At 67.7% G+C, this 56,846-nt stretch carries 53 protein-coding genes (2 of these 53 only partly in view); 26 read left to right on the top strand and 27 right to left on the bottom strand.

What is annotated here, in order from left to right:
* The 4 genes from EGT67_RS19330 to EGT67_RS19315 all read left to right on the top strand — a co-directional run.
* Window positions 1–291, top strand: the 3' portion of a protein-coding gene (locus EGT67_RS19330; RefSeq protein WP_164877607.1) for a phosphatidylinositol-specific phospholipase C. It extends 738 nt beyond the left edge of the window; the window shows 291 of its 1,029 coding nt (coding positions 739–1,029); its start codon lies off the left edge, out of view; it ends in the stop codon at window positions 289–291.
* Window positions 292–402: 111 nt separating this feature from the next.
* Window positions 403–1,254, top strand: a complete 852-nt coding sequence (locus EGT67_RS19325; RefSeq protein WP_127917708.1) for a tyrosine-protein phosphatase — start codon at window positions 403–405, stop codon at window positions 1,252–1,254.
* 29 nt (window positions 1,255–1,283) lie between these two features.
* Window positions 1,284–1,808, top strand: coding sequence for a cytochrome C5 (locus EGT67_RS19320; RefSeq protein ID WP_127917707.1), 525 nt, complete (start codon window positions 1,284–1,286; stop codon window positions 1,806–1,808).
* Between the two features lie 306 nt (window positions 1,809–2,114).
* Window positions 2,115–3,806, top strand: coding sequence for an AMP-binding protein (locus tag EGT67_RS19315; protein WP_127917706.1), 1,692 nt, complete (start codon window positions 2,115–2,117; stop codon window positions 3,804–3,806).
* Window positions 3,807–3,932: 126 nt separating this feature from the next.
* Here the strand turns inward: EGT67_RS19315 and EGT67_RS19310 are convergent, their stop codons facing one another.
* Both EGT67_RS19310 and EGT67_RS19305 read right to left on the bottom strand, forming a co-directional pair.
* Window positions 3,933–5,741, bottom strand: a complete 1,809-nt coding sequence (locus EGT67_RS19310) for an ABC transporter ATP-binding protein (protein ID WP_127917705.1) — start codon at window positions 5,739–5,741, stop codon at window positions 3,933–3,935.
* On the bottom strand, window positions 5,738–7,435 hold the full coding sequence (locus EGT67_RS19305; RefSeq protein WP_127917704.1) for an ABC transporter ATP-binding protein: 1,698 nt from the start codon (window positions 7,433–7,435) through the stop codon (window positions 5,738–5,740). The genes EGT67_RS19310 and EGT67_RS19305 overlap by 4 nt, the downstream gene beginning before the upstream one ends.
* Window positions 7,436–7,570: 135 nt before the next feature.
* On the opposite strand from EGT67_RS19305, the gene EGT67_RS25145 reads away from it, so the two are divergent.
* Window positions 7,571–7,744 (top strand): hypothetical protein, encoded by a 174-nt coding sequence (locus EGT67_RS25145; RefSeq protein ID WP_164877606.1) that lies wholly within the window; start codon window positions 7,571–7,573, stop codon window positions 7,742–7,744.
* Window positions 7,745–7,775: 31 nt separating this feature from the next.
* A complete protein-coding gene (locus tag EGT67_RS19300; RefSeq protein ID WP_127917703.1) occupies window positions 7,776–9,305 on the top strand; it encodes an alpha,alpha-trehalose-phosphate synthase (UDP-forming) in 1,530 nt (509 codons plus the stop codon).
* 73 nt (window positions 9,306–9,378) lie between these two features.
* Here the strand turns inward: EGT67_RS19300 and EGT67_RS19295 are convergent, their stop codons facing one another.
* The 12 genes from EGT67_RS19295 to EGT67_RS19240 all read right to left on the bottom strand — a co-directional run bounded on the left by EGT67_RS19295 (window position 9,379) and on the right by EGT67_RS19240 (window position 21,460).
* A complete protein-coding gene (locus tag EGT67_RS19295; RefSeq protein ID WP_127917702.1) occupies window positions 9,379–9,885 on the bottom strand; it encodes a mammalian cell entry protein in 507 nt (168 codons plus the stop codon).
* Window positions 9,882–10,691, bottom strand: coding sequence for a mammalian cell entry protein (locus EGT67_RS19290; protein WP_127917701.1), 810 nt, complete (start codon window positions 10,689–10,691; stop codon window positions 9,882–9,884). Before EGT67_RS19290 ends, EGT67_RS19295 begins: the two co-directional genes overlap by 4 nt.
* Window positions 10,688–12,091, bottom strand: a complete 1,404-nt coding sequence (locus tag EGT67_RS19285; protein ID WP_127917700.1) for an MCE family protein — start codon at window positions 12,089–12,091, stop codon at window positions 10,688–10,690. The genes EGT67_RS19290 and EGT67_RS19285 overlap by 4 nt, the downstream gene beginning before the upstream one ends.
* Window positions 12,088–13,320: an MCE family protein gene (locus EGT67_RS19280; protein WP_127917699.1), complete on the bottom strand. Its 1,233-nt coding sequence runs from the start codon at window positions 13,318–13,320 to the stop codon at window positions 12,088–12,090. Before EGT67_RS19280 ends, EGT67_RS19285 begins: the two co-directional genes overlap by 4 nt.
* Window positions 13,317–14,570: an MCE family protein gene (locus tag EGT67_RS19275; protein ID WP_241566124.1), complete on the bottom strand. Its 1,254-nt coding sequence runs from the start codon at window positions 14,568–14,570 to the stop codon at window positions 13,317–13,319. Before EGT67_RS19275 ends, EGT67_RS19280 begins: the two co-directional genes overlap by 4 nt.
* A 131-nt stretch (window positions 14,571–14,701) precedes the next feature.
* Window positions 14,702–15,760, bottom strand: coding sequence for an MCE family protein (locus tag EGT67_RS19270; protein ID WP_127917697.1), 1,059 nt, complete (start codon window positions 15,758–15,760; stop codon window positions 14,702–14,704).
* Window positions 15,757–16,776: an MCE family protein gene (locus EGT67_RS19265; protein ID WP_127917696.1), complete on the bottom strand. Its 1,020-nt coding sequence runs from the start codon at window positions 16,774–16,776 to the stop codon at window positions 15,757–15,759. The genes EGT67_RS19270 and EGT67_RS19265 overlap by 4 nt, the downstream gene beginning before the upstream one ends.
* A 1-nt stretch (window position 16,777) precedes the next feature.
* On the bottom strand, window positions 16,778–17,956 hold the full coding sequence (locus tag EGT67_RS19260; RefSeq protein WP_127917695.1) for an MCE family protein: 1,179 nt from the start codon (window positions 17,954–17,956) through the stop codon (window positions 16,778–16,780).
* A gap of 12 nt (window positions 17,957–17,968) precedes the next feature.
* Window positions 17,969–18,820 carry an MlaE family ABC transporter permease gene (locus EGT67_RS19255; protein ID WP_127917694.1) on the bottom strand — a complete coding sequence of 284 codons (852 nt, stop codon included), beginning with the start codon at window positions 18,818–18,820 and terminating at the stop codon, window positions 17,969–17,971.
* Between the two features lie 20 nt (window positions 18,821–18,840).
* On the bottom strand, window positions 18,841–19,602 hold the full coding sequence (locus tag EGT67_RS19250; RefSeq protein ID WP_127917693.1) for an MlaE family ABC transporter permease: 762 nt from the start codon (window positions 19,600–19,602) through the stop codon (window positions 18,841–18,843).
* A gap of 636 nt (window positions 19,603–20,238) precedes the next feature.
* Window positions 20,239–21,153, bottom strand: a complete 915-nt coding sequence (locus EGT67_RS19245) for a 3-oxoacyl-ACP reductase (RefSeq protein ID WP_127917692.1) — start codon at window positions 21,151–21,153, stop codon at window positions 20,239–20,241.
* Between the two features lie 118 nt (window positions 21,154–21,271).
* The gene (locus EGT67_RS19240) at window positions 21,272–21,460 is read right to left on the bottom strand and encodes a ferredoxin (protein WP_114720967.1); all 189 of its coding nucleotides are present in this window, start codon (window positions 21,458–21,460) and stop codon (window positions 21,272–21,274) included.
* 279 nt (window positions 21,461–21,739) lie between these two features.
* Here EGT67_RS19240 and EGT67_RS19235 point away from each other — a divergent pair, with 279 nt between their 5' ends.
* From EGT67_RS19235 to EGT67_RS19225, 3 genes are all read left to right on the top strand, one after another.
* Window positions 21,740–22,921 (top strand): acyl-CoA dehydrogenase family protein, encoded by a 1,182-nt coding sequence (locus EGT67_RS19235; RefSeq protein ID WP_127917691.1) that lies wholly within the window; start codon window positions 21,740–21,742, stop codon window positions 22,919–22,921.
* 15 nt (window positions 22,922–22,936) lie between these two features.
* On the top strand, window positions 22,937–24,058 hold the full coding sequence (locus EGT67_RS19230) for an acyl-CoA dehydrogenase family protein (protein ID WP_127917690.1): 1,122 nt from the start codon (window positions 22,937–22,939) through the stop codon (window positions 24,056–24,058).
* A 75-nt stretch (window positions 24,059–24,133) separates the two neighbouring features.
* On the top strand, window positions 24,134–25,765 hold the full coding sequence (locus tag EGT67_RS19225; protein WP_127917689.1) for a long-chain-fatty-acid--CoA ligase: 1,632 nt from the start codon (window positions 24,134–24,136) through the stop codon (window positions 25,763–25,765).
* 64 nt (window positions 25,766–25,829) lie between these two features.
* Here the strand turns inward: EGT67_RS19225 and EGT67_RS19220 are convergent, their stop codons facing one another.
* Window positions 25,830–26,942, bottom strand: coding sequence for an NAD(P)H-dependent flavin oxidoreductase (locus tag EGT67_RS19220; RefSeq protein WP_127917688.1), 1,113 nt, complete (start codon window positions 26,940–26,942; stop codon window positions 25,830–25,832).
* Window positions 26,942–28,591, bottom strand: a complete 1,650-nt coding sequence (locus tag EGT67_RS19215; RefSeq protein ID WP_127917687.1) for an acyl-CoA synthetase — start codon at window positions 28,589–28,591, stop codon at window positions 26,942–26,944. Before EGT67_RS19215 ends, EGT67_RS19220 begins: the two co-directional genes overlap by 1 nt.
* A gap of 79 nt (window positions 28,592–28,670) precedes the next feature.
* On the opposite strand from EGT67_RS19215, the gene EGT67_RS19210 reads away from it, so the two are divergent.
* A complete protein-coding gene (locus EGT67_RS19210; protein WP_127917686.1) occupies window positions 28,671–29,492 on the top strand; it encodes a crotonase/enoyl-CoA hydratase family protein in 822 nt (273 codons plus the stop codon).
* 89 nt (window positions 29,493–29,581) lie between these two features.
* Here the strand turns inward: EGT67_RS19210 and EGT67_RS19205 are convergent, their stop codons facing one another.
* Window positions 29,582–30,622: an LLM class F420-dependent oxidoreductase gene (locus tag EGT67_RS19205; protein WP_127917685.1), complete on the bottom strand. Its 1,041-nt coding sequence runs from the start codon at window positions 30,620–30,622 to the stop codon at window positions 29,582–29,584.
* Between the two features lie 73 nt (window positions 30,623–30,695).
* Here EGT67_RS19205 and EGT67_RS19200 point away from each other — a divergent pair, with 73 nt between their 5' ends.
* From EGT67_RS19200 to EGT67_RS19180, 5 genes are read left to right on the top strand one after another with little or no spacing between them, the layout of a single operon-like run.
* Window positions 30,696–31,673, top strand: a complete 978-nt coding sequence (locus EGT67_RS19200; RefSeq protein ID WP_127917684.1) for a Zn-ribbon domain-containing OB-fold protein — start codon at window positions 30,696–30,698, stop codon at window positions 31,671–31,673.
* A 13-nt stretch (window positions 31,674–31,686) separates the two neighbouring features.
* Entirely contained in the window at window positions 31,687–32,751 is a 1,065-nt protein-coding gene (locus EGT67_RS19195) for a thiolase domain-containing protein (protein WP_127917683.1), read from the top strand.
* Window position 32,752: 1 nt separating this feature from the next.
* Window positions 32,753–33,928 (top strand): thiolase domain-containing protein, encoded by a 1,176-nt coding sequence (locus tag EGT67_RS19190; protein WP_127917682.1) that lies wholly within the window; start codon window positions 32,753–32,755, stop codon window positions 33,926–33,928.
* Between the two features lie 14 nt (window positions 33,929–33,942).
* Entirely contained in the window at window positions 33,943–34,806 is an 864-nt protein-coding gene (locus EGT67_RS19185; RefSeq protein ID WP_127917681.1) for a TIGR03619 family F420-dependent LLM class oxidoreductase, read from the top strand.
* A 10-nt stretch (window positions 34,807–34,816) separates the two neighbouring features.
* Complete coding sequence (locus EGT67_RS19180; RefSeq protein ID WP_127917680.1) at window positions 34,817–35,236, top strand: nuclear transport factor 2 family protein; 420 nt, start codon at window positions 34,817–34,819, stop codon at window positions 35,234–35,236.
* A 176-nt stretch (window positions 35,237–35,412) separates the two neighbouring features.
* Here the strand turns inward: EGT67_RS19180 and EGT67_RS19175 are convergent, their stop codons facing one another.
* Window positions 35,413–36,666: a cytochrome P450 gene (locus EGT67_RS19175; protein WP_127917679.1), complete on the bottom strand. Its 1,254-nt coding sequence runs from the start codon at window positions 36,664–36,666 to the stop codon at window positions 35,413–35,415.
* Window positions 36,667–36,839: 173 nt separating this feature from the next.
* On the opposite strand from EGT67_RS19175, the gene EGT67_RS19170 reads away from it, so the two are divergent.
* The 3 genes from EGT67_RS19170 to EGT67_RS19160 all read left to right on the top strand — a co-directional run bounded on the left by EGT67_RS19170 (window position 36,840) and on the right by EGT67_RS19160 (window position 39,263).
* A complete protein-coding gene (locus EGT67_RS19170) occupies window positions 36,840–38,003 on the top strand; it encodes a steroid 3-ketoacyl-CoA thiolase (RefSeq protein ID WP_127917678.1) in 1,164 nt (387 codons plus the stop codon).
* A gap of 16 nt (window positions 38,004–38,019) precedes the next feature.
* On the top strand, window positions 38,020–38,490 hold the full coding sequence (locus EGT67_RS19165) for a nitroreductase family deazaflavin-dependent oxidoreductase (protein WP_127917677.1): 471 nt from the start codon (window positions 38,020–38,022) through the stop codon (window positions 38,488–38,490).
* A gap of 101 nt (window positions 38,491–38,591) precedes the next feature.
* On the top strand, window positions 38,592–39,263 hold the full coding sequence (locus tag EGT67_RS19160; protein ID WP_127917676.1) for a GNAT family N-acetyltransferase: 672 nt from the start codon (window positions 38,592–38,594) through the stop codon (window positions 39,261–39,263).
* Window positions 39,264–39,323: 60 nt separating this feature from the next.
* Here EGT67_RS19160 and EGT67_RS19155 read toward each other — a convergent pair whose 3' ends face one another.
* Window positions 39,324–40,238 carry an SDR family oxidoreductase gene (locus EGT67_RS19155; protein WP_127917675.1) on the bottom strand — a complete coding sequence of 305 codons (915 nt, stop codon included), beginning with the start codon at window positions 40,236–40,238 and terminating at the stop codon, window positions 39,324–39,326.
* Window positions 40,235–41,020 (bottom strand): SDR family oxidoreductase, encoded by a 786-nt coding sequence (locus EGT67_RS19150; RefSeq protein WP_127917674.1) that lies wholly within the window; start codon window positions 41,018–41,020, stop codon window positions 40,235–40,237. Before EGT67_RS19150 ends, EGT67_RS19155 begins: the two co-directional genes overlap by 4 nt.
* 97 nt (window positions 41,021–41,117) lie before the next feature.
* Here EGT67_RS19150 and echA20 point away from each other — a divergent pair, with 97 nt between their 5' ends.
* From echA20 to EGT67_RS19130, 4 genes are read left to right on the top strand one after another with little or no spacing between them, the layout of a single operon-like run.
* On the top strand, window positions 41,118–41,903 hold the full coding sequence (gene echA20, locus EGT67_RS19145; RefSeq protein ID WP_005515559.1) for a (7aS)-7a-methyl-1,5-dioxo-2,3,5,6,7,7a-hexahydro-1H-indene-carboxyl-CoA hydrolase: 786 nt from the start codon (window positions 41,118–41,120) through the stop codon (window positions 41,901–41,903).
* Window positions 41,903–42,793: a CoA transferase subunit A gene (locus tag EGT67_RS19140; RefSeq protein WP_127917673.1), complete on the top strand. Its 891-nt coding sequence runs from the start codon at window positions 41,903–41,905 to the stop codon at window positions 42,791–42,793. The genes echA20 and EGT67_RS19140 overlap by 1 nt, the downstream gene beginning before the upstream one ends.
* Entirely contained in the window at window positions 42,790–43,539 is a 750-nt protein-coding gene (locus EGT67_RS19135) for a CoA-transferase subunit beta (protein ID WP_127917672.1), read from the top strand. The genes EGT67_RS19140 and EGT67_RS19135 overlap by 4 nt, the downstream gene beginning before the upstream one ends.
* Window positions 43,536–44,600 (top strand): NAD(P)H-dependent flavin oxidoreductase, encoded by a 1,065-nt coding sequence (locus tag EGT67_RS19130; protein ID WP_127917671.1) that lies wholly within the window; start codon window positions 43,536–43,538, stop codon window positions 44,598–44,600. The genes EGT67_RS19135 and EGT67_RS19130 overlap by 4 nt, the downstream gene beginning before the upstream one ends.
* Before the next feature lie 72 nt (window positions 44,601–44,672).
* Here EGT67_RS19130 and EGT67_RS19125 read toward each other — a convergent pair whose 3' ends face one another.
* The 5 genes from EGT67_RS19125 to EGT67_RS19100 form a co-directional block, all read right to left on the bottom strand.
* Window positions 44,673–46,994 carry an ATP-binding protein gene (locus tag EGT67_RS19125; protein ID WP_127917670.1) on the bottom strand — a complete coding sequence of 774 codons (2,322 nt, stop codon included), beginning with the start codon at window positions 46,992–46,994 and terminating at the stop codon, window positions 44,673–44,675.
* Between the two features lie 103 nt (window positions 46,995–47,097).
* Window positions 47,098–47,871 (bottom strand): hypothetical protein, encoded by a 774-nt coding sequence (locus tag EGT67_RS19120; RefSeq protein ID WP_127917669.1) that lies wholly within the window; start codon window positions 47,869–47,871, stop codon window positions 47,098–47,100.
* A complete protein-coding gene (locus tag EGT67_RS25140; RefSeq protein WP_164877605.1) occupies window positions 47,868–48,683 on the bottom strand; it encodes a DUF8176 domain-containing protein in 816 nt (271 codons plus the stop codon). Before EGT67_RS25140 ends, EGT67_RS19120 begins: the two co-directional genes overlap by 4 nt.
* Window positions 48,684–49,060: 377 nt before the next feature.
* The gene (locus EGT67_RS19105; RefSeq protein ID WP_127917666.1) at window positions 49,061–50,209 is read right to left on the bottom strand and encodes a hypothetical protein; all 1,149 of its coding nucleotides are present in this window, start codon (window positions 50,207–50,209) and stop codon (window positions 49,061–49,063) included.
* Window positions 50,210–50,519: 310 nt separating this feature from the next.
* Window positions 50,520–50,804, bottom strand: a complete 285-nt coding sequence (locus tag EGT67_RS19100; RefSeq protein ID WP_127917665.1) for a DUF2277 domain-containing protein — start codon at window positions 50,802–50,804, stop codon at window positions 50,520–50,522.
* Window positions 50,805–50,908: 104 nt separating this feature from the next.
* On the opposite strand from EGT67_RS19100, the gene EGT67_RS19095 reads away from it, so the two are divergent.
* The 4 genes from EGT67_RS19095 to EGT67_RS19080 all read left to right on the top strand — a co-directional run bounded on the left by EGT67_RS19095 (window position 50,909) and on the right by EGT67_RS19080 (window position 55,320).
* Window positions 50,909–52,315: a cytochrome P450 gene (locus EGT67_RS19095; protein WP_127917664.1), complete on the top strand. Its 1,407-nt coding sequence runs from the start codon at window positions 50,909–50,911 to the stop codon at window positions 52,313–52,315.
* A gap of 78 nt (window positions 52,316–52,393) precedes the next feature.
* The gene (locus EGT67_RS19090) at window positions 52,394–53,494 is read left to right on the top strand and encodes an alpha/beta fold hydrolase (RefSeq protein WP_127917663.1); all 1,101 of its coding nucleotides are present in this window, start codon (window positions 52,394–52,396) and stop codon (window positions 53,492–53,494) included.
* A 99-nt stretch (window positions 53,495–53,593) separates the two neighbouring features.
* Window positions 53,594–54,292 (top strand): class I SAM-dependent methyltransferase, encoded by a 699-nt coding sequence (locus EGT67_RS19085; RefSeq protein ID WP_127917662.1) that lies wholly within the window; start codon window positions 53,594–53,596, stop codon window positions 54,290–54,292.
* 113 nt (window positions 54,293–54,405) lie between these two features.
* Window positions 54,406–55,320, top strand: a complete 915-nt coding sequence (locus EGT67_RS19080) for a bile acid:sodium symporter family protein (RefSeq protein ID WP_127917661.1) — start codon at window positions 54,406–54,408, stop codon at window positions 55,318–55,320.
* A 188-nt stretch (window positions 55,321–55,508) separates the two neighbouring features.
* On the opposite strand, the gene EGT67_RS19075 is transcribed toward EGT67_RS19080, so the two are convergent.
* Window positions 55,509–56,663 (bottom strand): acetyl-CoA C-acetyltransferase, encoded by a 1,155-nt coding sequence (locus EGT67_RS19075; protein WP_127917660.1) that lies wholly within the window; start codon window positions 56,661–56,663, stop codon window positions 55,509–55,511.
* 19 nt (window positions 56,664–56,682) lie between these two features.
* Window positions 56,683–56,846 carry the end of a TetR/AcrR family transcriptional regulator gene (locus EGT67_RS19070; RefSeq protein ID WP_127917659.1) on the bottom strand. The gene runs 460 nt beyond the window's last position, so 164 of the gene's 624 nt are visible here — the last part of the coding sequence; its start codon lies off the right edge, out of view; its stop codon occupies window positions 56,683–56,685.

Raw genomic sequence — 56,846 nt, 5'->3', positions numbered from 1 at the left:
GCGGTCACGACGAAGTGGGACAAGGTCCGCACCCAGTTCGAGCGGGCGGCCGCCGGCGCCCCGCGGACCCTGTTCGTCAACCACCTGAGCGCCACCGGAGCCTCCCCGGCCGTGATGGCGACCGGAACCGTGCCGATCACGGTCGCCAAGGGTGTCCCCGGAACCCCGGGAATGCTCACCCGCGCCGAGCAGTACCTGCGGACCTCCGGCACCGGCCGGACCGGCGTCGTGATGGCCGACTTCCCGACCGCCGCGCTGGTGGAGACGGTCATCGCCCGAAACTTCCGCTGACCGCCGACCTGTTCATTCGCCGGACACGGCCGACCGGGAACGGCTAACCTGCCTCCGACTCCGCGGCGGCGCCGGGCCGTTCGCGTACAACGCCGTCACTCGCGAGGACCCATGGGATCGACACGCACCGCCTTCAATCGACTTCTGTTACTGATCGTGGGCCTGCTCGCCCTGGTCGCACCGGTGGTCGCCGCCCCGCTCGCCGGCGCCGAACCGGCGGCCGACACGACCACCGACGCGACGACCACCACCGCGATTCGCCTCGAGGGCGCAAAGAACTTCCGCGACATCGGCGGCTACGCGACGTCGGACGGCAGGCACGTCCGCACCGGGTTGGTGTTCCGCTCCAACAAGCTCAGCTCCCTCACCGACGCGGACCAGGCCGCGCTGACGGCCGCGAACGTCACGCTCGACGTGGACCTGCGAAACATGTGGGAACGCAAGGAGGATCCGGACCGGATCCCCGAGGGGGTCCGCTACCAGGTGGCGGACGTCGTCTCGTTCGAGCACGGCATCGGGTTCCACGAGTTCGTGCCGCTCACGTTAGGACGCGCGCTGGTCGACGCCGCGGTGAACGGATCGTCCGACATCGGCCAGTCCATCGGCTACCCGTTCATGGTCACCTACCGCGGCTCCGACGTCGCCTTCCGCGACCTGCTCACGGCGATCGCCGAGAACACCGACGGCGCCACCGTGTACCACTGCAGCGCAGGCAAGGACCGTACCGGCTGGAGTACCGCGATCCTGCTGACCCTGCTGGGCGTGCCGAAGGAGACGGTCTACGAGGACTTCCTGGCCAGCAACACGTACCTCGGCCGCGACAAGGCCGTCGAGAAATCCTGGCTCGATGCCGCTTTCGCTCAGGTCGACCGGCTGTACGGTGGTGTCGACAACTACGTGCGCAAGGGACTGGGAGTCGACCAGCAGACCATCGACACCCTGCGGGCTCGTCTGCTCGTCTGACCCGCGTCAGCTTCGGAAGGCATGACCCGATGGATCCGATCGACCGACTCAGGGACGAAATCGCGCGGACGGGGCTGCTGACGGCGCCACAGGCGGACGACGGATTCGTCTTCGGAAGCGCTCGGATGCGCGCCGTCGGGACCGACGTCAACGTGAACGTCGACCCCGAACTCGGCGACCGGTCCGACATGGACACCGGGGCGCTCCTCGCTGCCGTGGAACGAGTGCTCGCGGTCACCGATTCCCGATGGGGGCGGATCGTCGACTCGATCGCCGGGGAGATCGAGGAGGCGGTCGGTGAGCAGCGCGTGATCGAGGCGACCGACCTGCGCGACGATCTGACCCTCACGTCGATGGCCGTCTACCACGACGCGGTACTGCTCTCCTTCGCCGCACCGAAGCAGTTCCCCGACAGCTGGATCCGGGCGCAACTCGACGAGGATCTCGAGGTCGACGGGGTGATGGTGGACGAGAAGGACGACGACGCCGAGGTCGTCGAGTTCGCGTCGCTCGACGACCTCCTGGACCACGTGAGTTCGGCCGACGACCACTAGGACGGGCTCACATCGCGGAAATCCGTCCCGTCCAGCGATCATCAAACCGGACAGCCCGGAGCCGGAGAGTTCAGTGACCGAATCAACGTGACAGGGCCGGCACGAACGGCTCGAGACGTATCACAGAGCGCTCCACGACGACGGACCGAGCCACCCACAATGACCGATCACATCGGTCGTCGTCCGCTGTCACGACAGGTGGCAACGCCCTGACACAACACGGCGCCACGCCGCGAAGCCTGCGTGGTACGTGCCGCCCCCTTTCGGGGGTGGTCTCGATCACACTGTGACGCAGATCATGATCACATGAAGACGAACACAGACCTGTACCGTTCGGCCCGGGATCAGCTGATCGCGCTCGCCGATGACTACGACAAGGCCGTTGACGAGTTTCGGTGGCCGGACCTGACGGGCCAGTTCAACTGGGCGACGGACTGGTTCGATGCGTTCGCCCGCGGCAACGAGCGCATCGCGCTGTGGATCGTCGAGCCTGATGGCACCGAAGTGAAGGTGACGTTCGACGAAATGGCCGACCGGTCGGATCGCACGGCGACGTGGCTGCAGCAGTTGGGGATCAGGAAAGGGGACCGCGTCATCCTGATGCTCGGCAACCAGGTCGAGCTGTGGGAGGCGATGCTGGCGGTCATGAAGCTCGGCGCGATCGTGATGCCGACGACTGCGGCGCTGGGCCCCGAGGATTTGCGTGACCGCATCGCTCGCGGCGCAGTCCGCTGCGTGATCGCCAACGCCGGAGACACGTCGAAGTTCGACGACATCGGAGGTGACTATCTCCGCATCACCGTGGGCGGTAACCGAGACGGATGGCAGTCGTATGCCGACTCGGCCTCGGTGGAGTCGGACGGCCCGTTCGACTCGGTGACGACCGTCGACGAGCCCATGCTCATCTATTTCACCTCGGGGACCACCAGCAAGCCGAAGCTCGTCGAGCACTCCCAGATTAGTTATGCGGTAGGGCATTTCACCACGATGGCCTGGATTGGGATGACACCTGGCGATGTGCACCTGGCGATCAGCTCACCGGGCTGGGCGAAGCATGCGTGGAGTTGTTTCTTCGCCCCGTGGATTGCCGAGGCGACGATCTTCGTCTACAACTACGCACGATTCGATGCGAGCGCCTTGATGGAGCAGTTGCGTCGAGCAGAGGTGAACACCTTTTGCGCGCCACCAACGGTATGGCGCATGCTCATCCAGGCCGACCTTGGTGAGAAGCCTGAGTTCTTACGCGAACTCCTGGGAGCGGGTGAACCACTCAACCCCGACGTCATCCGCCAGGTCGAGGAGGCCTGGGGACTCACCATCCGCGACGGATTCGGGCAAACCGAGACCACACTGCAGGTCGGAAATACGCCCGGGCAACCGGTGAAGCCGGGATCGATGGGACGGCCGATGCCAGGGGTGCCGGTAGTGCTGGTCGATCCGGTCTCGGGCAAAGAGTCCGACGAAGGCGAGATCTGCCTCGATCTCAGCCAGCGTCCGATGAACCTGATGACCGGATACCTAGGCGATCCTGAACGCAACGAACAAGTGATGGCCGGCGGTTACTACCACACCGGTGATGTTGCTCAACGCGACGCCGACGGCTACATCACCTACATCGGACGTACCGACGACGTGTTCAAGTCGTCGGATTACAAGGTGTCCCCATTCGAACTGGAGAGCGTTCTGATCGAGCATCCGGCCGTGGTGGAAGCGGCAGTTGTTCCGCAGCCAGACGACACCAGACTCGCCATCCCCAAGGCCTATGTGGCACTCGCTGCGGGTTGGGAACCGACTGCGGAGACCGCCCGATCGATCCTCGAATACTCGCGCGACCATCTAGCGCCGTATCAGAAGGTCCGGCGGGTTGAGTTCTTCGAACTGCCGAAAACCATCTCAGGAAAGATCCGCCGCGTCGAACTCAAGGACCGAGAAGACATCGCACACCGCGACAGCACGCCGATCAGTACCGAGTACCGCTACGAGGACCTCATCGGCTAGTTGGGCGGTCGCTCATGTGACACCCGGTCCCATCCGGCTCACCGGATGGGACCGGGCCGAGGCCCCCTGCCGCTGCGGCCGGCAGCCTGACCGAAAGCCCGTCACCAACGCCATGAGCTCATACAGCTAGATCGTCTCGGCCGCGAGGGCACCGGAGTCACGTTCGCAGACAATCGATCCGCTCGCCTGTCCTTCCCATGCCGCCCACAGCTGGGCGTACCGTCCGCCTGCCGCGACCAGCTGGGCGGGCGTGCCCTGCTCGACGATCCGTCCATGCTCGAGCACCACGACCCGGTCGGCGGCCGCGGCCTGCGTGAGCCGGTGCGCGACGACGAGCGTGGTCCGGCCGCGGGTCGCGGCGTCGGCGGCGCGTTCGAGTTCGCGGGCACCCGCGCTGCCCGCCTCGGCGGTCGCCTCGTCGAGGACCGCCACCGCCGGGTCGGCCAGCACCAGGCGGGCCAGCGCCAGTTCCTGCGCCTGCGCGGCGGTGAGCGCGTGACCGCCCTCCCCGACGACGGTGTCGAGTCCGTGCTCGAGGGCCCGCACCCACGTCAGCGCGCCCACCGTGTCCAGGGCGGCGGTGACGTCCTCGACCGTCGCGTCGGGGCGCGCCAGCCTCAGGTCCTCGACGAGCGGACCGGCGAACACGTGGACCTCCTGGCTGACGATCGCGACGTGCCGGCGCAGCGATTCGGCGCCCAACCCGCCCAGCGGCACCCCGCCGATGCGGACCGTTCCCGACGTCGGCGGCAGCGAACCCGCCGCCAGCGCCGCCAGCGTCGACTTGCCGGCACCCGTCGACCCGACCAGCGCCACCCGCTCGCCCGGCTCGACGCGCAGGCTCACGCCGTGCAGCACCTCGTGACCGCCGTCGTAGCTGTGCCGCAGGTCCTCGAGCTCGAGCGATCCGTCGACCGGCGCGCCACGTGTCCCGGTGTCGTCGGCCTCGGGGATCCCGAGCACGCCGACCAGTCGGGCGAGACTCGCCCCCGCGGACTGCACCTCGTCGAACGTGTACAGCAGGGCGCCGATCGGATTGAACAGGCGGTGGAACAGCAACGCCGCCGCCGTCGTCTGACCGACGGTCACCGCGTCGGCGTCCACGAGCGCGAAGCCGACCGCGAGAATCACTGCGAGTCCGACGAATTCGGCCCGATTACCGCGTCCGGCGAAGCGCGTGAACAACCCGAACACGCCGACCGCCAGGTTGCGGGCGTCCGCCGACGCGCGGTCGATGTCGGCGAGGTGCCGGTCCTCGAGGCCGTACGCGCGCACCGTCCGCACACCCTGCATGCTGCTGACGAGGGCCTGCGAGCGGCGCCCCATCGCGACCCGCTCCTGCGCATACAGCGGACCCGACCGCGGCAGGTACCACTTGAGCGCCAAAGCGTACATCGGCAGCGCCACCATCCCCGCCAGCCCCAGCCGCCAGTCGATGCCGACCATCGCGGCCATGCTCAGCAGCACCAGCAGCAGCGCCGAGATGAGGCTCGGCACGACGTCGGCGACGGCCTTGCCGATCACCGAGACGTCATCGCCGACGCGGGAGAGCAAGTCGCCCTTACCGACTCGTTCGATCGTCGGGATCGGCAACCGCAGGGCCCGCGCCAGAACCCGCTCCCGCAGCCCGGCGAGCGTGCCCTCGCCCAGCCGCGCGATGAGATAGGAACCGACACCGGTCAGCGCGCCGGCGACGATCGCCGCGACGGTGATGACCGCGACGACGCCGACGATCGTCGACGCCGGGGCGCCCTCGCGCACCCGGTCGACGAGCATGCCGAACACGTACACCGGGACCACCGCCGCGGCGGCCGCGACCAGCCCGACGACCAGGGTCAGCGCGGTCAGCCCCTTGCGCTGCCCCAACTCTCGCCCGAGCCAGCGCCAACTCTCCCCCGCCGACGCGATCGGCAGCAGTTCCCGAGTCGTGCTCATCGCAGCACCGCCTTCCGGTAGTTCACGTCGGTGGCCGACAGGTCGGCGTGGGTGCCCTCGGCGGCCACCCGGCCGTCGACCAGGACCACGACCCGGTCCGTCACCGCCAGCAGCGCGGGGCTGCTGGTGATGAGCACCGTCGAGTGGGCGCGCTCGTCACCGTGCCGCGCGGACGCGATGCCCTCGGCGATGGCGTGCTCGGTGACCGCGTCGACGGCCGTGGTGGGATCGTGCAGCACCATCACCGGCGCCTGCGCGGCCAGCGCGCGGGCGAGCGCGACGCGCTGGCGCTGCCCGCCGGACAGGCTGGCCCCGCGGTCGGTGACCTCGTGGTCGAGCCCCGCGGGATGCGCGTCGACGACGTCCACCGCAGCCGACGCCGTCAGGACCCGCTGCACCGCACCGTGGTCGGCGTCCGGCGCGCCAGCCGTGACATTGGAGTGGACAGTTCCGGCGAACAGGTCGGTGTGGTGCGGTTCCACCAGCATCGTCCGGCGCGCGTGCGTGAGCCCGAGGGCGGCCGACGCGACGCCGCCGATCCGGACCTCTCCCCCGTACCGGTCGGGCGGCACCTGCCCGGACAGCACCTCGGCCAGCGCCTCGGCGTCCTCCGGCCGGTACGCGACGACCCCGAGCAGCTCGCCCGGCGTCACGCTGAGGCTGACGTCGTCGAGCGACCGGTACGCGACCGACCGCAACTCCACGTCGCTCGCGCCCGACGGCACCGACGTCCCCTCGGGCAGCAGCGGCTCGGCGTCGAGCACGAGGGCGAGCCGGTCCGCCGACGCCCGCGCGTTCGCGTACAGGCCTGGCACGCGCGCCAGCATGCCGAGCGGTTCCACGAGGAACTGCGACAGACCCACGACGGTGATGAGCTCGCCCACCGAGATCCGCCCGTCCAGCGCGAACCAGCCGGCGAACCCCGCGACCGAGACCGCGAGCAGCGCGCTCACCGTCATCGACACCCCGACGAACATACCCGTCGCCTTCGCGGCCCGCATCGTCGCGGCGAGCGCGTCGCGGCTGACGTCCCGGTAGCGTCGCGCCGCGGTCTCCTCGGCCCCGATGCCGCGCAGCGGGCGCAATCCGCTCACCAGATCGGTCGCCATGCCGGCCGCCCGCGCCGACGTCTCCTGCTGCGCCGTCGCACGCCGGGTGATCAGCGGCGCCGCGAGCTGCAGCAGCCCGAGCATCACCGGGGTACCGATCAGCACCGCGAGGCCGAGCGGGACGTCGATCCACAGCAGCGCGATCGCCGACGCGATCAGCGCGGTCAGCGCGGCCGCGACCCGCGGCACGACGTCGAGGATCCACGCCTCCTTGTCGGCGTCCGAGGTCGAGACCGTCAACAGTTCACCGGCCCGCAGGTCGGTGCGGACGCCGCGCGGATCGAGGATCCGGCCGGCGACCTCGACGCGCAGCCGGTGCGCCTCCTGCTGGACCGCGGCCACGATGAACCGCGCGCCGATGCGCCACGACGACGTCAACACGACGAACAGGACGGCCAGCGCCGACAGCCACACCGCGAGCGCCGTGGCGTCACCGGTCTCGACGGCGCGGTCGACGATGACACCGATGGCGATCGGCACCGCGGTTTCCGCGACCTGGTGCACGCTCACCAGGACCGTGCCCGCGAACAAACGCGCGCGGTTGCGTGCGAGTGTCCGCCGCAGAACCGCGATACCACCGGCCATCGATCCTCCAGCCCTCGAATCCAGTTAGGTAAGTAGACCCTAACCGGATGGTGAGTGGCGCTTACCGGGGCGGTTCTCATAGAGTCGCAGTAAGAACTACCTGCGCCGAAATAGTGCAAGCCCGGAAGGAACAAGATGGCCGCGAAGACGACCACCGAGAACGACATCGCGGACGAGGACCTCGAGCCCGTAGCCGACGAGACTGCCCGGCAGGCCCAGCGCGTCGTCGCTGCGTACGCCACCGACGCCGACGAATGCCGGATGCTGCTCTCGATGCTCGGCATCGGCCCGAACACCAAGCTCGACTGACGAACACCGACAGGGAAAGGTAAGGAGATCCGTGGCTGCGCGCTCGGAATCATCGACGAGTTCCGAGGGCGAGGTGGGCGCGGATTCCGACGGCGCCAGTCTTCCCGGTTCCAACTTCGTCGTCGTCGCGAACCGATTGCCTGTCGATCTCGAGAAACTGCCCGACGGCACGACCCGCTGGAAGCGTAGCCCCGGCGGGCTCGTCACCGCCCTCGAGCCGATCCTGCGTAGCAACAAGGGCGCGTGGGTGGGCTGGCCCGGTGTCGCGGACGTCGACCTCGACCCGATCGTCGAGGACGGTCTCGACCTCTACCCGGTGCCGCTGAGCGCCCAGGAGGTCGCGGACTACTACGAGGGCTTCTCCAACGCCACCCTGTGGCCGCTCTACCACGATGTCATCGTCAAGCCGGAGTATCGGCGCGAGTGGTGGAACGCGTACGTCGAGGTGAACCGTCGGTTCGCCGAGGCCACCTCCAAGGCCGCCGCCCAGGGCGCGACGGTGTGGATCCAGGACTACCAGCTGCAGCTGGTCCCCAAGATGCTGCGGATGCTGCGCCCCGATCTCACCATCGGCTTCTTCCTGCACATCCCGTTCCCACCGGTCGAGCTGTTCATGCAGATGCCGTGGCGACGCGAGATCGTCGAGGGCCTGCTCGGCGCCGACCTCATCGGCTTCCACCTCCCCGGCGGCGCACAGAACTTCATGTTCCTGGCCCGCCGCCTCGCCGGCCAGCAGACCTCACGCGGCACCGTCGGTGTCCGCTCCAAGCTGGGCATCGTGCAGGTCGGATTCCGCACGGTCCGCGTCGGCGCCTTCCCGATCTCCATCGACTCCGGCAAGCTCGACGAGTTGTCGCGCCGCAAGTCGATTCGGGACCGCGCCAAGCAGATCCGAAAGGAACTCGGTAACCCCAAGCACATCATGCTGGGCGTCGACCGCCTCGACTACACCAAGGGCATCGACGTCCGCCTCGACGCGCTGTACGAACTCCTCCAGGAGGGTCGCGTCGACCCGGCCGACACCGTCATGGTCCAGCTCGCCACACCGAGCCGCGAACGCGTCGAGAGCTACGTGCAGATGCGCGGTGCGATCGAGCAGACCGTCAGCCGCATCAACGGCGAGTACGCCGAGGTGGGCCGGCCGGTGGTGCACTACATCCACCGCCCCATCGGACGCGACGATCTCATCGCGTTCTTCGTCGCCGCCGACGTCATGCTTGTGACACCGCTGCGCGACGGCATGAACCTCGTCGCCAAGGAATACGTGGCCTGCCGCAGCGACCTCGGCGGCGCACTGCTGCTGAGCGAATTCACCGGCGCCGCAGCCGAACTCCGCCAGGCCTTCCTGTGCAACCCCCACGACCTCGACGACGTCAAGGACAAGATGGAGGAAGCACTGAACCAGAACCGGGAGGACGGCCGACGCCACATGCGCGCCCTGCGCCGCCAGGTCCTCGCCCACGACGTGGACCGTTGGGCCCGCTCCTTCCTCGACGCCCTCGACCAGCAGGGCGTCGCCGGATCGGCACTCCTGCCGCCGGACAGCGAGTTCGCCGAGTAGCCGCAGCCAGAGAACGACAATGGGCTCCCGCGTTGCGCGGGAGCCCATTTCGGTTCCGGGGGGCAGATCTCGATCAGATCGGCGTCAGCCAGTTGATCAGCCAGTCGTCGCCGTCCCTGACCATCTCGACCCGCACACGACTGCCGCTGCTGACGGCCTCCGGCGACTCGGAACTCGTGGTGATCTGGTTGAGGTAGAGCAAGGTGACGACGCGGTCCGGGCTCGCCTCGACCACCGACTTGGCCGACGACGTCACCTGGACGTCGATGGCCTTCTCCTTCGCACCGGGGGCGATGGTCTCGTCGACCAACTTGAGGTACTCGGTCTTGTATCCGTCGGTGAGTCCGTCTGCGGCCGCGTGCAACTGGTCCTGAGCGGTGTTGTGGTTGTAGGCGAGCATCGCGACCACCTTGCCGTCGACGACGTCGAGAACCTCGCTGCGCGCCTGCTCCGTCGCCTCGGTCTCACGCATCCCACCCGGGCCCCAGTACAACCAACCGGCCACACCCGCCAGCGCCACGATCGTGACAGCGACGACGATCGTCAGGATCTTCTGCAGTTGCGTCACATTACTTTTCACGGCACGAACTCCACATTCGATGCGAGCAGCTTGCCGCCCTCGTCACAGATCACCACACGCAGCCGGAACGACTTGTCCACCGGCGCCTCGTCGGCGTTCTTCTGATTCGCCTTCACCGCGACGAGCGAGGTCTTGCAGTTGCCGGCTTCGCTCTCCAACCCGGCCTCCACGACCTCTCCGGTCGTGCTCACGTTCAGCTTGGAGACCACACCTGCAAAGTCGTCCAGCCGGGCATCGAGGTCGGCACGCAGCGGGCCGGTCGTGCCCTCGAACAGCTTGTCGAGGTCTTCCTTGGCCGAATCCGACCGCAGCGTACTGATGTTGATCGCCGTGGCGCGGGCGATGTCCACGTACTTCGCCCGCTCCGCCGCCAGGTCGGAGGCCTGCTTGCGATCGATCAGGAGAACGGTGATGGCGGCGACGAGGGCCACGATCACGACGCCCGCCAGCACACCCAGGATCAGTTGTGCCTTCGAGGGCTTCGTCGGCGGTTCGTCCGAGTCCGCACCGGCCGAGGCATCGGCCTCGACCACCGGCGACGCCGTCTCCTCGGCCGCGTCGGGCACCCCCGCCGCGGCCGGGGGCGTGTCGGGCGTCCGGACCGCGTCGTACCGCGGTGGCGCCGGAGGTGCCGCCGTCACCGACACCCCCTCGGGCTCCGGCAGGGGCGCCGTCGGCGCCGGGGTTGCCGGTGTGGTCACTTCCGAACTGGTCGGCTCGGCCCCGGAGGGGCCCGCCGGACGCGAGGCACGTCGGCGGGCCTGCCGCCCGCCGACCTCGCGTTCGGCAGCCTTGTCGATCGTCATCGCCCTTGCTGGCCCTTCATAAGATCCTCCAACGACTGACCCGCGTTGCCACCGAGATTCGGCTGCGAGTAAGTCCTTCCGTCGGGGCCGATGTACGTGCCCGTCACCGGATCGTACCGACGCGCCGCCGTCGTGGCACCTGTCGTGACGGGACCCGGCACCGGCTTGTCGGTCACGGCAGCGACCGGCTGAGGCGGACCCTGCCACGGATTGGTGCCCTCCGGGACGTAGCCGTCACGACACGCGTCCGGGGTGGGTCCACGCCTGCCGGGGTACTCCATACACGGCAGGTTGCGTGCACCACGGATCGCATTCGGGTCGGACTGGGCGACCTTGCAGAACAGGTCGCCAGGCGTGTCCACCAGGGATTCGTCCGCCGGCGATCGCCACTGGTCCGGCGGCAGGAAGCCCGTGGTGCACGGCGGTGGATCGTTGAGCTCCAGATGGAAGTTGACGAGCGCACCGTCCTCCGCCGGCCCGGAGCCGGCAGCCGTCGCCAGAGCAGCCGTCAACGGCGGGTACAGCACGAGAATCTGCTCGATTCCCGCGTTGTAGATGACGCCCACCTCGCCGACACTGACGAGATTTGCCAACAGCAGCGGCAACGTCGGTTGGAGGTCCTGCAGAAGCGCATTCGCTTCCTCAGCGGCGCCCGGACCCTTCTCGATCACAGCCCGCAGATCCGGATCACTCGTCCGGAGCTGGTTCGTGAACGTCACCAGATCCCGGGTCCACGAACGGATTGCATCACTGCTCACCACCTGGGTGTCGAGCAGCGGACCCGCCTGGTCGATGAGAGTCTTGGTGGCGTCGCTGTTCTTGTTCGCCTCCTCGACGAACAACCGGGCCGAGTCGATCAGACGCTGCAGGTCCGGTCCGGAGCCGTTGAACGCCTTGAACGATTCGTCGACCACCGTCCGCAGCCTGGTGTCCGAGATGCTCGCCAACAACAGGTCGGCCTGATCGAGCATCGCGCCGACGTCCTGCGGCACGCTGGTGCGGCTGACCGGGATGACGTCGCCGCCCGCGAGCTGATCGCTGGTGTCCGAATCTTCCGGCGGGACCAGGTCGACGAACTGCTCACCGACCGCCGACACACTCCGCACGTCGGCGTTCACGTCCGCCGGGATGTCATAGCCGGAGCTGACGTTGAGTACCGCCTCGACGCCGGTGTCCGAGAGCCGTACCTCCTCCACCTTGCCCACCGTGGTTCCGCGGTAGGTGACGTTCGCGTTGCGGTACAGGCCGCCCGTCGACGGCAGCTCGACGGTCACCTCGTACCGCCCGATGCCGGCCATGTCCTGTAGCCGCACGTACTGTGTGGCCATCACGACCAGACCGATCACAGTCAGGATCGAGAAGATCACCAACTGAACCTTGACGAACTTCGAGAGCATCATGGTGCCGGCTCCCCCAACGGTAGGCCTGGAATGTTGATCGGGGGCAAGCCCGGAATCTGGATCCCGCCGCCCGCAGCCGGTTTCGGCTCGTCGGAGGGCTTCGCGGCTGGTGTCTGCAGCGGAGCGCGCAGCGGATCCTGCGCCTCGCCCGCCACGCCCGCATCCTTCGCCAGGATGCCTTCGGGGCTGCCGAGTCGTGCTCCCATCGGCGTGCCCGACAGGAAGTTCAGCTCCAGTCGGGGCACCGTGAGATCGATCGTCATACCGAGGTTCGCGTAGTCGCCGCGGATGACGTTGTTGATACCGGCCTGGGGGAACGGGAATGTCAGCAGCACGCCGAGAACCTGGGTGAGGCTCTCGCCCGAGTTCGCCAGCGCCGACAACGTCGGGACGAGCGCGCGGACGTTCGTCGCGAAGTCGTCGCCGCTCTCCTGGATCAGCCTGTTCGCGACATCGCTCAGCTGGCCGAGCGACACCATCGCGTTGGTGATGTCCTGCCGCTGATCGACCAGCACCTCGAGCGCCGGCGGGATCGCGTCCAACGCGTTCGAGATGGTGTCCGTCTGCTTCGCAGCGGTATCCGCCAGACGGTTGATCCCCTCCATGGCCGACACGATCTCGTTGCGCTGCCGATCGAGGCTACCGACGAGGGTGTCCAACTGCGGCAGCAGGTCTCGCACCGCGTCCTCGCGGCCGTCCAATGCCTTGTTCAGCTCCGACGTGATGTCCTGCAACTGCGCCAGCCCACCACCGTTGAGCACCACCGACAGCGACGACAGCGTCTGTTCGGTCGTCGGGTAGACGCCCGCGCGATCGAGCGGAATCACGTCACCGTCGGCAAGCTTGCCCTTCGGAGCCTCCCCCACCGGTGGAGCCAACGCCACGTGCGCCGAACCGAGCAGGCTGGTCTGCCCGATCTTGGCGGTCGAGTTCTCCGGAAGATCGACGTCCCCGTTGAGCGAAACGGTGACCAGCGCATGCCAGTCCTGGACCTCGATCTTCGACACACTGCCCACCGTCACGTCGTCCACGAGGACCGGCGAGTTCTCGGTCAGCGTGGTCACGTTCGGCATCTGGATCCCGACCTCGTAGGCGCCGTCACCGCGCCCCTCGGTACCGGGCAACGATACGGAATTCAATCCCGACCACTCGCAACCGGAGAGCACCAAGGCCGCGGAGAGTAGGCCCGCAGTGAGGCCGACCCGGCGGGCCGTCGACAATCTGGTCATCGTCCACCTCCTGGCTGCATCAGTCCGGTCAGGTCCTTCGGCACCGTCGCAGTGGGCGCCGCGTCGAGCGGACTCTTGACGGCGGAAACGGGCGCACCGCCGGCCGCCGCCTGCTCGAGTCCGGGCTCTGTGAACTCGACGTCACCGGGCAGCGCGAATTCGCCGATGGCGGGGTTCGTCATGATCGGCGGATAGTTCATGGTCATCGATTCGAGGACGGGCCCCAGCTGCTGCTTGCACAGATCTGCGCTGCGTTCGGCCGTGGATGTTGCCGCGGCCTCGATGGAACCGCAGATCCAGTTCACCGGGTTTCGGAAGTTGCTCAGTGCAATCGCGCCGGTCAGGCTTCCCTGCTTGGGCTTGTAGATCTGGTAGAAGTTCGCGAGCGAGGTCGGGCCCGCGTGCAGGACGCGCTCGATCTCCGGGCGCTTGTCCGCCAGAACCTGGGTTGCATCGGCGAGGCGCTGCACCGACTCCGAGAGCCCGTCACGGTTGTCCGCGACGAAGCGCTGCACGTCGCCCACCGCGAGGTTGAGGTCGCTGAGCGCGGTCCCCAATTCGTCGGAACTGCTCGCGAGCAGATCCGACACCGAGGCGAGTCGGCCACCGAACTGGACGATCTGCTGGTTGCTGGAGGACAGCGCCGACACGAACGCCTGCAGGTTCCGGATGGTCGAGAACAGGTCGGTACGCCCCTCGGACAGGGTGCGCATCGTGTCCGAGAGCTCGCGCAGCGTCTGCCGCAGCGCGTCACCGTTCCCTTCGAGGTTCGCGCCGGCCGTGTCGATGAATCGGGCCAGCGACCCCTGCTCGTCGAACGCATCCGGCCCGAGCGCCGTGGAGAGCTTCGTCAGCTCGGTCTTGATCTCGTCCCACTCCACCGGAACGGCAGTGCGATCGATCGAAATGGTGGCACCGTCCGCCATTTCGTCACCACCGCTGTAGACGGGGGTCAACTGAACGAACCGGGACGAGACGAGGTTCTGCGCGACGATCACGGCCTTCGCGTCGGCCGGGATGTGTACGTCGTTGTCGACGTACATGGTCACCGTGGCGTCGTTCTCGCCGGGCTCGATCTTCTCGACCGTTCCGACCTTGACCCCGAGGACCCGGACGTCGTCACCCTCGTACAAGCCGGTCGTGGAGACGAAGTGCGCGTACACGGTGTTCTTCCCGAAACCCGGGAGCAGGAATACTGCGGCACCCAGTCCGACTGCCGCCACGAGCGCGATCACCAGACCCGGAACCATCCACTTGCGCCACCCGGGCCGCGCGGTCTCCGTGACCTCGATTGCCTCCGCCGGCGCCGCGGACTGCGCCGACACATTCGTGTCGTCGTCCTCGGCCGCAGTCGATTCCGAAGGGCCCGTCGAATCGTAGATCATTCTCCCGGCTCCCTCGTGTGAGGCTTGGTGTCAGGAACGAGATCCTGCATGTCCTGCGGCAACTGCTCCGGTGCGAATCCGGCATCGAACGCGGTCTTCCACCACTGGCTCGGCAGGATGTTCGCCACGTACGCCTTGAAGTACGGTCCGCTGGCGACGGTTTCGCCCAGCGCACCGATGTACGGGCCGAGGCCGTCGAGCGCGTCCGCGATGTTCTGCTTGTTGCGCTGCAGGACGGCCACGGCCTGGTTCAGGTTGTCGAGTGTCGGTCCCATCTGTGCCTGGTTCTCCTGAACCAAGCCGGACAACTGACGCGAGACCGCGGAAGTGTTGACGATCAGTTCGTTGATCGCGTCCCGGCGGCGTTCCAGCTCACCGAACAACTCGTTGCCGTCGACGATGAGGGAGTTGATCTGATCACTGCGATCCGACAGCACCTTGGTCACCCCCTCGGCTCGCTTCAACAACTCGAGCAGGCTCTCGTCCCGCTCGTTGATGCTCCTCGACAGGCGCGAAACGCCGTCGAGGGCCGAACGGAGTTCGGGCGGAGTGTCCTGCAGGGCATCGGACACCGCGTCGAGCGACTCGTCGAGTTGAGCGGTGTCCAGATCCGAGATCGAACTCCCGAGATCACCGAGGGCATCGGTCAGGGAGTACGGCGAGTTGGTGCGCTCGATCGGAATGGTGTCGCCGACGCGTAGCGTCCCGGATCCCTCCGGGGTCACTGCGAGCGACTTCTTACCGAGCACGGTGTTGGTCTTGATGTCGGCGCCGGTCGCATCGCCGAGGGCGATGCCGTCAGCGACGGTGAAGGTCACGAGCACCTGCTGCCCGTCCAGTTCCACCTTGTCGACCTTGCCGACGTCGACGCCGGCAACGGTCACGTCGTCCCCGACGGCCAGGCCGCCGGCCTCCGCGAAAGCCGCCGAGTAGCGCGCTCCACCGGAGAGGAACTGGAGCTGGTCGTACTGCAGGGTCGCCAGCACCACCGCGCTGCAAACCGCCACGCCGATGATGCCGATCCGCACCAGATTTGGTTCGCGATGTGGACTCATTCGACTTTTGCACACCTTCCCGTGGTCTGCTCCGCGCCGGGGAGAATGATCGTCGAACCATCCGGGCCGGAGAACTTGAAGATGTTCGAGCACAGGAAGAACTGGAAGAAGTCACCGTAGGAACCGACCCGGATCAGCTTCTTGTAGTCCGTCGGCAGCCGGGAAAGAGACTCGTCGATGTCGTCCTGGCCGAGAACCAACTGATTCGCGGTCCGGTTCGTCTGCTCGATCATCGCCTGGATGTCCGGGCGCGTGCCCTGCAGCAGGCTCGCGAGCGAACCTGTGGCACCGGCAATCTGGGGAATCGCCTCACCGATCGGGCCACGATCCTGCGCCAGCCCGCTGACGAGCTGCTGCAGCTGATCGATCGTGGTCGAGAACTGATCACCCTTGTCGTTGATCGTGCCGAGCACCGTGTTCAGGTTCGTGATGACCTCACCGATCAGCTGATCACGATCCGCCAGGGTGTTCGTGAAGGAACTGGTGCTGCCGAGCAACGACACGAGTGTTCCGCCCTGACCCTGGAACACCTGCAGCAGCGCCGCCGACAGATCGTTGACCTGCTTCGGATCCAGTCCGCGCAGCAGCGGCTTGAACCCACCGAGCAGGAGATCCAGATCGAGTGCCGGCGCGGTCTGGTCGAGGGGAATCGATCCACCCGCACCGAGCGGCTCCACGGACCCCTGCCCCTCGAGCAGTTCGAGGTACCGGTCGCCGACGAGATTCTCGTACCGGACCGTCGCCTTGGTGCTCGCGAGCAGCGTGTACTGCGAGTCGACCGAGAACTTCACCTCGGCGTGGTTGTCGTCGTCGACACCGACGGACTTCACCGAGCCCACCGGCACGCCGGCGATACGCACCTTGTCGCCGGACTTGAGCCCGGAGGCGTCCGCGAAGGTGGCGTGGTAGCCCTCCGAGCTGCTGAATCGGAACTGGCTGAACACGATTGCGAGGCCCGCGAAGATCAACGCCATCACCGTGGTGAAGATCAGGAGCTTGACTGTTGTAGCTCTCATGTCACTGGTCCGCCTCGGTGTAGCCGTCGAACAGGAACCGGAAGATCGTCGGCACCGAGAGCCGGGCCTGTTCGCTCGGCACGTACGGCTGATCGCCCGTGTTCGCGACGACGAACGGTGCCATCCCGTCCTTCTTGGGGTCGAAATCCGGAAGGCCGTAGCAGTTGGGGCCGCCGGAGGCCGCGACCTTGGGGAGCTCGTCCGGCGCCTTGTAGGCCTCCGCCCCGAGCATGAAGTTCGTGCTGAGCATGATCGACGAGTACTTGCCGGTGCCCGTCATCGGCTCGAACTTGATCCGGGCCGCGTTCAGACCGGTGATGAAGCAGGTCAGCTCGGGCGAGTACTCGGCCAGCAGCGTCGTCGTGTGGGTGAGCGAGTCGAGCGCGGTCACCGCGTTGGCCTCGTTCTCCCGCAGTACGGTGTTGCCCGTGTTCGCCAGGCCGGTGACGTTCATCAGCAGCAGGTCCAGGTTGGCCTGTTCCTCGACGATCGATCCGCTCGTGCCGGTCGCGTTCTCGACGATCTTCAGCAGGTCCTGCGCGGTGTCCGCATAGATGTTCGAGACGTCGGCGGTCGCGTTGATGTCGTATTCCACCTGCGGGAGAGTCGGGTTCATCGTCTTCAGGTACTGGTCGCCCTGTTCGAGCAGGATCCCGAGATCCTCGCCCCTGCCCCGCAGTGCCGACGACAGCGCACCCAGAGTCGCGTTGAGCTTCTCGGGCTGCACCTGGTTCAGGACGTCGGTCAGATGCTGGAACAGCGTGTTGAACTCGACCGTCACACTGTCGGCGCTGATCTCGGCACCAGGCTGCAGCGAGTTCGGCGACGGATCCTCGGGCACGACGAAGTTGACGAACTTGGCACCGAAGACCGTCGTCGAGTCGATCTCGACGGTGGCGTTCGCGGGGATCATCGACATCATCGACGGGTCCATGTCGAGCTTCAGTTCGGCGTCGTCACCTGTGTAGGACACGGACGCGACCTTGCCGACCTGCACTCCGCGCATCTTCACCTTGGCGTCGGGATTCAGCACCAGACCCGCGCGCGGGGCCGTCACGATGACGGGCTCGCTCTTCGTGAAACCGCCGACGAACATCGTCAGCGCCACCACGACGATCGCCACGAGACCGAACACCATAACGGCCGCTGCGAGACTCGTCTTCCACCTTGCTTCGGGCATCGTTCCTCCGCCCTATCCGGAAAGGTTGAAGTTGCCGGACTGGCCGTAGATGGCCAGCGAGATCAACAGGGTCACGGTCACGACCGCGATGAGCGACGTGCGAACCGCGTTGCCCACCGCGACACCCACGCCGACGGGGCCGCCGCTGGCGTTGAAGCCGTAGTAGGTGTGGATCAGCATGACGGCCAACGCCATCACGATGGCCTGCGCGAACGACCACAGGATGTCCGTCGGCATCAGGAAGGTCGAGAAGTAGTGGTCGTAGATGCCGGGCGACTGGTTGTAGAGGAACACCGTCGCGAAACGGCTGGCCACGAACGACGCGATCACCGCCAGCGAGTACAGCGGGACGATCGCGATCATGCCGGCCATCACGCGGGTCGAGACGAGGTACGGGATCGACGGGATCGCCATGCACTCGAGCGCATCGACCTCCTCGGACACCCGCATGGCACCCAGCTGGGCGGTCGAGCCGGCGCCGATCGTGGCGGCCAGGCCGATGCCGGCGATCACCGGTGCCGCGATGCGCACGTTGATGAATGCCGCGAAGAAGCCGGTGAGGGCCTCGACACCGATGTTGCCGAGCGAGCTGTATCCCTGGACGGCGATGGTGCCGCCGGTGAACAACGTCAGGAAGCCGACGATGACGACCGTGCCGCCGATCACGGCGAGCGCGCCGGTGCCCATGCTGATCTCGGCAATGAGCCGCAGCACTTCCTTCTTGTAGTGGATGAGCGCGCGGGGCGCCCACACGAGCGCGCGCCAGAAGAACAGCGCCTGCTCCCCGATTCGATCCACCGAGCGCGTTGCGCGAGCGAGACGCCGCCGAGTGCGGACGAATCGCCCTGATGCGACCAGAGCCATCTATTTCACCCCCCTGCCACTCACGACAACAGCTTGATGCCGATGGCGGTGACGAGCACGTTTACCACGAAGAGCGCCATGAACGAGAAGACGACGGTCTGGTTGACGGCGTCGCCGACGCTCTTGGCGCCGCCCTTGACGTTGAGACCGAGGTACGCGGCCATCAGCCCGGCGATCATTCCGAACAGACCGGCCTTGAGCATCGAGACCATCAGCTCGCCGAATCCGGTGAGCAGCGTGAGGCCGTTGACGAACGAGCCGGGATTGACGTCCTGGACGTACACCGAGAAGAGAAAGCCGCCCAGGATGCCGATCGTGCAGACCAGTCCGTTGAGCAGCAGTGCGACCGCCGTCGAGGCCAGGACACGCGGCACGACGAGTCGGTGGATCGGGTTGATGCCGAGCACGCGCATCGCGTCGATCTCCTCGCGGATGGTCCGCGCGGCGAGGTCGGCACAGATGGCGGTCGCGCCGGCGCCGGCCACGATGAGCACCGTGACCATCGGCCCGACCTGCGTCACCGCACCCAGAGCAGCGCCCGCGCCGCTGAGGTCGGCGGCGCCGATCTCGCGCAGCAGGATGTTGATCGTGAAACTCACCAGCACGGTGAACGGGATTGCGACGAGCACGGTCGGAACCATCGAGACACGGGCGACGAACCACGCCTGATCGATGAACTCACGCCGCTGGAACGGGCGTGCGAAGACAGCCTTGAGGGTGTCTGCCGACATCGCGAAGAAACCGCCGGCGGCCCGAAGTGGGACCTCGAGGAGGTCGACCACGTTTCCTCCTCACCAAACTTGTCATGGTTGATCACTGCGCGTAGTGCCGCTTGCGACACTGCGCGTCCCCCAGGGCGCCTGAACAGCACAAATGCCCTGTGACCCAGGTCATATTAACTAGAACGTGTTCACCTGTCAAAGACTTCTGTTCGGCACAGATTCCGGGGGTGCGCACGGTCGACACGCCGCGCCGGCGATCGCCCCGAGTCACGCCGGTCGGGTCGAGCCACGCCACCGGACAGGTCACGCCCCGACCGCCCGATCGGGCCGCTCCAAGACTGCGCTGACGTGCACATATCCCCACTTTGGAGCGAACACGGATCGAGATCGAACCCGTCGGGCGACGAACGCTCACAGACCCCTGCCGCATCCACGGATCGGCACGATCGGCACCACAACATGCCCCCTGCCGCCGCACCGGCCCCCGCCGACGGCAATGAAAAACTGAAACGCGTTCTAGACACCAGTACAGCGAATCACGGCGGGGCATGGCCGCCCCCGCCGCAACCCCGACATGTAGCACGTTCGCCCCATCATCGCCGGGTTTCGTCGTACATGTATCGAAAATCCCGCAATCTCCCGTTACACAGGAAGATTGCGGGACATTCCCGATCGTGACGAAGCGTCGGACGCCTGTCAGCCGAGGCTCTTGAGTGCCTCCGACGCCGAGAACATGCGCTCGGGGTCGCGATCGTCGAAGTAGGCGCCCATCTCGTCGGCGAGCGTGGACGGAGTCCACTGCGCTGTAGACGCATCGAAACGCTGCTCGACGACCGGAGCCGCCATCAGCGCGACCATCGGGCCGTAGACGACGAAGACCTGCCCGTTGACGTTGTCGGCGGCCGGCGACGCCAGGTACGACACCAGCGCGGCCACGTGCTCGGGCGACAGCGGATCGACCTCGCCCGTCGGGGCGTCACCGAACACGGACTCCGTCATCGAGGTCCGGGCCCGCGGGCAGATCGCGTTGGCCCGCACGCCGTAGCGCGACAGGCCGCGCGCGGCGGACAGGGTCAGTGCGGTGATGCCGGCCTTCGCCGCACCGTAGTTCGGCTGCCCGGCCGGACCGAGCAGGCCCGCCTCGGACGACGTGTTGATCAGGCGGCCGTAGACCGGCGCGCCGTCCGCCTTGGACTTGTCGCGCCAGAACGTGGCGGCGTTGCGGGAGAGGAGGAAGTGACCGCGCAGGTGCACCTTGAGGACCAGGTCCCACTCTTCGTCGGACATGCCGAAAAGCATGCGGTCGCGGACGATGCCCGCGTTGTTGACGACGATGTCGACGCCGCCCAGTCCCTGCGCCGCCGCCATGAGGGCGTCCGCGGTGGACCGCTCGCCGACGTCACCGGCGACGAACTCGACCTTGCCGCCGAGAGTGCGAATCTCGTCCAGCGTCGATTCGACCGCGTCGTTCACCGCGAGATCGTTGACGACCACGGCAGCCCCGGACTGCGCGAGCCCGATCGCCTCGGCCCGACCGAGACCCGATCCCGATCCGGTCACGATCGCGACCTTGCCCTCCAAGCTGACCTCGCGACTGCTGTCTGCACTCATGAACGCACTCCCGTACCCGTGACGTCGACCGGCCTCGCGCCGGTCGGTGCCTCATCGCCGCGGCTGTCGGCGATGCGGCCAATGTAGAACGTGTTCTACATTGGCCGCAAGAGTGCCGCTAGTGCTCGGTGAGAGCCGCGCGCGGGCACTGCGCGATGGCGGAACGCACATCCGCCTCCCGGTCGGCCGGCGGGACGGGCGCCGAGATGATCAGCTCCTCGTCATCGTCCAGATCGAAGATGTCGGGCGCGATTCCGACGCAGACGCCGTTCGCTTCGCAGCGATCCCTGTCGACCCTGACCTCCATGGCCACTCCTCATTTCACATTCGCTCGAAAGACCACACGGCAGTACGGTGCACCGGGCTGCGGTACAACGACTTTCCGCCATAAGACTAGAACCCGTTTCACCGCTGTGCAATGATTCGGACAACCATCCTCGACGCGCCGAACGCACGATCGGCACCGGTGACGGAACGGCCGCTGTCACAGCCTCGAACCAGATCAGCCGTGTTCGCGATCATTCCAGAAACCAGTGCCAGATCGGACGAAGCAGCGCCGACGATAGCCCTGGAACGGAGAGACAGCGTGGATATCACCTACACCCCGCAGCAGCAGCAGCTGCGGGAGGAATTGCGTAGCTACTTTGCGAAATTGATGACCCCGGAGCGTCGCGAGGCGCTTGCGGCTACGACCGGCGAGTACGGCGAAGGAAACGTCTACCGCGAGGTCGTCCAGCAGATGGGCCAGGACGGCTGGCTGACGCTCGGCTGGCCCAAGGAGTACGGCGGCCAGGAGCGGTCCGCGATGGAACAGCTCATCTTCACCGACGAGGCTGCGATCGCGGGCGCCCCGGTCCCCTTCCTGACCATCAATTCGGTCGCGCCGACCATCATGCATTTCGGCACCCCCGAGCAGAAGGCGTTCTTCCTGCCCAAGATCTCGGCAGGCGAGCTGCACTTCTCGATCGGCTACTCCGAGCCCGGAGCCGGCACCGACCTCGCGTCGCTGCGCACCTCCGCGGTCAAGGACGGTGACGACTACGTCATCAACGGCCAGAAGATGTGGACCAGCCTCATCCAGTACGCCGACTACGTGTGGCTGGCGTGCCGCACCGATCCGAACGCCAAGAAGCACCGCGGCATCAGCATGCTCATCGTGCCGACCACGGCCGAGGGCTTCTCGTACACCCCGGTCCACACGATGGCGGGCCCGGACACCAGCGCCACCTACTACCAGGACGTCCGAGTGCCGCAGACCTCCCTCGTGGGCGAGGAGAACGGCGGCTGGCGCCTGGTGACCAACCAGCTCAACCACGAGCGCGTCGCACTCACCTCCGCTGGCCCGATCATGACCGCGCTGCAGGAAGTGCGGGAGTGGGCGCAGAACACCAAGCTGGCCGACGGCCGCCGGGTGATCGACCAGGAGTGGGTGCAGATCAATCTCGCCCGGGTCCACGCCAAGACCGAGTACTTGAAGCTCATGAACTGGGAGATCGCGTCCGCCGAGGACCACGCGCCCGGTCCCGAGGCCGCGTCCGCGAACAAGGTCTTCGGCACCGAGTTCGCGACCGAGGCGTACCGCCTGCTCATGGAGATCCTGGGCCCGTCGGCCACCATCCGCCAGAACTCCGCCGGCGTCCTGCTCCGCGGACGAATCGAGCGGATGCACCGCTCGGCACTGATCCTCACGTTCGGTGGCGGCACCAACGAAGTCCAGCGCGACATCATCGCGATGACCGCCCTCGGCCAGCCGGCATCGAAGCGATAAGGAAGGACGACCAACATGGACTTCACTCTCACCGAGGCCCAGAACGATCTGGCCGGCCTCACGGGCGGCATCGTCTCCGACATCGTCACCAACGAGCGTCTGCGCGAACTCGACTCCGCCGAGGACCGCTTCGATCGCAAGCTGTGGGACGCCCTGGCAACGTCCGGAGTGCTCAGCGCCGCGCTGCCCGAGTCCGTCGGAGGTGACGGCTTCGGCATCCTCGAGCAGGCCAGCATCCTGATCGAGCTGGGCCGCGGCGTCGCTCCCGTGCCCTACCTGACGTCGGTCGTCATGGCCGCCGGCGCGATCGCCGAGTTCGGTTCGGACGCACAGCGTTCGGAGTGGGCCGCCCCGGCGGGCGCCGGTTCGAAGGTTCTCGCCGTCGCACTCGCCGAGGAACTCAACGACAACCCCGCGGCGCCGGTCACCCGGGCCGAGCGGACGGCGGACGGGTGGACGCTGCGCGGCACCAAGATCGTCGTCGACGGCGCACCGGTCGCGGACCTGTTCCTCGTCCCGGCAGCGACCGACGACGGCACCGCGGTGTTCCTCGTCGAGGCCGGCGACGCCGGTGTCTCGGTCACCCGCCAGCAGACGACGGACTTCGGCTGCACCGGCATCGTCGAGTTCACCGACGTCCGCGTCGGCGCGGACCGCGTGCTCGGTACGGTCGAGCGCGGCGCTGAGATCGTCGACTGGATCCTCGACCGCGGCGCCGTCGGTTCGAGCGCGTTCCAGTTCGGCGTGCTCGACCAGGCGCTGAAGATGACCGCCGAGTACGGCCGTGAGCGCGTGCAGTTCGACCGTCCGATCGGCAGCTTCCAGGCCGTGGCACAGCGCCTCGCCGACGGCTACATCGACGTCAAGGGTGTTCGACTGACGCTGTGGCAGGCCGCCTTCCGCCTCGCCGAGGGTCTGCCGATCGAGGGAGAGATCGAGACCGCCAAGTTCTGGGCGGCGGATGCCGGCCACCGGGTCGCCCACACCGTCGTTCACGTCCACGGCGGCGTCGGGCTCGACGAGGACCACCCGGTGCACCGGTACTTCCTCGCCGCCAAGCGCCAGGAGTTCCTGCTCGGTTCCGCGACCGACCAGCTGCGTCGCCTCGGCGCCGAGCTGGCCGCGACGCCCGCGTAACCGACACGCACACAAGCAGTCCCACACAGTGAAATGATCAAACATGACGGGCGTCACACAGGACATGATGTGGGCATGACAGTGACTCCCACCGTCGCGGATCTGCTCGAGCAGCTTTGCGACGTCGACACGCACGGAATCCGATTCGAGGATGCGTACATTCCGTGGACGGATCACGTCCACGGAATGTACGACCGTGCGGCTCTTCTGAATACACTGCTCGATCCGGAGCGTCCACGGCACTTCGGCGTCCTGATGGACAACATCCCGGAGTTCTCCTCCCTTGTCGGCGCAGCCGCCTTCTCGGGCGCCGTCGTCGCCGGCCTGAACACCACCCGTCGCGGCGAGGCGCTCGCCCGCGACATCGCCCTGGCCGACTGCCAGATCGTCTTCACCGAGAACAGTCAGGCCCAACTGCTGGACGGGCTGGACCTCGCCGGCGTCCGGGTGGTCAACGTCGACTCGCCGGACTGGGACGAGATGCTCGCGCCGTTCGTCGGCAGCCCGGCCGTTCCGGCCGCGGCACAGCCCGACGACCTGCTCATGCTCATCTTCACCTCCGGCACCAGCGGCGACCCCAAGGCCGTGCGCTGCACCCACGGCAAGATCGCCGATCCGGGTGTCATGCTCGCCGACCGGTTCGGCCTCGATTCCGACGACGTCGTGTACATGTCGATGCCGATGTTCCACTCCAACGCGATGATGGCCGCGTGGGCCGTCGCACTGCACGGCCGCACGGGGATCGCGTTCCGCCGCAAGTTCTCCGCGTCGGGCTTCCTACCCGACGTGCGCCGATACGGTGTCACGTACGCCAACTATGTCGGCAAGCCGCTGTCCTTCATCCTGGCCACCCCCGAACTCCCCGACGACGCGGACAACACGCTGAAGATCATGTACGGCAACGAGGGTTCCGCACCGGTGGTCCGGGAGTTCGCCCGCCGCTTCGGCACCCGGGTGGTCGACGGGTTCGGGTCCACCGAGGGCGGCGTGTCCATCTCGGCGCACCCCGATGCCCCGGCCGGCGCCCTCGGTCTACTGCCGGCGAACATCGAGATCCGCAATCCCGACACCGGAACCGTCTGTCCCGTGGCCGAGTTCGACGCACAGGGGCGGCTCGTCAACGCCGAGGAAGCCACCGGCGAGATGGTGAACGTCACGGGCGCCGGGGCGTTCGCCGGCTACTACAAGAATCCTGCCGCCGACGCCGAGCGTCTGCGGGACGGCATGTACTGGAGCGGCGACCAGGCGTACCGGGACGCCGACGGGTTCGTGTACTTCGCGGGCCGCAGCTCGGGGTGGCTGCGGGTCGACGGCGAGAACCTCGGCGCCGCCCCCATCGAGCGCATCCTGATCCGCTACCCCGGGTTCGCCCAGGTGTCGGTGTACGCGGTGCCGGACCGTGAGGTCGGTGACCGGGTGATGGCCGCCGTGATTCCCGCCGGGGACGTCACCGATTTCGACCCCGTCGCGTTCGCGCGCTTCGTGGACGAACAGCCGGATCTCGGCCCGAAGCAGCGGCCGACGCTGGTGCGTGTGTGCAGCGAGTTCCCGCGGACCGCGACGTTCAAGGTGGTCACCCGCACCCTGAGCGCCGAACGCTGGCACTGCGCCGACCCAGTATGGGTACGCGAGCGGGGCCAGGACGAGTTCGAGCTCCTCACACCGGAACTCGCGCTCACGCTGGAACGGCAGACGGCGAACGCCTGATCACGCCGAAAGAGCTCGCGCCCGGAACGATCCGTTCCGGGCGCGAGCTCTCGAGCGAGAGGGTCTACTTCAGTCCGTCGAGGCGCGCGACCGTCGACTCGAACTCCTCCACCAGCTCCGCCATGATCTCGGCGACCGGGCGGATCTCGTTCATCCGACCGACGATCTGACCGACCGGCATGGCGACGACCTCGGGGTCGTTGCCCGCGGAGATGCGCTGGTGTGCCTCGCTGACGAGGATGTTCTGCAGCGGCATCGGGAGCGGCTCGGGCGCGTCGGGCTTGGACCACGCGTCGGTCCACTTGGTCTTGAGCAGTCGGGCGGGCTTGCCGGAGTAGATCCGCGAGCGGACCGTGTCCGCCGACGACGCGTGCAGCAGCGCACGCTGGATCGACGACGGGCCGTCGGCGGCGCTGCCGAGCTTGTACTCGCTGGTGGTGAGCCAGTACGAGCCCATCCACACGCCGGACGCACCGAGCGCGAGGGCGGCGGCGACCTGGCGGCCGCTGCCGATACCCCCGGCGGCGAGGACACCCGCGGTGTCACCGATCGCGTCGACGATCTCCGGCACGAGCACCATCGAGGCGATCTCTCCGGTGTGGCCACCGGCCTCGTAGCCCTGCGCGATGACGATGTCCACGCCGTTCTCGACATGGCTGCGGGCGTGTTCGACCGCACCCGCGAGGGCCGCGACCGGAACACCCTTCTCGTGCGCCAGATCGATGACGTCCTTCGGCGGCGAGCCGAGAGCGTTGGCGATCAACGCGATCCGGTGGTTCAGCGCGACGTCGACATGCGAACGTGCCACCGAGTGGAGCCACCCGAGGACGCCGGTCGCGTGCTCGACGTCGTCGGACAGCGGCGGGACACCGAGTTCGTCGAGCGTGCGGTTGACGAACGCGCGGTGCTCGGCCGGGATGAGCTTGTCGAGGTCGACGGCGGCACCCTCGGTGGGCACCTTGGCCGGCATCACGATGTCGACGCCGTACGGCTTGCCGTCGGTGTTCTCGTCCATCCAGGTGAGGGTGGCCTCGAGCTCGTCGGGGTCGTTGAACCGGACACAGCCGAGGACGCCGAGCCCACCGGCCCGCGAGATCGCCGCGGCCACATGCTCGGACGGAGTGAAGCCGAAGATCGGGTACTGGATACCGAACTTCTGGGCGAGATCGGTGCGCATCAAGCGTCCTTGCCGTTGGTGAGATGGTCGTCGGCCTCGCGCGACTGGGTCTGCGCGGTGGCCCACTTGTAATCGGGCTTGCCGGCCGGCGAACGCTTGATCTCCTCGACCAGCCACAGGCTGCGCGGCACCTTGTAGCCGGCGATCTCCTTGCGGGCCGCGTCGACGATGTCGGCCAGGCTCGGGCGCGTGCCGGGACGCGGCGCGACGACGGCCGCGACGCGGTTGCCCCAGCGCTCGTCGGGCACGCCGACGACGAGGACGTCGAAGACGTCGGGATGCGTCTTGACGGCGCCCTCGACCTCCTCGGGGTAGATCTTCTCGCCGCCGCTGTTGATCGAGACCGATCCGCGTCCGAGCATCGTGACGGTGCCGTCCTCCTCGACCGTGGCGTAGTCGCCCGGGATCGAGTAGCGAATTCCGTTGAGGACCTTGAATGTCGCCTTGGTCTTCTCCTCGTCCTTGTAGTAGCCGAGGGGGATGTGGCCGCTACGGGCGAGCATGCCGACCTGTCCGGAACCGGGCACGACCGGGATGCCCTCGTCGTCGATGACGACGGTGGCGGCGTCGATCTTCACCCGCGGACCGCCGGTGTGCGCGAAGCCCTTGGTGATGGTGGCCAGACCACCGAAGCCGGTCTCGGAGGAGCCGATCGAGTCGGTGAGCAGACGGTTCGGCAGCAGGTCGAGGAACTGCTCCTTGAGCGCCGGCGAGAACAGCGCCGCGCTGCTGGCGATCACGTACAGCGACGAAAGGTCGTACGGCTCACCGGTCTCCGGGTTTCCCGCGACGAGCGCGTCGATCATCGGGCGCGCCATCGCGTCACCGGTGATGAAGATGAGGTTGACCTTGTGCCGGTCGATGACCTGCCACACCTCGTGCCCGTCGAACTCGGGATGCATCACGAGCGTGCCGCCGCCGAAGAGGCTGTGGAACACGGCCGACTGGGACCCACCGTGGATCATCGGAGGAATCGGGAAGCGGACCATCGCAGGGTTGGCGGCCCCGAGCTTCGCCATCTCCCACTCGTCCTCGAGGTACTCGCCGGTGACGAAGTTGACGCCGCCGCCCAGCACACGCCACCAGTCCTCGTGCCGCCACATGACGCCCTTGGGCATGCCGGTGGTGCCACCGGTGTAGAGGATGAAGATGTCGTCGGGACTGCGCTCACCGAAGTTGCGTTCGGGCGACCCCTGCGACAGCGCCTGCTCGAACTCGACGCCGCCGTACGACGAGTAGTCGAGATCCGTGCCGTCCTCGACGACGATGGCCGTCTTGACGAGCGGGGTGTTCGGCAGGACGCCCGCGACCTTGTCCGAGTAGCGGCGCTCGTGGATGAGCGCAACCATGTCCGAGTTTTCGAAGATGTACTGCAACTCGTTCTCGACATAGCGGTAGTTGACGTTGACCATGATGGCGCGGGCCTTGAACACCGCGACCATCGTCACGATCGCCTCGATGGTGTTGCGGCTGTAGATGCCCACCTTGTCGCCCGGCTCGACGCCCTGATCCCGCAGGTAGTTGGCCAGACGGTTGGCCTTCTCCTCCAGTTGCGCGAACGTCACTTCACGGTCGGCGTCCACCAGGGCGAGACGGTCCGGATTGAGGTCGATCGAGTGCTCTACAAGGTCTGCGATATTAATGGCCACGTCAACAAAGTAGAACGTGTTACTGTCGCTGACAAGACCCAATTAGAGACTCAGCTCACACACATATCGGGAGTTGCCAGTGTCCACCGGAACCGCGGAAAATACAGACGTTTCGGCGAAATCGCCCCACTGCTTGGTCGAGAAGCGCGGCCACGTCCTGATCGTGACGATGAACCGCCCCGAGGCCCGCAACGCGCTCTCCGGCGAGATGATGGAGATCATGGTCGACGCCTGGGACCAGATCGACTCCGATCCCGACATCCGGGTCGCGATTCTCACCGGCGCCGGGGGCACGTTCTGCGCCGGAATGGATCTCAAGGAGATGAACCGCAACGCGCCGGGTGACAAGTTCTCGGGCGGAATGGACGTGACCCGGCTGCCCGCCCTGCTGAAGGGCCGCCGTCTCACCAAGCCGCTCATCGCCGCCGTCGAGGGTCCTGCCATCGCGGGCGGCACCGAGATCCTGCAGGGCACCGACATCCGCGTCGCCGGCGAGAGCGCCCGGTTCGGTGTCTCCGAAGCCCGCCTCGGGCTGTTCCCGCTCGGTGGATCCGCGGTCCGCCTGGTGCGCCAGATCCCCTACACCGTCGCCGCGGAGATCCTGCTGACCGGCCGGACGGTACCCGCCCCCGAGGCCAAGGAACTGGGCCTCGTCGGCCACGTCGTCCCCGACGGCCAGGCGCTCGACAAGGCACTCGAGATCGCCGAGCAGATCGCTGCCAACGGCCCCATCGCGGTGCAGGCGATCCTGAAGACCATCCGCGTCACCGAGGGGATGCACGAGGAGGAGGCGTTCGCGCTCGAGGCCCAGATCGGCATGGCGGTCTTCAAGAGCGACGACGCCAAGGAGGGTCCGCGCTCGTTCGCCGAGAAGCGTGCCCCCAAGTTCACCGGCAAGTAGCAGACGGCGCGCGGCCCGACAGCCGCGCAGAAACGGCGCGGGCCGTGGTGGCAAGTCCACCACGGCCCGCGCCGTTCATGTTCCGGGGATCAGACGGTACCGACAGCCGCGGCGAGCTCGCGCATGTGCTCGACGCTGCGGCACGTCACCAGCAGCATCGTGACGCCGGCGTCCTCCCACTCCTTGACCTGAGTGCGGACCTCGTCGACGTTGCCGATGATCATCGTGTCCGTGACCATCTGGTCGGGCACGATCGCGGCCGCTTCCTCCTTGCGACCGGACAGGAACAGCTTCTGGATCTCCTTCACCTCGTCGCCGTATCCCATGCGGGTGTACACCTGGGCGTGGAAGTTCATCTCGGCTGCACCCATACCGCCGACGTACAGCGCGGTGATCGGCCGCAGCTTGTCGATCTCGGCCTGGCGATCGTCGGTGACGACGACCTGGCACGTCGCGGCGATCTCGAAATCGTCACGACTGCGCCGTGCACCGGGACGCGCGAATCCCTCGTCGAGCCACTCGTTGTACATCGGCGCCAGGCGCGGGGTGTAGTAGATCGCCAGCCAACCGTCCGCGATCTCGGCCGTCAGCGCGACGTTCTTGGGTCCCTCCGCACCGAGCCAGATCGGCAGATCCGCGCGCAGCGGGTGCGTGATCGGCTTGAGCGGCTTCCCGAGACCCATCGAACCCGGACCGGTGTACGGCAACGGGTAGTGCGGCCCGTCGTTGCGTACCGCCCCCTCGCGGGCGAGGACCTGACGCACGATCGAGACGTACTCGCGAGTGCGGGCCAACGGCTTCTGGAACGGCTGCCCGTACCAGCCCTCGACGACCTGCGGTCCGGACACGCCCAGCCCGAGGATGGCACGCCCACCGGAGAGGTGGTCGAGCGTCAGCGCGTGCATGGCGCAGTTCGTCGGCGTCCGAGCGGACATCTGCGCCACCGACGTGCCCAGCCGGATGCGCTCGGTGCTCGACCCCCACCACGCGAGCGGAGTGAAGGCGTCGTTGCCCCAGGATTCAGCGGAGAAGACGGCGTCGAATCCGGAGGCGTCGGCCTCGTTCACCAACTCCTGCGCATTGAACGGAGGCTGCGCACCCCAGTACCCGAGTTGTAACCCCAGCTTCATTGCGTGCCTCCGTGTTTTCCCATATCCGCAGTGACTCTTGCCACAGTAATAAGAACCTGTTCTACTCGATTCTGTGACCCCTGGAAAGAGCGGAGTGGCCGAGCAGCCACTGAGAGCACCACTTAATCTGAAATTCGACTACACCCGATCGCTGGGACCGACCATCGGCGCGTTCGTGACGGCTCTGCGTGACCGAAAGGTCGTCGGCGCCCGCGGTTCCGACGGCCGAGTGCATGTGCCGCCGCCGGAGTTCGACCCGGCGACCCACGAACCGATGACCGACTTCGTGGACGTCTCCGACACCGGCACGGTGGTCAGCTGGTCGTGGATGTCCGAGCCGATCGAGGGCCAGCCCCTGACGCGCCCGTTCGCGTGGGCACTGGTGAAGCTCGACGGCGCCGACACCTCGATCCTGCACGCCGTCGACGCCGGATCCCCCGACGCGATGAGCACCGGGATGCGGGTGCGCGTCCGCTGGGCCGACGAGCGCACCGGCCGGATCCAGGACATCGCGTGCTTCGAGCCCGGTGAGAGCGATTCCGACTCCACCGCAACCGTTTCCGCGGGCGATCCGGTCACCGACATCGTCACCCCGATCGACCTGCACTACACGCACACCGCGTCGTTCGAGGAGACCTACTACCTGCGCGGCCTGATGGAGGGCAAGATCATCGGCGGCCGCACCGACGCCAACGGCAAGGTCTACGTGCCGCCGCGCGGCGCGAACCCCACCGACGGCACCCCCACCAAGGAGCAGGTCGAGGTGTCCGACAAGGGCACCATCACCACGTTCTGCATCGTCAACGTGCCGTTCCTGGGCCAGCAGATCAAGCCGCCGTACGTCGCGGCCTGGGTGCTGCTCGACGGCGCCGACATCCCGTTCCTGCACCTGATCCTCGAGGTCGACGCGGCCGAGGTCCGGATGGGCATGCGCGTGGAGGCCGTGTGGCGGCCGAAGGAGGAGTGGGAGTACTCGCTCCGCAACGTCTCCCATTTCCGCCCGAGCGGTGAGCCCGACGCGGACTACGACAGCTACAAGCACCACCTCTAGGAGCCTCGAGAACATGACAGACATTGCAGTCGTCGGCTTCGCACAGGCCCCGCATGTGCGCGAGACCACTGGCACCACCAACGGTGTCGAGATGCTGGTCCCCTGTTTCCAGCAGCTGTACTCCGACCTCGGAATCACCAAGTCCGACATCGGATTCTGGTGCTCCGGATCCTCCGACTACCTGGCCGGACGCTCGTTCTCGTTCATCTCGGCGATCGACTCGATCGGCGCCGTGCCGCCGATCAACGAGTCGCACGTCGAGATGGACGCCGCGTGGGCGCTGTACGAGGCGTGGGTCAAGCTCATGACCGGCGAGGTCGACACCGCCCTCGTGTACGGGTTCGGCAAGTCGTCCGCCGGCAACCTCCGCCAGATCCTCGCGATGCAGATGGATCCGTACCTGGTGTCGCCGCTGTGGCCGGACTCGGTCTCGGTCGCGGGCCTGCAGGCCCGTCTCGGCCTGGACGCCGGCAAATGGACGGCCGAGCAGATGGCGGCTATCGCTCAGCGCAGCCGCGCCGCCGCGAAGTCCAACCCCGACGCCCAGATCTCCGGTGACGTCGACATCGAGACGCTACTGGCGTCCGAGTACGTCGCGGACCCCCTGCGGGCCCACGACTGCGCGCCGATCACCGACGGTGCGGCCGCGATCATCCTGGCCCGCGGCGACCGTGCCCGCGAACTGTGCGAGCGCCCGGCGTGGATCACCGGCATCGAGCACCGGATCGACTCCCCCAACATCGGTTCGCGCGACCTGACGACGTCCCCGTCCACCGCCGCCGCGGCCCGTGCCGCGACGGGTGGCGACGTGTCGAACATCGATGTCGCCGAACTGCACGCGCCGTTCACGCACCAGGAGATCATCCTGCGCGAGGCGATCGGCCTGACCGACGCCACCACGATCAACCCGTCGGGTGGCCCCCTCACCGGCAACCCGATGTTCTCCGGCGGTCTCGAGCGCATCGGCCATGCGGCCCGCTCGATCATGAGCGGCGACGCACAGCGCGTCCTCGCCCACGCCACCAGTGGCCCTGTGCTGCAGCAGAACCTGGTCGCCGTCATGGAAGGACGCAACTGATATGGCCAAGCAACTCGCCGCCGTCCTCGGCACCGGCCAGACCTACTACGTCGCCAAGCGACACGACGTCACGATGGCCGGCATGGTCCGCGAGGCGATCGACCGTGCGATGGCCGACGCCCACGTGGGCTGGGACGACATCGACGCCATCGTCATCGGCAAGGCTCCCGACCTGTTCGAGGGCTCGATGATGCCCGAACTCGCGATGTCGGATGCGCTGGGCGCCCACGGCAAGCCGCTGCTGCGCGTGCACACCGCCGGCTCGGTCGGTGCCTCGACCGGCAACGTCGCGGCCAGCCTGGTCCAGGCCGGCGTGCACAAGCGGGTGCTCGCGGTGTCGTGGGAGAAGCAGTCCGAGTCCAACGCGATGTGGGCGCTGTCCACCCCGGTGCCGTTCACGATGCCGGTCGGCGCGGGCGCGGGCGGATTCTTCGCACCGCACGTGCGCTCGTACATCCGCCGCTCGGGCGCCCCGGACCACATCGGCGCGATGGTGGCCGTGAAGGACCGCCGCAACGGCGCGCTGAACCCGTACGCGCACCTCAAGCAGCCCGACATCACCGTCGATTCCGTGATGGCCTCCCAGATGCTGTGGGACCCCATCCGTTTCGACGAGACGTGTCCGTCCTCGGACGGTGCCTGCGCGATCGTCATCGGCAACGAAAGCGCTGCGGAGGAGGTCATCTCGGGTGGCCGCAAGGTGGCGTGGATCCACGCGACCGCGATGCGCACCGAGCCTCTGTCGTACGCCGGTCGCAACGTCGCGAACCCGCAGGCCGGCCGTGACGCCTCGGCCGCGCTGTGGAAGGCCGCGGGCATCACCGACCCGCTGACCGAGATCGACGAGGCCGAGATCTACGTGCCGTTCTCGTGGTTCGAGCCGATGTGGCTCGAGAATCTCGGGTTCGTGCCGGAGGGCGAGGGCTGGAAGTTCACCGAGGCCGGCGAGACCGCGATCGGCGGACAACTGCCGGTCAACGCGTCCGGTGGCGTGCTCTCGTCCAACCCGATCGGCGCGTCCGGCATGATCCGCTACGCCGAGTCGGCGATGCAGGTCATGGAGCGCGCCGGCGACCACCAGGTCGACAGCGTCCGTAAGGCGTTCGGCCACGCTTACGGCGGCGGCTCGCAGTACTTCGCGATGTGGGTGGTCGGCGCCGACCGTCCGACCAACTAGGAGAGGTTCCCGCCATGAAGTTCACAGTCGGCATCGCGATGAGCCCACTGGATCAGTTGACCGCCCTGGCACAGACCGCGGAGGAGTGTGGTTTCGCGAACATAGCGCTGCCCGACTCCCTGTTCTTCATGGAGACGGCCGCCGCGGACTACCCGTACACCCCCGACGGCTCGCGCATGTGGAATGCCGAGACGCCGTGGGTGGACCCGTTGATCGCGGCGGCCGCGATGGGCGCCGTCACCAGCACCATCGGTTTCTACACGAATGTCCTCAAGCTCGGTTCCCGCAACCCCCTGCTGCTCGCGCGGCAGGTGGGTTCGGTCGCGAATCTAACCGGGAACCGATTCGGGTTCGGCGTCGGGATCGGCTGGGCGCCGGAGGAGTTCGAGTGGTGCGGCGCGCCGTACAAGAAGCGCGGCGCCCGCGTCGACGAGATGATCGAGATCATCAAGCTGGTGCTGGCCGGCGGCATGGTCGAGTACCACGGCGAGTTCTTCGACTTCGACCGGCTCCAGATGAGCCCGGCACCGAGCAAGCCCGTGCCGTTCTACGTGGGCGGCCACACCGAGGTCGCGCTCAAGCGCGCGGCACGCGTCGGCGACGGCTGGACGTCGGCGATGATGAAGTTCGAGGACCTGGTGTCCACGATGGCCCGTCTCGACGAGTTGCGAGCCGAATACGGCCGCGCCGACCAGCCTTTCGAGATCCAGGCGGTGTGCATCGACCGGTTCGGCAAGGACGGCTACGCCCAGATGGCCGAGGCCGGCATCACCGACAACATCGTGATCCCGTGGATCTTCGACGGTCTGGGGTTCGACGCACCGCTCGAGGCCAAGCAGGACTCGATGCGCAAGTTCGCCGATCAGTACATCCACTAGGGAGCGAAGCATGACGACAACCGAAACCGAGCACCCGGCCCGGATCGCCGCGAAGGCGTCGCAGTCCGCCGCGAGCGGAAAGCGCAAGGAGGAGTGGCTCGATCTGTTCGCGGAGGACGGCTGGGTCGAAGACCCGGTCGGCCCGTCGGGCTTCGATCCCGAGGGCAAGGGCCACCACGGGCGCGAGGCGATCTCGAAGTTCTACGACATGACGATCGCCAACACCGACTCCCTCGAGTTCATCGTGAACGACTCGCTCGTGTGCGGTGACGAGAACGTCAACATCGGTTCGATCCGAACGGTCATCGCCGGCAACCAGGTCGATGCCGAGGGTGTGTTCATCTACCGCGTCAACGCCGAGGGCAAGCTGCAGTCGCTGCGGGCCTTCTGGGAGGTCGAGCGTGCGATGAAGACCCTGAAGAAGGTCTGAGTCCCGGAGCACGAAAGTGGGGCGGTCACCGGATTCCGGTGACCGCCCCACTTTCGTTGTGTCCGTGTCTCTCTCGTTTGTGTCTGAAGATCCACGAACAAGTCCGGACAAAGCGATAGCGCCAGCGAGGGATGAGGGATCTCGCTGACGCTACCGCGTCTGTGTGCGGTTCGAGCCTAGTGCTGGACCGGGCAGCCCGAGGTCTTGTAGTCGACCTGGTATTCCTTGATGCCGTTGAGCCAGCCGGACCGCAGGCGGCGGGTGTCACCGGCCTCGGTGATGTCCGGGAGGAAGTCGGCGATCGCGTTGAAGATCAGCTCGATTTCCATCCGAGCGAGGTTGGCGCCCAGGCAGTAGTGAGCACCGGTACCGCCGAACGACAGGTGCGGGTTGGGATCACGCGTGATGTCGAAGGTGTGCGGGTTCTCGAACACGTCCTCGTCGAAGTTCGCCGAGACGTAGCTCATCACCACGCGCTGGCCCTTCTTGATCTGCACGCCGCCGATCTCGGTGTCCTCGAGCGCGGTGCGCTGGAACGACGCGACCGGGGTGGCCCAGCGGATGACCTCGTCGGCCATGGTCTTCGGACGTTCCTTCTTGAACAGCTCCCACTGCTCGGGGTTGTCCATGAAGGCCTTCATGCCGTGCGTGGTGGCGTTGCGGGTGGTCTCGTTGCCGGCCACCGCGAGCACGATCACGAAGAAGCCGAACTCCTCGGGGCTGAGCACGTCACCGTCGACGTCCGCCTCGATGAGCGTGGTGACCAGGTCGTTGGCCGGGTTCGCCTTGCGGGCCTCCGCCATCTGGTACGCGTACCCGAGGATCTCCATCGACGCGGCAGCCGGATCGATGTCGGCGAACTCGGGGTCGTCGTACGAGGTCATCTGGTTGGACCACTCGAAGACCTTGCCACGGTCCTCCTGCGGCACACCGATGAGCTCGGCGATGGCCTGCAGCGGCAGCTCCGCAGCGACCTGGGTGACGAAGTCGCCGCTACCCTCCGCAGCGGCGGCCTTGACGATGGCCTCGGCGCGGGACTTCAGCTCGGCCTTGAGCCCGTTGATGGCACGGGGCGTGAAGCCGCGGGCGACGAGCTTGCGCAGCTTGGTGTGCTCGGGCGCATCCTTGTTGAGGAGCACGAACCGCTGGAGTTCGATCTGCGCGCGCTCCATGTCGTCGTTGAAGCGCGGGATCGCGGTGTTCTCCCAAGTGGAGAACACATCGCTGCGCATCGAGACGTCGCGGATGTCCTCGTGCCGGGTGACCAACCAGTAGCCACCGTCGTTGAACCCGCCGACGCCGTCGGGCTGCTCGACCCAGTACACCGGTTCCGTCTTGCGAACCTCGGCAAGCTCTTCGACCGGGAGTCGGTGCGCGTAGATGTCGGGATCCGTAAAGTCGAACCCTGCGGGAATGTTGGGCTGTGCCACTGCTGTCTCCTGCCCTCGCGTCCAGCCGCGAAGTGATGTGGAACACGTTCTACATGCATTGAATCACAGAGCGCCGATCAGGGAAAGATTAGGCAAAAATCCACCCACCCAGTCCTTGCCTGACGGGGAGAACCTGTTCTATTTTTCGTAGAAGCTAGTGAAAGGAACCCACCGTGGGCACACCAGTAATCGTCGAGGCAGTTCGCACCCCGATCGGAAAGCGCGGTGGCTGGCTGTCCGGCCTGCACGCGGCCGAGATCCTCGGTGCCGCACAAAAGGGCATCGTAGACCGTGCAGGAATCGACCCGGTGCTGGTCGAGCAGGTCATCGGCGGGTGTGTCACGCAGGCCGGCGCGCAGTCGAACAACGTCACCCGCACCGCGTGGCTCGCTGCGGGGCTGCCGTGGCAGGTCGGCGCCACCACCATCGACTGCCAGTGCGGTTCCGCGCAGCAGGCCAACCACCTCATCGCCGGCCTCATCGCGACCGGCGCGATCGACATCGGCATCGCGTGCGGTGTCGAGGCCATGAGCCAGGTTCCCCTGGGCGCCAACGTCGGCACCGACGCGGGCCCGCGCCGGCCCGCGTCGTGGGACATCGACTTGCCCAACCAGTTCGAGGCCGCCGAGCGAATCGCAAAGCGCCGCGGCCTCACCCGCGAGGATCTCGAGGTCCTCGGCGTGCAGTCGCAGGCCCGCGCGAAGCAGGCCTGGGACGAAGGCCGCTTCGACCGCGAGATCGTCCCGGTCACCGCGCCCGTCATCGGCGAGGACAAGCAGCCCACGTCGGAGATGAACGTCGTCAGCCGCGACCAGGGCCTGCGCGACACCACCGCCGAGTCGCTCGCCAAGCTCAAGCCGGTCCTCGAGGGCGGCACCCATACCGCCGGTACGTCGTCGCAGATCTCCGACGGCGCCGCCGCGGTCATGCTCATGGACGAGGACCGCGCCCGCGCGCTCGGCCTGAAGCCGCGGGCCCGCATCGTCAGCCAGGCCCTCGTCGGCGCCGAGCCCGAGTTCCACCTCGACGGCCCGGTGCAGGCGACGTCGCGGGTGCTCGAGAAGGCCGGCATGAAGATCGGCGACCTGGACCTGTTCGAGGTCAACGAGGCCTTCGCGTCCGTGGCGCTGTCGTGGGCCCAGGTCCACGGTCCCGACATGGACAAGGTCAACGTCAACGGCGGCGCGCTCGCGCTCGGACATCCCGTGGGCAGCACCGGCTCTCGCCTGATCACCACCGCGCTGCACGAACTCGAGCGCCGCGACGGATCGACCGCGCTGATCACGATGTGTGCGGGTGGCGCTCTCGCCACCGGCACCATCATCGAGCGGATCTGATCGGAGATCCCCTGAGATGACCACGCAGCGCCCGTCGGGGCTCGATTCGAAGTACACGGCCGACATCATCAAGTGGATGTCGAAGACCAACGTGAAGCTGTATCGGGCCACCGGCGGGCGCCTCGGCGGCAAGTGGCGGGTGGGCAGCGCGTTCCCCTGGGGAATCCCCGTCTGCCTACTCACCACGACCGGCCGCAAGAGCGGGCAGCCCAGGATCAGCCCGCTGCTGTTCCTCGAGGACGGCGACCGCATCGTGCTCGTCGCCTCGCAGGGCGGACTACCCAAGAACCCGATGTGGTACCTCAACATTCGGGCCAACCCGGAAGTGACGATCCAGATCAAGTCGCGCATCCGGAAGATGCGGGCACGCGTGGCGACCAACGAGGAACGCGCCGAACTGTGGCCGCGTCTCGTGGACCTCTACGCCGACTTCGACAACTACCAGGCGTGGACCGATCGGCAGATTCCCGTGGTCATCTGCGAATAACTTTCGGCCCTCCCCCACGCGGCCTCGGACGGGAATAATGGTGGGCGACGCCCGGCACATCTGCGCCGGGCACCCCGGTTCTCGAGGAGGAATGTCGCAACATGACAGTGAAGAACCACGACCAGGTGATCGACCGCCGTGAGATCGCCTCGGCGCTGTTGAAGGCGCTCGACCGGCGCCACGAGGTCCTGGACGCCATCGTCGAGAGCAAGGATCGTGAGGCGGCCGTCGCAGCCGTGCGCGAACTCCTCGACACCACCGAATTCTGCGCCGACGCCGTGCTGAACCTGCGATTCGACCGTCTCACGGTCAAGGAACGCGACCGCATCCGCACCGAACTCGAGGACCTCGACGCGACCCTGCAATGGCTGCCCGAGCAGCGGCCTTACAGCACCGGTGCGGGAGTTCGCCTGCGCCCCTTCACCGAATCCGACGCCGACACCGAACTGTTCCGTGCCCGGTCCACCGAGCGTTTCGACGACGCCGGTAATCCCTGGGGTCCCGAGCGCGTCGAGGACGAGCGTCGCAGCGGCCTGAAGCGGATCGACGACGAGTCCGCGGCGTGGTTCGTCGCCGAGTGCACAACAGGCGACAAGCCCGACAGCGTCGGCCTGGTGTTCGGCGAACTGACCGGCAACGAGGTGGACGTCGCGATCTGGGTGGCCCCCGGTTCCCGGAAGCAGGGCTACGGCACCGCGGCGCTCAAGCAGGCCCGCAGCGAACTCGCCGCGTACTTCCCGGGCACCGTGCTGATCGTCCGCACCCCCGCGTAATCACGCCGAGAACGGAAAACGCCCGTGCGCGGATGCGCACGGGCGTTTCTCGTGTCAGGCTCAGGCGCCGTAGACCGGGGTGGGGGTCTCGGCCTTCTCGAGCAGATCGGCGACGACCGGGCCGAGTTCCTTCGGATCCCAGCGCTCGCCCTTGTCCTGGGTGGGGCCGTGGCGCCAGCCCTCGGCAACCGTGATCTTGCCGCCCTCGACCTCGAACACGCGGCCGGTGACGTTCTTCGACTCGGCGGAGCCCAGCCACACGACCAGCGGGGAGATGTTCTCCGGCGCCATCGCGTCGAAGCCCTCCTCCGGAGCGGCCATCGCCTCGGCCATCGCGCCGCCGGCACCGACGGTCATGCGGGTGCGGGCCGCGGGGGCGATCGCGTTGACGGAGACGCCGTAGTTCTTCAGCTCGGCGGCGGCCTGGATCGTCATCTCGGCGATGCCGGCCTTGGCCGCGGCGTAGTTGCCCTGGCCGATGGAGCCCTGCAGGCCCGCGCCCGAGCTGGTGTTGATGATGCGGGCGTCCACCGGGCGTCCGGCCTTGGACTCGGCACGCCAGTACGCGGCAGCGTGGCGCAGCGGGGCGAAGTGGCCCTTGAGGTGCACGCGGATGACCGCGTCCCACTCTTCCTCGCTCATGCCGACGAGCATGCGGTCACGCAGGAAGCCCGCGTTGTTGACCAGGATGTCCAGGCCACCGAAGGTGTCGATCGCGGTCTGGATCAGGTTCTGCGCACCCTCCCACGACGCGACGTCGTCACCGTTGGTGACAGCCTCGCCGCCGGCGGCCTTGATCTCCGCGACGACCTGCTCGGCCGGGGTCTCGCCGGTGTTGGAGCCGTCGCCGCCGACACCGATGTCGTTGACGACGACCTTGGCGCCCTCGGCCGCGAAGGCCAGCGCGTGGGCGCGACCGATTCCACGGCCGGCGCCGGTGATGATGACGACTCGGCCGTCAAGCAAACCGCTCACTTGTTCTCCTCTGTAGTAGCCGCGGCCAGGAAGGCCGGGCGCTCGCCGCCGCCGTGGACGGTAAGGGTCGAACCGCTGACGTAGGCCGCCAGCGGGGATGCCAGGAATGTCGCACAGTTGCCGATGTCCTCGGGACGGGCCATCCGACCCAGCGGGACGGTGGCGCCGACGGCGTCGATACCGGCCTCGTCGCCGTAGTGCAGGTGACTCAGCTCGGTCTGCACCAGGCCGACGACGATCGAGTTGACCCGCACCTTGGGGGCCCACTCGACGGACAGGCTCGCCGCGAGGGAGTCGATGCCGGCCTTGGCCGCGCCGTACGCGGCGGTGCCCGGGGAGGGGCGGCTGCCGCTGACGGAGGAGATCATCACGATCGATCCGCCGTCGTCCTGCTTCTGCATGACCGCGTTGGCGATCTGCGAGATCAGCAGCGGCGCGAGCAGGTTCAGCTCGACGATCTTGGAGTGGAACTTGGGGCTGGCGTCGGCCGCCATCGCGAACGGGGCGCCGCCGGCGTTGTTGACGACGGAGTCCAGCCGGCCGTACTTGGCGACGATCTGATCGACCATCGACTGCACCTGCTCGGCGTCCCGGACGTCGCACGCGATGAAGTCGACACCGCGGCCGTCGACCTCGATGGGTTCGGCAGTCTCTTCCCTCGGGCGCCGCGCGCACGTCACCACCGTCGCCCCCGCGCGCAGGAAGGACCGGCTGATTCCGGCACCGATTCCGCGCACTCCGCCCGTCACCAGTACGACCTTGCCTTCGAGACCGAGATCCACCTTGTTCCTCCCTGAAGCGGCACGGGTCATTCGCACCCGTCTGTGATAACTTACCAAGCAATCGCTTGGTTCGGTCAACAGACGTAAGGAACATGCCATGGGCATCACTTCGACCTCGGACGGTGCCGGGATCACCACGGTCACCGTCGACTACCCGCCGGTGAACGCCATCCCGTCCAAGGGCTGGTTCGAGTTGGCCGACGCCATCCTGGCTGCGGGCAAGGATCCCGAGACCCGCGTGGTGATCCTGCGCGCCGAGGGACGCGGCTTCAACGCCGGCGTCGACATCAAGGAGATGCAGGCCACCGAGGGCCACGGCGCCCTCATCGACGCCAACCGCGGCTGCGCGGCGGCGTTCTCCGCGGTCTACGACTGCGAGGTTCCCGTCGTGGTCGCCGTCAACGGCTTCTGCGTCGGCGGGGGCATCGGCCTGGTCGGCAACGCGGACGTCATCGTCGCGTCCGACGACGCCATCTTCGGCCTGCCCGAGGTGGACCGCGGCGCGCTCGGCGCTGCGACGCACCTCGCGCGCCTGGTCCCGCAGCACATGATGCGCACGCTGTACTACACGGCCAAGAACGTCGACGCCCAGACGCTCAAGCACTTCGGTTCCGTGTACGACGTGGTCCCGCGCGCCGAACTCGACGCCTGCGCGCTGAAGATCGCCGGCGAGATCGCTGCCAAGGACACCCGGGTCATCCGCCGCGCCAAGGAAGCCATCAACCGCATCGACGTGATGGACGTGCACACCAGCTACCGGATCGAGCAGGGCTTCACGTTCGAGCTGAACCTCGCCGGCGTCGCCGACGAGCACCGCGACGAGTTCGTCGCCACCGGCAAGCCGAAGTCGAACACCACCGCACCCAAGGGAGACAGCAAGTAATGGCTGAGAAGCGCGAAAAGCGCCGCTCACTGGATGAGGCAGTCGCCGGTATCCAGAGCGGGATGACCATCGGCATCGGCGGCTGGGGCTCGCGGCGCAAGCCGATGGCGCTCGTCCGCGCGCTGCTGCGCAGCGACGTCAAGGACCTGACCGTCGTCGGGTACCTCGGCCCGGACCTCGGCCTGCTGATCTCCGCCGGCAAGGTCAAGCGCGCCTACTACGGCTTCGTGTCCCTGGACTCGGCGCCGTTCTACGACCCCTGGTTCGCGCAGGCCCGCGTCGCCGGGACCATCGAGTCCCGCGAGATGGACGAGGGCATGGTCAAGGCCGGCCTGCAGGCCGCCGCCGCGCGCCTGCCGTTCATGCCGATCCGCGCCGGCCTCGGTTCGGATGCACAGACCGTCTGGGGCGACGAGCTCAAGACCGTCGCGTCGCCGTACCCGGACGCCGACGGCCGCACCGAGACCCTCATCGCGATGCCCGCGCTGAACCTCGATGCCGCCCTGGTCCACCTGGACCTGGCCGACGAGCGCGGCAACGCCGCGTACACCGGCGTCGACCCGTACTTCGACGACCTGTTCTGCCTCGCGGCCGAGCAGCGCATCCTCAGCGTCGACAAGATCGTCTCGACCGAGGAGCTCGTCAAGTCGGTCCCGAATCAGGCCCTGATCCTGAACCGCTCGATGGTCGACACCGTCACCGAGGCCCCCAACGGCGCCCACTTCACCTTCGCCGGCAGCTACAAGCGCGACGAGAAGTTCCAGCGCCACTACGCCGAGTCCTCCAAGACCCCCGAGGCATGGCAGGCCTTCGCCGACACCTACCTGTCCGGCAGCGAGGACGACTACCAGGCAGCCGTGCGCAAGTTCGCAGAGGAGCAGAAGTCATGACCGAGGTAACCCGCGCGGAGTACTGCGCCGTCGCGTGCGCCGAGCTGTTCACCGACGCCGGCGAGATCTTCGCCTCCCCCATGGCGACGCTGCCGCTGATCGGTGCCCGCCTGGCCAAGCTCACCACCGAGCCCGACCTGATCATCACGGACGGCGAGGCCCTGATCCTGGCCGAGGCCCCGGCCATCGGTGCCAGCGCGCCGATCGAGGGCTACATCCCGTTCTCCAAGGTGTTCGACGTGGTCGCCTCCGGCCGACGCCACGTGGTGATGGGCGCGAACCAGATCGACAAGTTCGGCAACCAGAACCTCTCGGCGTTCGGCCCGCTCGACAAGCCGACCCGCCAGATGTTCGGCCTGCGCGGCGCCCCCGGCAACACGATCAACCACGCCACCAGCTACTGGGTGGGCAAGCACTCCTCGCGCGTGTTCGCGGACAAGGTCGACGTGGTGTGCGGTGTCGGCTACGACAAGGTCGACCCGGAGAACCCGGCGTTCCGCTTCCTGAAGAACCACCAGGTGGTCACCAACCTGGGTGTCTTCGACTTCCAGGGCCCCGGCCAGACGATGCGCGCGGTCACCCTGCACCCCGGCGTCACCGCCGAGGACGTCAAGGCCAACACGTCCTTCGAGATCGCCGGTCTGGACTCGGCGGGCATCACCCGTGAGCCCACCGCCGAGGAGCTTCGCCTGATCCGCGAGGTCATCGACCCGAAGAACCTGCGTGACCGCGAGGTCTCGCTGTGAGCCAGGTGCTGAAGACGCCGTTCACCGAGCTGGTGGGCGTCGAGCATCCGATCGTGCAGACGGGCATGGGCTGGGTCTCCGGCCCGCGCCTGACCGCGGCCACCGCCAACGCCGGCGGCCTCGGCATCCTCGCCTCGGCGACGATGACGTACGAGGAGCTCGAGGCTGCGGTCAAGAAGACCAAGCAGCTCACCGACAAGCCGTTCGGCGTCAACATGCGCGCCGACGCGTCGGACGCCTCCAAGCGCTGCGATCTGCTGATCCGCGAGGGCGTCAAGGTTGCCTCGTTCGCGTTGGCGCCCAAGAAGGAACTGATCGCCAAGCTCAAGGACAACGGGATCGTCGTGATCCCGTCGATCGGTGCCGCCAAGCACGCCGTGAAGGTGGCCTCGTGGGGCGCCGACGCGGTGATCGTGCAGGGCGGTGAGGGCGGTGGCCACACCGGTGGTGTCGCGACGACGCTGCTGCTGCCGTCCGTGCTCGACGCGGTCGACATCCCGGTCGTCGCAGGCGGCGGCTTCTTCGACGGTCGCGGCCTGGCCGCGGCGCTGTCGTACGGCGCCGCGGGCGTCGCGATGGGCACCCGCTTCCTTCTCACGAGCGACTCGGCGGTGCCGGACTCGGTCAAGCAGGAGTACCTCAAGCGCGGCCTGACCGACACCACGGTGTCGCTGAAGGTCGACGGCATGCCGCACCGCGTGCTCGACACCGACCTGGTGAATGCACTGGAGAAGTCCAGCTACGCAAAGGGTCTCGTCGCCGCTGCCAAGAACGCCATGAAGTTCAAGGCGATGACGGGCATGAAGTGGACGACGCTGGCCAAGGACGGCCTGGCGATGAAGAAGTCCAGCGACCGCACGTGGCAGCAGATCATCATGGCCGCCAACACCCCGATGCTGCTCAAGGCCGGTCTGGTCGAGGGCAACACGGAGGCGGGCGTGCTCGCGTCCGGCCAGGTGGTCGGCATGATCGACGACCTGCCCAGCTGCAAGGAACTGATCGACCGCATCATGGCCGACGCCGTGAAGCGTATCGACGCGCTTGGAGACCTCAAGGCCTGACCGGTCCGGGTTTTCGTCTGAAGGGACCCTTCGTGCGCCACCAGCGCGTGAAGGGTCCCTTCGCTCGTCGGGTCAGGGCGACTCGTCCCGCTGGACGACCCAGGTTGCGATCTGGGTGCGTGAGGCGAAGCCGAGCTTCTCCCGAATTCGCTCGACGTGCCCCTCGACCGTCCGCTGCGAGATCACGAGTCGCTCCGCGATCGCCTTGTTGGTCATCCCCGTGGCGACCAGTTCGGCGATCTCCGTCTCCCGCCGTGTCAGCGGGACTGCGCCGTCGGCCTCGGGGACCGTCGACGCCTCGATCGGCTGCTCCTCGAGCGCGCGGGCGATCGCCTCATCGAGGCTCAACGACCTTCCGTGATCGATCGCCCTCTCGACTGCCCTGTCTCCGAGAGCATTACGCACCGTCTCCATGCACACGTCGTGATGGGCGACGAGCGCCCCGAAGGTCGCCATCGGGCTTCCCGTGGCCGTGAACTGGGCATCGGCCGCACCCATCAGCACGGCCGCGAGTTCCGGGTCCCGATCCGCGGCCGTCCATGCGAGCTCCTCGAAGCACCACGCGCACCCGAACAGGTTGCTCATCCTGCGCAGCAGGCCGAGGGAATCCGCGAGCATCGTGGTTCCCCGCGAGCGACTCCCCCACCGCCACAGCGCGGAGCCGTAGTCCGACATCGCCATTGCGCGCCACATGATTTCACCGTGCGACTCCGTGAGCGCCAGCACTTCCTCGTAGAGGCTCGCGGCTCGGTCCGCGTTCCCCAGAGCATCGATCACGAAGGCGAACCAGTACAGCGCCGGGACCAGGCGGAGAATGTCGTCGTCGGCCCGGAACCCGCGGATCGCCCGCTCGAGGTGCTCGGCGCCGCGGGGAAGATCACCGTCGGCGACGGCGACGAATCCGACCGCGTAGGTCGCCAACGCCCGCGTCTCCTCGTCCGACAACTCCTCGGCGCGGCGACGCGCGTCCTCGGCCAGGGCCGCTGCCGCGGGGATGTCCCGCTGCAGCGCGGCCAGCAGACTGCCGGTGACCGACGCTTCGACCACGACTACCCCGAGGTCCCCGACGGTGTGCGCAGGTGCCCTCGCCAAGGCGCGATCCACCCAGTAGCGCCCTTCGCTGAATCGGCCGCGCGGCAGGCAGTAGTCGTGCAGGGCAGCCGCGACACACAGCGCGTCCCCGACCGAATCCGGATCGGTCAGGCTGAACTCCAGCGAGCTGCGGACGTTGGGGACGTCCTGGTCCATCCGCGTCATCCAGTCGAGCTGTCGGGGCCCGATCCAGTCGGCCCCGGCCCACAGCACGACCTGCTGGTACCAATCGCGGTGCCGACGCTGCAGGGACGTCCACTCCTCGTCGCGCAGCAGGCCGCGACCGTAGTCGCGAAGCGTCTCGAGCATCCGGTACCGGACGGTGGCGCCGGCCTCCTCGCGAATCAGAACCGACTTGTCGACCAGCGACGTCACGAGGTCGATCAGCTCGCCGTACACCGCCTCCCCGGAGAGAATGCCCTCCACCGCCTCCAGATCGAAGCTGCCCGCGAAAACGGTCAGGTGCGTCCACAGCCACTGTTCCGGCGGTGTGCACAGGTCGTAGCCCCAGTCGATGCTCCATTTGAGCGTCTGCTGCCGACTCGGCGCACTCCGGCTGCCGCGAGTGAGGAGTCGGAAGCGATCGCCCAGTCGATGCAGGATCTCGTCGACCGACATCGCACGCAGCCGGGCAGCGGCCAGTTCGATCGGCAGGGGCAGACCCTCCAGCTGCCGGCAGATCCGTTCCACCGCGACGCGGTTCCCCTCGGTGATCCGGAAGTCCGGTAACGCGGCCTGCGCACGCTGTTCGAACAGCGCCACCGCGTCCCCGTCCGACGTCTCCGCCGGAAGAGAACCGGATCCGGGTTCGCCGGGCACGTCCAGCGGTGGTACCCGCATGACGGTCTCCCCGGGAACACCGAGCCGTTCACGACTCGTTGCCAGCACGGTCAGTCCCGGACAGTGCCGGAGCAAGTCGACCGTCAGGTCCGCGACGGCCGCCACCAGATGCTCACAGTTGTCCAGCACCAACAGGACTCGACTGTCGCCCAGGTGGTCGATGAGGATTGCTCGTGGTGCACGAGTCGACCGGTCCTGGATACCGAGGGCCCCGATCACCGTCTGTTCGAGGAGCGCCGACTCCTGCAGTTCGCCCAGTTCGACGAGCCATGCCCCGCCGGTGAAAGCCCTGCGTGCATCCTCCGCGACACGGAGCGCGAGTCGCGTCTTGCCCACGCCCCCGAGACCGGTGAACGTGACCAGGCGCGATTCCGAGACAAGGCGCCGCGCCTCCGTAGCCTCTGACCGCCGACCGACGAAACTGGTCAGTTCGAACGGCAGGTTGCCCGCCTTGACCGTCATTTCAGACCGCCGAACTGTCGCCTGCCAGCGACTCTGTCTCCGGGGAAAGTCTACGCTTCCACGATCTCTCGCGACTCCGCGACGAGCCCAGTGAACTCGCCGGCTAGGCGAGTTCGCTGCCGGTCTTCGTTCCCGGCTCAGAACGCGACAAGAGCCCGCCGAGAACGTCGAGAGCGCCGGCCCAGGCATCGAGGGTCGCGGGCGTGAGCCTGCGGTGGTCGAGAACGCCGGGTTGCGCGAGTGCGGGGTCGAACGGGACCTCGACGAATCCGGCGACACGGGGGGCCAGCGCATCCCGGATCGGCGCCAGATCGACCGGGGCGTCGGGCAACTGGTGTGAGACGACGATGATCGCGTCACCGAGGGTCTGCGCACCGTACGTCGACATGATCCAGGTGAGCGCGTCGCGCATGCGGCTGAGCGGCTCGGATCGGGCGGGCGCCACCATCACCAGCGCAGCGCCGGACCGGATCAGCGGGGCCAGCCGCGGCGACCGCAGTGCCGTGCCGACGTCGTGGATGCGGGCACTGTGGCGGGCCGCGAGGAGTTCGTCGACGATCGCGGGATCGCTGGGCTGCCCGTCGCTGCCGCCGACCACGACGACACCGGCCGACGTGAGCGCCATGCGGGATTCGAACTGCCGAATCGACCGCGCCGGGTCGACACCCTCGAATCCCGTTCGGGACAACAGGTTTCCGCCGTCGCTCGTAGCGTCGACGGCCGACACTTCCTTGCCCGTGCCCAGCCGTAATGCGGTGGCGAGGCCGTACGCGGTCGTGGTGGTTGCCGCACCGCCCGAACCGGCCACGACCGCTGCCGACACCCGTTCGGGTTCGGGCACGTTCGGCACCCGACGCAGCGACACGACGTTGCTCATTTCGTGTCCTCCACCTTCGCGATCTTGAATCCCTCCGGCGAGGGCGCCACGGTGATCCGCTGACGGATGACGCCATCGGACGAGCCCGGCGTGCGCAGTCCGAGATCGACGTTGAAGACGTTCGGATCGGGGGTGGAGGCGATGGTGACGCAGTGCTCGGTGCCGAGGGAGACTTCATCGATCCACTTCTGGATCTCCGGAACGGCGTTGGGTGCGACCATGAGCGATGCGACCCGTGCTCCGTTCCGTTCGACGTAGTAGGCGTGGTCGAAGGCCCGGATGACGCCGGGGCCGTCGGAGGTCCCGCCGGGGCCGCGGCCGACGCTGCGTCCGTCGGCCGCCGATTCCGCACACCAGGCGGGTGCCGGGGCCGCCGACTCCGGTGTTGCCGAAGCCGCGGAGGTTCCCGACGTCGTAGCGGCAGCGGCGGCAACCGGTTTCGGTGTGCCCTCGGTCGCCGTATCGCCGCTACGGAGGACCACGACAGTTGCCGCCGACGCGATCGTGAGGAGGGCGACCGCGACGCCACCGATCAGGAGCGGCTTCCGACCGCCGGACGTCTCCTCCTCGCGCGTCTCCTGCTTCGCCGGCTTCTCCAGCTTCTGTGGCTTCTCCGGCTTGTCGCGCTTCTCTTGCTTCTCCGGCTGCTCCGGCTGCTCCGGCTGCTCCAGTTTGTCGCGCTTCTCTTGCTTCTCTTGCTTCTCTCGCTTGTCCCGCTTCTGGCGCTTCTCGCGCTTCTCGCGCTTCTCGCGCTTCTCGCGCTTCTTTCGCTCGGGGGCCGGCGAGTCCGGAGCCACCAACCAGGTCGGCATCTGGTCGAACTCGTCGGGCAAATCCGACTCGGAGTCCTGCGAAAGTTCGGGTTTCGGATAGTCGACGTCGGCCGGCAGGTCACCCAGAGGCGCTTCTCGCGCAGGTTCAGGGATCGGAGCCGAAATCGACTCGACCGGCGGTCCAGGGACCGGAATGGAAGTCTGCTGCTCGACCGGCGGCCGGGGAACCGGAACCGGAGTCGGCTCCACCGGCGGTCCGGGCGGAGATTGCTGCGGCGCGGATTCCTGGCTGGCCGTTTCCCGTTCGTAGTGCTCGGTCACGTCCGGGAACAGTGAGTGCTCGGTCCGATTGTCCGTCGCCATGTGTCCTCCTGCAGGTGGGGTGGGCCCGCGTCCGGGCCCACCCCACCCCTGTCTCAAGCCTGGACGCCGGTCCCGACGGCGTCGCTGATCATGTTCGACGCGACACCGAGGGACGAGTCGGTGAAGAACGTCGCCAGGCGCGCGTCGACCTGGTCGAGCACCTGGTCGCCGCCCGGCTGGGATGCGACGAAATCACGTGCCTGACGATCCATTTCGGGCGCCGCCGCAACGGTGTCACGCACCGCCGACGCCGCAACAGCACCGGCCGGGTTCGTCTCCCACTGCGCGAGGGTCTCCTCCGTCCAGGACTTGATCTCCGGCTTTTCGATGTCGCGGAAGACCTTGTCGGCAGGATCCGGCAGCGGCTGGGGCTCACCGAGATCGCCGGCGCCGACCATGGTTCCGGCCACGACGCCCGTGACAGCGGCTGGCGCAGCAAAAACCGCTGCTCCTACCGCAGCACCGATCGCTGTGCCGGCAACACCGTTGGTGACGAAGAAGGCCGGCCCACCCGGAAGGGGCAGCTCGACCCCGCCAATCATTCCCGCACCGATGACGCCACCGATCGTCCCGCCCGCCAGGGCGCCGACGACGCCCCATCCGGCCGCGTTCGCAGCACCCATTCCCAGCTGCGCTGCCGCGAGCCGGTTGGCGCGAGTGGTCTCGATGCCCAGCGAGCGCCAGAACGTCGACACCTCGGCCTCGATGACGGCGGAGGTGTTGTTGGTGCGGGCGAGGTCGCCGTCGGTCATCCAGTTGGGCTGCGACACATGGTAGGTGCCGAGGCGCAGGGTCTCCCGCGGCGCGATGATCGGCGCGGTGGGTTCGACGTAGGTCGGCAGGTGCAGATCCTGAACCTGCACGGGTGCGACGTAGTAGTCGTCGGGTGCGTCGTAGGTGTTGGTGTCGTAGTCGTAATTCTCGAGCGGCTGGTACTCGATGTTCTGGTACTGGGCCGGCGGCTCCACCCAGTACACGGGCTCGGGCTGCTCGGGACCCGAGGTGACGCCGCCCTGCGTCGACGGCGCCGACGTCACGCCGCCCTGCGTCGAGGGAGCGGATGTGACACCACCCTGCGAGGGCAGCTCGTTCGGTGCCGCCTGTGCCGCGCCCGACGCGGCCACGAGCACGGCGGCGGCAGCGGACGGAACGATCGCGACGCGCGCCATCGTCCCCACGCGCGACTTGTGGTGCTTACCCATCTACGAAATCCCCCTTGGTGTCCTGAACAAAGTCACGATCGACCCGGCCCGAAGGGAGCAGCGCGACGGAGCAAGAGAGGTTCGGGTGGTTCGTGAAGAGGTAAGGCTCGGACGCGGCGAGCCCCGAAGCGCCCCCGCCCGGGCATGTGAACGCCCGGCAACCCCCCTCGGCAACGATGCCGCCCCATCTCGATGATCTTCCCCCGCCGACTGAAATCCCCTAGGCCGGACGATGCCAGAGCAATATACCCGGGCGGGCAGGCCGAATCGACCGGCCCCCTTGGCGGCCCGGCGGCGCCCGTCGAAACCGTCAGGAACGCACGGCGGCGCTGCGTGCGGCGATCCGCTCCCGCACCTCGGGCCGTCTCAGCGGCGGGACGGTCCTGGGTGGCTGCCGGCGCGGCGGCAGGGCCGCGAGCAGCTCCATCGTCGTCGCGGTCACCTCCTCGACGGCCTTCTCGAAGGCGTCGCGGTTGGCGTCGGACAGCTTCTGGATGCCGCTGACCTTGCGCACGTACTGTCGGGCCGCGGCCTCGATCTCCTCGGGTGTGGCTGCCGGTTCGAGCCCGCGCAGCTCGGTGATGTTTCGGCACATGCCTCGAACGGTAATCCCGCGCCCGCCGGTGCGAAAGGCTGTTCCACGAGACGGGTACCGCGTACTTTCGGTATCAGACATCGGACAGCGACCGTGGGGGCACGATGCACGTCGTAGAGAACTCGAACATCGCAACCACGACCATCCCCCATCCGCCGCGCCGTCTGCCCCTGCTGGGCGATGTCCTCGGGGTCTCGCTCCACACCCCGGTCCAGGACTCGATGCGGCTCGTACGTCGGTTGGGACCGATCTTCGAGCGCAACGCGCTCGGTCACCGATTCGTGTTCGTGTCGGGCGCCGACATGGTCGCGGAACTGTCCGACGAGTTCCGCTTCGCGAAGAACGTCGCGCCCGGCATCGCGGAACTGCGCGGCATCGGCGGCGACGGTCTGTTCACCGCGTACAACGAGGAGCCGAACTGGGCCAAGGCGCACAACCTGCTGCGCCCGGCGTTCACGCAGGCCGCCATGCGCTCGTACCACGACATCATGGTTCAGGTGGCCGGTGAGCTCACCGAGCACTGGGACGCGCGGGTCGGCGGCACGCCCGTGGACGTGTCGTCGGACATGACGAAGCTGACCCTCGAGACCATCGGGCGCACCGGGTTCAGCTACTCGTTCGACTCGTTCCACCGGGAACAGCCGCACCCGTTCGTCGAGGCGATGGTCCGGGCCCTCACGCACGCGCAGCGCCGCACCTTCCGCAACGTGCCGCTCGTCTCGAAGTTCCTGTACCGCAAGTCCGATCGGCAGAACGCGGCGGACACCGCGTACCTGGCCGACGTGGTCGACGAGGTGATCCGGCAGCGCCGGGACAGTGCCGAGGAGGGCCCCGAGGATCTGCTCGAGATCATGCTGCGCGCCGCCCGCGAGGACGACCCGAATCGCCTCGACGAGGTGAACATTCGCAACCAGGTGGTGACATTCCTCGTCGCCGGTCACGAAACCACCTCGGGCGCATTGTCGTTCGCTCTGTATTACCTCGCCCGCAACCCGCAGGCACTGGCGAGGGCACGCGCCGAGGTGGACGCGGTGTGGGGCGACGAGGTGCCCGCCTTCGAGAAGGTGGCGAAACTGCGCTACGTCCGACGCGTCCTCGACGAAACGTTGCGCCTGTGGCCGACGGCGCCCGCGTACGCGCGAGAGGCGAGGGAGGACACGGTGCTCGCGGGCCGGTACCCGATGAGAGCGGGCGACTGGGTACTGGTGCTCATCCCGTCACTGCACCGCGACCCGGCGTGGGGTGACGACCCGGAACGCTTCGATCCGGACCGATTCTCCCCCGAGCACGTGCGCGGTCGGGTGCCGCACATCTACAAGCCGTTCGGCACCGGCGAACGCGCCTGCATCGGTAGGCAATTCGCGATCCACGAGGCTGTCCTGGTGCTCGGCACGATCCTGCGTCGCTACGACTTCACCGCGGACCCCGACTACCAGCTGCGCATCCAGGAGCGCCTGACGCTCATGCCGGTCGACTTCACCTTGAGACTCCGACCGCGCGACCGCGGATGAACGGCACCACGCCATGCCGCGCAGCCGGGTCTTCGGGCATGATGGGGTTGACCTAGGCATCACAGGCTGGAGGCCCACATGGGCCAACCGTCCTCGCGAGAGGCACCCGAGCGGCGCCGCCCGGTCCGCTTCTTCACGGCGCCGACCGGCGCGCGGATCGCCTACGCCTGCATGGGGCGGGGAAGGGCGCTGCTGGTTCCCGCGGCGTGGATCAGCCATCTGGAGCTGTTGTGGCAGGACCCGGCGTACCGCGCCTTCTTCACGCCGCTGTCGGCGGTTCGCACGGTAGTGCAGTACGACCGGCCCGGATGCGGGCTGTCCGACCCCTGGTCGGGGGCCCAGGGGCTGGACACCGACGTGGCGATGCTCGAGGCCCTCGCCGATCACCTGGATATGGAGCGCTTCGATCTGCTCGGCATCTCCCTGGGCGCGCCGGTGTCGGTGGCCTTCGCGGCGCGGCTCCCGCAGCGGGTCGGCCGGCTGGTCCTGTACGGCGGCTACGCCGACGGCTCGCACATCGCCACGCCGGAGGTCCGCACCGCCATGCTGGGCATGATCCGGGCGCACTGGGGCTTGGGGTCGGAGCTGCTGGCCGACATCTTCCTGCCGGACGGCGGCGCCGAGACCAAGGCGCTGTTCGCCCAGCTGCAGCGGGAGGCGGCATCGCCGCTCCTCGCCGTCGACCTGCTCGCGCAGTGCTACGAGATCGACGTGACCGATCTCCTCTCCCGTGTCGCCGCCCCGACGCTGGTGGTGCACCGGCGCGGAGACCGGGCGATCCCCTACCGCGCGGGCCGGGAACTGGCCGCGGGGATCCCCGGCGCGCGGCTGGTCTCACTGCCCGGCAGCAGCCATTTTCCGCATGTGGGCGACGCCGCCGCCGTCGTCCGGGCCATCCTGGAATTCCTGGGGGACAGTCCCGCCGCATCCGCACCGGAGCGGCAGGCCCCGACCTCGGGCGAGTTGACCGCGCGGCAGCTGCAGGTGGCGGCGCTCGTCGCCGATGGCATGACCAACCGGCAGATCGCGGAGCGGCTGGGCATCGAGGAGCGCTCCGCCGAGGGACACGTCGAGCGCATCCGTCTCCGGCTCGGCGTCACGTCCCGCGCCCAGGTGGCCGCCTGGTGGGCCCGACGCGTCTCGCCCGACCCGGTCACCGACTTCGAGGTACCGGATTGAGGTACCGACAGGGGTGATTCCCGCCTATCCGCCGGTGCGCCCCTCCGCGAGGCTTGTCGTCAGATCAACTGACCGCGAACCCCGATAGGAGCGCCAGCGATGGACGCCAGCCACGACGTGTTGCCCTTCGAGTCGAAGGAGTCTGCGCCGACCACACCACCAGCCTTCCGACCGCACCCGCTCCGCGGGCCGTTCAACGCCCTGTTCTTCACCGCACTGGACCGGTACCTGGATCGCCTGCTGCGGACGCACAAACGATCCCTCTTCGGCAACCTTCCCGCCACAGTCGTCGAACTGGGGCCCGGTGTGGGCGCCAACCTGCGCTATCTCCGCGCCGGCACCCGGCTGATCGCCGTCGAGCCGAACCCGGCCATGCATGATCGCCTGCGCGCCCGGGCCGCCCGCGCCCACATCGATCTCGAACTGCACACCACCGGCGCCGAACGGCTCGATCTGCCCGACGCGTCGGTGGACGCGGTGATATCCAGCCTCGTGCTCTGCACCGTGACCGACCCCGCTGCCGTGCTCACCGAGATCCACCGCGTCCTACGGCCCGGCGGTCAGTACGCGTTTCTCGAACACGTCGCCGCTCCGGACGGCACGGTGCTCCGCCGCCTGCAGCGGGCCGTACGTCGGCCCTGGAACTGGACCTTCGAGGGCTGCTCCTGCGAGCGGGACCTGCAGGCAGTCATCGAGGCGGCCGGATTCGCCGAGACGACGATCGAGGCCTATCAGCTGCGCTCCCCCTTCCTGCCGGCCAACTCCCAGATCGCCGGCGTCGCCAGGAAACGCAGCTGACGGACGCACCCGAGACGTCCTCACACTCTTCGCATTCGGACATTTCACGCACCCGGCCCCGCGAGCGCCGCTACTGTGCGCGTCACATCCGCACACGAGAAACGGCGAACGACATGGACTCACCCCTGGCCACCGTGGCCCTGCCGGCCGCGCTCGCGATCATCATGTTCGGGCTCGGCCTGTCGCTGACGACGGCCGACTTCGCCCGCGTCGCACGACATCCCCGCATCGTCACGATCGCACTCGCGTGCCAGCTGCTGATCCTGCCCGCGGTCGCGTTCGGACTGGTGCTGCTGTTCGACCTCCCGCCCCTGCTCGCGGTGGGCATGATGGTGCTGGCCGCCTCCCCCGGCGGCACCACCGCGAACCTCTTCAGCCACCTCTACCGCGGCGACGTCGCCCTGAACATCACACTGACAGCAGTCAATTCGGTGGTCGCGGTGGTGACACTGCCCGTCGTCACGAACTTCGCCCTCGGATACTTCGACCCCGACACCGGGGCCACGATGGGCCTGCAGTTCGGCAAGATCCTGCAGGTGTTCGCCATCGTGCTCGTCCCGGTCGCGGTCGGCATGTTCGTGCGCGCGCGGTGGGCGGACTTCGCGCACCGCATGGACAAGCCCGTCCGGATCGCGTCGGCGGTGGTGCTGGTGCTCGTCATCGTCGGCACCATCGCCGCCGAACGCGAGAACGTGGGCAGCTACCTCGCCGACGTCGGCGCGATCACGATCCTGTTCTGCATCGCGAGTCTCACTGTGGGCTACTGGATTCCGAAGCTGCTGGGCGCCGACAAGCGCCAGTCCGTCGCGTGCTCGATGGAGATCGGCGTCCACAACAGCACCCTCGCGATCGCGATCTCGATCAGTGTCCTCGACAGCGTCGACATCGCGATCCCCGGCGCCGTCTACGGCGTCGTGATGTTCCCGGCCGCTGCCGCCGTCGGATGGCTGATCAGCCGGGGCACAGCGCCCGAGGCACCGATCGACCCGAGCCGGGATCGCCCCGAACCAGCCGCCGAGGGCAGCTGACCTCACCTCCACGCTCCGCGCCCGACTCGCGTTTTGCGCACTTGTCGCGCACGCTCGGCCGCCTGACGCGCGGAAAGTGCGCGAAACGCGGGGGCCGGGGACGCGAGTCGACAATCGTGACGAGTCCCGAGACGACGAATGCCCTGCCGTTCGACGTCGAACCGGCAGGGCATTCGCGAGCGGGAGGACTAGTCCTGGATGCGCTCGATGATCGTGACGTTCGCGGTGCCGCCACCCTCGCAGATGGTGAGCAGGCCGTAGCGACCGTTCGTGCGCTCGAGCTCGTTGAGCAGCGTCGCCATCAGCTTGGTGCCGGTCGCGCCGAGCGGGTGGCCCAGAGCGATCGCGCCACCGTTGACGTTGACCTTGGCCGGGTCGGCGCCCAGCTCCTTGATCCACGCGAGCACGACGGGCGCGAAGGCCTCGTTGATCTCGACCAGGTCGATGTCGTCGAGGGTCAGGCCCGCCTTCTCCAGCGCGTGCTTGGTGGCCGGGATCGGCGCGCTCAGCATGAAGATCGGGTCGTCGCCGCGGGCGCTCATGTGGTGGATGCGGGCGCGCGGCTTCAGACCGTACTTCTGCACGGCCTCCTCCGACGCGAGCAGCAGCGCGCTGGAGCCGTCGGAGATCTGGCTGGCGACGGCGGCGGTCAGGCGGCCACCCTCGACGAGCACGTTGAGGCTCGCCATCTTCTCGAGGCTGGTCTCGCGCGGGCCCTCGTCGGTGGTGACGTCACCGAAGGGGACGATCTCGTTCTCGAAGCGACCCTCGGCGATCGCGGCCTTGGCGCGCTCGTGGCTCTGCAGAGCCCACTTCTCGAGCTCCTCGCGGCTGATGTCCCACTTGTCGGCGATCATCTCGGCGCCGCGGAACTGCGACACCTCCTCGTCGCCGTAGCGCTCCGTCCAGCCCTTGGACTCGGCGGTCGGGGTGCTGAAGCCGTACTGCTGACCCACGATCATGGCGGCCGAGATCGGGATCTGGCTCATGTTCTGGACGCCGCCGGCGATGATCAGGTCGGCGGTGCCGGCCAGGATGGCCTGCGCACCGAACTGGATGGCCTGCTGGCTCGAGCCGCACTGACGGTCCACCGTCACGCCGGGCACGTGCTGCGGCAGGCCCGCGGCCAGCCACGACAGGCGCGCGATGTTGCCGGCCTGGCCGCCGATCGCGTCGACGCAGCCGAACACGACGTCGTCGACGTTCGACGGGTCGATGCCGGTGCGCTCGACGAGCGCCTTGATGATGTGCGCGCCCAGGTCGATCGGGTGAACGGGGGCCAGGCCGCCGTTCTTCTTGCCGATCGGGGTGCGGATGGCGTCGACGATGTAAACCTCGGGCATGAACAGCTCCTGGGTCGGATTACTTGTGGGAGTCGGGGCTGGCGAGCCCGTCCAGAACGATGGAGAGGTACTGCTTGGCGACGGCCTCGGCGGTCATCGGGCCGCCCGGCCGGTACCAGCGCACGGCCACCCAGACCGTGTCGCGCATGAAGCGGAAGACGATCTCGATGTCGAGATCCTCGC

This window comes from Prescottella agglutinans (genome assembly GCF_004011865.1).
Taxonomy (GTDB): domain Bacteria; phylum Actinomycetota; class Actinomycetes; order Mycobacteriales; family Mycobacteriaceae; genus Prescottella; species Prescottella agglutinans.
The sequence above is the reverse complement of the archived record's forward strand: the minus strand, read 5'-3'. Positions and strand labels throughout refer to the sequence as shown.

What these genes read in the sequence shown, in the direction of transcription:
- EGT67_RS19325 (WP_127917708.1), top strand. Translation starts at nt 403, where the DNA reads ATGGGATCGACACGCACCGCCTTCAATCGACTTCTGTTACTGATCGTG.
- EGT67_RS19320 (WP_127917707.1), top strand. Translation starts at nt 1,284, where the DNA reads ATGGATCCGATCGACCGACTCAGGGACGAAATCGCGCGGACGGGGCTG.
- EGT67_RS19315 (WP_127917706.1), top strand. Translation starts at nt 2,115, where the DNA reads ATGAAGACGAACACAGACCTGTACCGTTCGGCCCGGGATCAGCTGATC.
- EGT67_RS19310 (WP_127917705.1), bottom strand. Translation starts at nt 5,741, where the DNA reads ATGAGCACGACTCGGGAACTGCTGCCGATCGCGTCGGCGGGGGAGAGT.
- EGT67_RS19305 (WP_127917704.1), bottom strand. Translation starts at nt 7,435, where the DNA reads ATGGCCGGTGGTATCGCGGTTCTGCGGCGGACACTCGCACGCAACCGC.
- EGT67_RS25145 (WP_164877606.1), top strand. Translation starts at nt 7,571, where the DNA reads ATGGCCGCGAAGACGACCACCGAGAACGACATCGCGGACGAGGACCTC.
- EGT67_RS19290 (WP_127917701.1), bottom strand. Translation starts at nt 10,691, where the DNA reads ATGACGATCGACAAGGCTGCCGAACGCGAGGTCGGCGGGCGGCAGGCC.
- EGT67_RS19285 (WP_127917700.1), bottom strand. Translation starts at nt 12,091, where the DNA reads ATGATGCTCTCGAAGTTCGTCAAGGTTCAGTTGGTGATCTTCTCGATC.
- EGT67_RS19280 (WP_127917699.1), bottom strand. Translation starts at nt 13,320, where the DNA reads ATGACCAGATTGTCGACGGCCCGCCGGGTCGGCCTCACTGCGGGCCTA.
- EGT67_RS19275 (WP_241566124.1), bottom strand. Translation starts at nt 14,570, where the DNA reads ATGGTTCCGGGTCTGGTGATCGCGCTCGTGGCGGCAGTCGGACTGGGT.
- EGT67_RS19270 (WP_127917697.1), bottom strand. Translation starts at nt 15,760, where the DNA reads ATGAGTCCACATCGCGAACCAAATCTGGTGCGGATCGGCATCATCGGC.
- EGT67_RS19265 (WP_127917696.1), bottom strand. Translation starts at nt 16,776, where the DNA reads ATGAGAGCTACAACAGTCAAGCTCCTGATCTTCACCACGGTGATGGCG.
- EGT67_RS19260 (WP_127917695.1), bottom strand. Translation starts at nt 17,956, where the DNA reads ATGCCCGAAGCAAGGTGGAAGACGAGTCTCGCAGCGGCCGTTATGGTG.
- EGT67_RS19255 (WP_127917694.1), bottom strand. Translation starts at nt 18,820, where the DNA reads ATGGCTCTGGTCGCATCAGGGCGATTCGTCCGCACTCGGCGGCGTCTC.
- EGT67_RS19245 (WP_127917692.1), bottom strand. Translation starts at nt 21,153, where the DNA reads ATGAGTGCAGACAGCAGTCGCGAGGTCAGCTTGGAGGGCAAGGTCGCG.
- EGT67_RS19240 (WP_114720967.1), bottom strand. Translation starts at nt 21,460, where the DNA reads ATGGAGGTCAGGGTCGACAGGGATCGCTGCGAAGCGAACGGCGTCTGC.
- EGT67_RS19230 (WP_127917690.1), top strand. Translation starts at nt 22,937, where the DNA reads ATGGACTTCACTCTCACCGAGGCCCAGAACGATCTGGCCGGCCTCACG.
- EGT67_RS19225 (WP_127917689.1), top strand. Translation starts at nt 24,134, where the DNA reads ATGACAGTGACTCCCACCGTCGCGGATCTGCTCGAGCAGCTTTGCGAC.
- EGT67_RS19220 (WP_127917688.1), bottom strand. Translation starts at nt 26,942, where the DNA reads ATGCGCACCGATCTCGCCCAGAAGTTCGGTATCCAGTACCCGATCTTC.
- EGT67_RS19205 (WP_127917685.1), bottom strand. Translation starts at nt 30,622, where the DNA reads ATGAAGCTGGGGTTACAACTCGGGTACTGGGGTGCGCAGCCTCCGTTC.
- EGT67_RS19195 (WP_127917683.1), top strand. Translation starts at nt 31,687, where the DNA reads ATGACAGACATTGCAGTCGTCGGCTTCGCACAGGCCCCGCATGTGCGC.
- EGT67_RS19190 (WP_127917682.1), top strand. Translation starts at nt 32,753, where the DNA reads ATGGCCAAGCAACTCGCCGCCGTCCTCGGCACCGGCCAGACCTACTAC.
- EGT67_RS19185 (WP_127917681.1), top strand. Translation starts at nt 33,943, where the DNA reads ATGAAGTTCACAGTCGGCATCGCGATGAGCCCACTGGATCAGTTGACC.
- EGT67_RS19180 (WP_127917680.1), top strand. Translation starts at nt 34,817, where the DNA reads ATGACGACAACCGAAACCGAGCACCCGGCCCGGATCGCCGCGAAGGCG.
- EGT67_RS19165 (WP_127917677.1), top strand. Translation starts at nt 38,020, where the DNA reads ATGACCACGCAGCGCCCGTCGGGGCTCGATTCGAAGTACACGGCCGAC.
- EGT67_RS19160 (WP_127917676.1), top strand. Translation starts at nt 38,592, where the DNA reads ATGACAGTGAAGAACCACGACCAGGTGATCGACCGCCGTGAGATCGCC.
- echA20 (WP_005515559.1), top strand. Translation starts at nt 41,118, where the DNA reads ATGGGCATCACTTCGACCTCGGACGGTGCCGGGATCACCACGGTCACC.
- EGT67_RS19140 (WP_127917673.1), top strand. Translation starts at nt 41,903, where the DNA reads ATGGCTGAGAAGCGCGAAAAGCGCCGCTCACTGGATGAGGCAGTCGCC.
- EGT67_RS19135 (WP_127917672.1), top strand. Translation starts at nt 42,790, where the DNA reads ATGACCGAGGTAACCCGCGCGGAGTACTGCGCCGTCGCGTGCGCCGAG.
- EGT67_RS19125 (WP_127917670.1), bottom strand. Translation starts at nt 46,994, where the DNA reads ATGACGGTCAAGGCGGGCAACCTGCCGTTCGAACTGACCAGTTTCGTC.
- EGT67_RS19120 (WP_127917669.1), bottom strand. Translation starts at nt 47,871, where the DNA reads ATGAGCAACGTCGTGTCGCTGCGTCGGGTGCCGAACGTGCCCGAACCC.
- EGT67_RS25140 (WP_164877605.1), bottom strand. Translation starts at nt 48,683, where the DNA reads ATGCCGACCTGGTTGGTGGCTCCGGACTCGCCGGCCCCCGAGCGAAAG.
- EGT67_RS19105 (WP_127917666.1), bottom strand. Translation starts at nt 50,209, where the DNA reads ATGGGTAAGCACCACAAGTCGCGCGTGGGGACGATGGCGCGCGTCGCG.
- EGT67_RS19100 (WP_127917665.1), bottom strand. Translation starts at nt 50,804, where the DNA reads ATGTGCCGAAACATCACCGAGCTGCGCGGGCTCGAACCGGCAGCCACA.
- EGT67_RS19095 (WP_127917664.1), top strand. Translation starts at nt 50,909, where the DNA reads ATGCACGTCGTAGAGAACTCGAACATCGCAACCACGACCATCCCCCAT.
- EGT67_RS19090 (WP_127917663.1), top strand. Translation starts at nt 52,394, where the DNA reads ATGGGCCAACCGTCCTCGCGAGAGGCACCCGAGCGGCGCCGCCCGGTC.
- EGT67_RS19085 (WP_127917662.1), top strand. Translation starts at nt 53,594, where the DNA reads ATGGACGCCAGCCACGACGTGTTGCCCTTCGAGTCGAAGGAGTCTGCG.
- EGT67_RS19080 (WP_127917661.1), top strand. Translation starts at nt 54,406, where the DNA reads ATGGACTCACCCCTGGCCACCGTGGCCCTGCCGGCCGCGCTCGCGATC.
- EGT67_RS19075 (WP_127917660.1), bottom strand. Translation starts at nt 56,663, where the DNA reads ATGCCCGAGGTTTACATCGTCGACGCCATCCGCACCCCGATCGGCAAG.